Annotated in this window: 37 protein-coding genes, 1 rRNA gene and 2 pseudogenes (2 of these 40 running past the window's edge); 18 read left to right on the top strand and 22 right to left on the bottom strand. The window is 62.4% G+C overall.

The annotated features are described in order from the left end of the window. Positions 1-623, bottom strand: a 16S ribosomal RNA gene (locus tag ABCW43_RS16230); it reaches 858 nt to the left of the window's first position. Between the two features lie 753 nt (positions 624-1,376). Here ABCW43_RS16230 and ABCW43_RS16225 point away from each other — a divergent pair. Further along, positions 1,377-3,314, top strand: coding sequence for a M23 family metallopeptidase (locus ABCW43_RS16225; RefSeq protein WP_345926211.1), 1,938 nt, complete (start codon positions 1,377-1,379; stop codon positions 3,312-3,314). A 79-nt stretch (positions 3,315-3,393) separates the two neighbouring features. On the opposite strand, the gene clpB is transcribed toward ABCW43_RS16225, so the two are convergent. Together clpB and ABCW43_RS16215 are read right to left on the bottom strand one after the other, a co-directional pair. Next, a complete protein-coding gene (clpB, locus tag ABCW43_RS16220; protein ID WP_345926209.1) occupies positions 3,394-5,994 on the bottom strand; it encodes an ATP-dependent chaperone ClpB in 2,601 nt (866 codons plus the stop codon). Positions 5,995-6,214: 220 nt separating this feature from the next. Then, entirely contained in the window at positions 6,215-6,910 is a 696-nt protein-coding gene (locus tag ABCW43_RS16215) for a DUF6998 domain-containing protein (protein ID WP_345926207.1), read from the bottom strand. 450 nt (positions 6,911-7,360) lie between these two features. On the opposite strand from ABCW43_RS16215, the gene ABCW43_RS16210 reads away from it, so the two are divergent. Beyond that, positions 7,361-8,428 carry a 3-deoxy-7-phosphoheptulonate synthase gene (locus tag ABCW43_RS16210; protein WP_345926205.1) on the top strand — a complete coding sequence of 356 codons (1,068 nt, stop codon included), beginning with the start codon at positions 7,361-7,363 and terminating at the stop codon, positions 8,426-8,428. Between the two features lie 85 nt (positions 8,429-8,513). Here ABCW43_RS16210 and ABCW43_RS16205 read toward each other — a convergent pair whose 3' ends face one another. From ABCW43_RS16205 to ABCW43_RS16175, 7 genes and pseudogenes are all read right to left on the bottom strand, one after another. Next, positions 8,514-9,371: a DUF4167 domain-containing protein gene (locus ABCW43_RS16205; RefSeq protein WP_345926203.1), complete on the bottom strand. Its 858-nt coding sequence runs from the start codon at positions 9,369-9,371 to the stop codon at positions 8,514-8,516. A gap of 301 nt (positions 9,372-9,672) precedes the next feature. Next, entirely contained in the window at positions 9,673-10,536 is an 864-nt protein-coding gene (gene prmC, locus ABCW43_RS16200; RefSeq protein WP_345926201.1) for a peptide chain release factor N(5)-glutamine methyltransferase, read from the bottom strand. Continuing rightward, positions 10,533-11,615, bottom strand: coding sequence for a peptide chain release factor 1 (gene prfA, locus ABCW43_RS16195; protein ID WP_345926200.1), 1,083 nt, complete (start codon positions 11,613-11,615; stop codon positions 10,533-10,535). The genes prmC and prfA overlap by 4 nt, the downstream gene beginning before the upstream one ends. A gap of 29 nt (positions 11,616-11,644) precedes the next feature. Further along, positions 11,645-13,912 (bottom strand): phosphoenolpyruvate--protein phosphotransferase, encoded by a 2,268-nt coding sequence (gene ptsP / locus ABCW43_RS16190; protein ID WP_345926198.1) that lies wholly within the window; start codon positions 13,910-13,912, stop codon positions 11,645-11,647. Between the two features lie 80 nt (positions 13,913-13,992). Continuing rightward, entirely contained in the window at positions 13,993-15,267 is a 1,275-nt protein-coding gene (locus ABCW43_RS16185; protein ID WP_345926196.1) for an aspartate kinase, read from the bottom strand. A 304-nt stretch (positions 15,268-15,571) separates the two neighbouring features. Then, positions 15,572-16,141, bottom strand: a pseudogene (locus tag ABCW43_RS16180) (SH3 domain-containing protein); the annotation flags it as partial. Positions 16,142-16,283: 142 nt separating this feature from the next. Continuing rightward, entirely contained in the window at positions 16,284-17,333 is a 1,050-nt protein-coding gene (locus ABCW43_RS16175) for a LacI family DNA-binding transcriptional regulator (RefSeq protein ID WP_345926194.1), read from the bottom strand. A 146-nt stretch (positions 17,334-17,479) separates the two neighbouring features. On the opposite strand from ABCW43_RS16175, the gene bglB reads away from it, so the two are divergent. The 8 genes from bglB to ABCW43_RS16135 all read left to right on the top strand — a co-directional run bounded on the left by bglB (position 17,480) and on the right by ABCW43_RS16135 (position 26,928). Then, a complete protein-coding gene (bglB, locus tag ABCW43_RS16170; RefSeq protein ID WP_345926192.1) occupies positions 17,480-18,580 on the top strand; it encodes a beta-galactosidase BglB in 1,101 nt (366 codons plus the stop codon). Next, entirely contained in the window at positions 18,577-19,413 is an 837-nt protein-coding gene (kduI, locus tag ABCW43_RS16165) for a 5-dehydro-4-deoxy-D-glucuronate isomerase (RefSeq protein WP_345926190.1), read from the top strand. The genes bglB and kduI overlap by 4 nt, the downstream gene beginning before the upstream one ends. Positions 19,414-19,421: 8 nt before the next feature. Further along, positions 19,422-21,905, top strand: coding sequence for a hypothetical protein (locus ABCW43_RS16160; RefSeq protein ID WP_345926189.1), 2,484 nt, complete (start codon positions 19,422-19,424; stop codon positions 21,903-21,905). A 50-nt stretch (positions 21,906-21,955) separates the two neighbouring features. Then, complete coding sequence (locus tag ABCW43_RS16155) at positions 21,956-23,224, top strand: ABC transporter substrate-binding protein (RefSeq protein ID WP_345926187.1); 1,269 nt, start codon at positions 21,956-21,958, stop codon at positions 23,222-23,224. Between the two features lie 194 nt (positions 23,225-23,418). Then, entirely contained in the window at positions 23,419-24,435 is a 1,017-nt protein-coding gene (locus tag ABCW43_RS16150; RefSeq protein WP_345926185.1) for a carbohydrate ABC transporter permease, read from the top strand. Next, positions 24,435-25,487, top strand: coding sequence for a carbohydrate ABC transporter permease (locus ABCW43_RS16145; RefSeq protein ID WP_345926183.1), 1,053 nt, complete (start codon positions 24,435-24,437; stop codon positions 25,485-25,487). The genes ABCW43_RS16150 and ABCW43_RS16145 overlap by 1 nt, the downstream gene beginning before the upstream one ends. Positions 25,488-25,496: 9 nt before the next feature. Continuing rightward, the gene (locus ABCW43_RS16140) at positions 25,497-26,579 is read left to right on the top strand and encodes an ABC transporter ATP-binding protein (protein WP_345926181.1); all 1,083 of its coding nucleotides are present in this window, start codon (positions 25,497-25,499) and stop codon (positions 26,577-26,579) included. Positions 26,580-26,685: 106 nt separating this feature from the next. Continuing rightward, complete coding sequence (locus ABCW43_RS16135) at positions 26,686-26,928, top strand: DUF6719 family protein (RefSeq protein WP_345926179.1); 243 nt, start codon at positions 26,686-26,688, stop codon at positions 26,926-26,928. Positions 26,929-26,987: 59 nt separating this feature from the next. On the opposite strand, the gene ABCW43_RS16130 is transcribed toward ABCW43_RS16135, so the two are convergent. Further along, on the bottom strand, positions 26,988-27,881 hold the full coding sequence (locus ABCW43_RS16130) for an alpha/beta hydrolase family protein (protein WP_345926177.1): 894 nt from the start codon (positions 27,879-27,881) through the stop codon (positions 26,988-26,990). Positions 27,882-28,373: 492 nt separating this feature from the next. Here ABCW43_RS16130 and ABCW43_RS16125 point away from each other — a divergent pair, with 492 nt between their 5' ends. The 4 genes from ABCW43_RS16125 to ABCW43_RS16110 all read left to right on the top strand — a co-directional run bounded on the left by ABCW43_RS16125 (position 28,374) and on the right by ABCW43_RS16110 (position 30,211). Continuing rightward, positions 28,374-28,820 carry a hypothetical protein gene (locus tag ABCW43_RS16125; protein ID WP_345926175.1) on the top strand — a complete coding sequence of 149 codons (447 nt, stop codon included), beginning with the start codon at positions 28,374-28,376 and terminating at the stop codon, positions 28,818-28,820. Beyond that, positions 28,817-29,581, top strand: a complete 765-nt coding sequence (ubiG, locus tag ABCW43_RS16120) for a bifunctional 2-polyprenyl-6-hydroxyphenol methylase/3-demethylubiquinol 3-O-methyltransferase UbiG (protein ID WP_345926173.1) — start codon at positions 28,817-28,819, stop codon at positions 29,579-29,581. Before ABCW43_RS16125 ends, ubiG begins: the two co-directional genes overlap by 4 nt. Positions 29,582-29,642: 61 nt before the next feature. Then, entirely contained in the window at positions 29,643-29,912 is a 270-nt protein-coding gene (locus ABCW43_RS16115; RefSeq protein WP_007770977.1) for a ribbon-helix-helix domain-containing protein, read from the top strand. Beyond that, on the top strand, positions 29,912-30,211 hold the full coding sequence (locus tag ABCW43_RS16110; RefSeq protein ID WP_345926169.1) for a type II toxin-antitoxin system RelE/ParE family toxin: 300 nt from the start codon (positions 29,912-29,914) through the stop codon (positions 30,209-30,211). Before ABCW43_RS16115 ends, ABCW43_RS16110 begins: the two co-directional genes overlap by 1 nt. 242 nt (positions 30,212-30,453) lie before the next feature. Here the strand turns inward: ABCW43_RS16110 and ABCW43_RS16105 are convergent, their stop codons facing one another. From ABCW43_RS16105 to ABCW43_RS16090, 4 genes are all read right to left on the bottom strand, one after another. Further along, on the bottom strand, positions 30,454-30,882 hold the full coding sequence (locus tag ABCW43_RS16105; protein WP_345926167.1) for a DUF1178 family protein: 429 nt from the start codon (positions 30,880-30,882) through the stop codon (positions 30,454-30,456). Further along, positions 30,879-31,733 (bottom strand): carbon-nitrogen hydrolase family protein, encoded by an 855-nt coding sequence (locus ABCW43_RS16100; protein ID WP_345926165.1) that lies wholly within the window; start codon positions 31,731-31,733, stop codon positions 30,879-30,881. The genes ABCW43_RS16105 and ABCW43_RS16100 overlap by 4 nt, the downstream gene beginning before the upstream one ends. A 12-nt stretch (positions 31,734-31,745) precedes the next feature. Beyond that, positions 31,746-32,003, bottom strand: a complete 258-nt coding sequence (grxC, locus tag ABCW43_RS16095; protein ID WP_345926163.1) for a glutaredoxin 3 — start codon at positions 32,001-32,003, stop codon at positions 31,746-31,748. Positions 32,004-32,073: 70 nt separating this feature from the next. Next, complete coding sequence (locus ABCW43_RS16090) at positions 32,074-32,850, bottom strand: ComF family protein (RefSeq protein ID WP_345926255.1); 777 nt, start codon at positions 32,848-32,850, stop codon at positions 32,074-32,076. A gap of 58 nt (positions 32,851-32,908) precedes the next feature. On the opposite strand from ABCW43_RS16090, the gene ABCW43_RS16085 reads away from it, so the two are divergent. After that, positions 32,909-33,784: a class I SAM-dependent methyltransferase gene (locus tag ABCW43_RS16085; RefSeq protein WP_345926161.1), complete on the top strand. Its 876-nt coding sequence runs from the start codon at positions 32,909-32,911 to the stop codon at positions 33,782-33,784. Positions 33,785-33,800: 16 nt separating this feature from the next. Here ABCW43_RS16085 and ABCW43_RS16080 read toward each other — a convergent pair whose 3' ends face one another. The 6 genes and pseudogenes from ABCW43_RS16080 to ABCW43_RS16055 all read right to left on the bottom strand — a co-directional run bounded on the left by ABCW43_RS16080 (position 33,801) and on the right by ABCW43_RS16055 (position 37,824). Further along, positions 33,801-33,974, bottom strand: coding sequence for a Flp family type IVb pilin (locus ABCW43_RS16080; protein ID WP_345926159.1), 174 nt, complete (start codon positions 33,972-33,974; stop codon positions 33,801-33,803). A 48-nt stretch (positions 33,975-34,022) separates the two neighbouring features. Next, positions 34,023-34,343, bottom strand: coding sequence for a hypothetical protein (locus ABCW43_RS16075; RefSeq protein WP_046633866.1), 321 nt, complete (start codon positions 34,341-34,343; stop codon positions 34,023-34,025). Positions 34,344-34,450: 107 nt separating this feature from the next. Then, the gene (gene mutT, locus ABCW43_RS16070) at positions 34,451-34,864 is read right to left on the bottom strand and encodes an 8-oxo-dGTP diphosphatase MutT (RefSeq protein WP_345926156.1); all 414 of its coding nucleotides are present in this window, start codon (positions 34,862-34,864) and stop codon (positions 34,451-34,453) included. Next, positions 34,861-35,681, bottom strand: a pseudogene (locus ABCW43_RS16065) (GNAT family N-acetyltransferase). The gene mutT and the pseudogene ABCW43_RS16065 overlap by 4 nt, the downstream one beginning before the upstream one ends. Next, positions 35,650-36,891 (bottom strand): bifunctional glutamate N-acetyltransferase/amino-acid acetyltransferase ArgJ, encoded by a 1,242-nt coding sequence (gene argJ / locus ABCW43_RS16060; RefSeq protein WP_345926150.1) that lies wholly within the window; start codon positions 36,889-36,891, stop codon positions 35,650-35,652. The pseudogene ABCW43_RS16065 and the gene argJ overlap by 32 nt, the downstream one beginning before the upstream one ends. 60 nt (positions 36,892-36,951) lie before the next feature. Continuing rightward, positions 36,952-37,824, bottom strand: a complete 873-nt coding sequence (locus ABCW43_RS16055) for a peptidylprolyl isomerase (protein ID WP_046633857.1) — start codon at positions 37,822-37,824, stop codon at positions 36,952-36,954. Positions 37,825-38,078: 254 nt separating this feature from the next. Here ABCW43_RS16055 and secA point away from each other — a divergent pair, with 254 nt between their 5' ends. Then, on the top strand, positions 38,079-40,790 hold the full coding sequence (secA, locus tag ABCW43_RS16050) for a preprotein translocase subunit SecA (protein WP_345926148.1): 2,712 nt from the start codon (positions 38,079-38,081) through the stop codon (positions 40,788-40,790). Between the two features lie 77 nt (positions 40,791-40,867). Here secA and ABCW43_RS16045 read toward each other — a convergent pair whose 3' ends face one another. Next, entirely contained in the window at positions 40,868-41,773 is a 906-nt protein-coding gene (locus ABCW43_RS16045) for a LysR family transcriptional regulator (protein WP_345926146.1), read from the bottom strand. A 128-nt stretch (positions 41,774-41,901) separates the two neighbouring features. Here ABCW43_RS16045 and ABCW43_RS16040 point away from each other — a divergent pair, with 128 nt between their 5' ends. Both ABCW43_RS16040 and ABCW43_RS16035 read left to right on the top strand, forming a co-directional pair. After that, positions 41,902-42,144: a DUF2798 domain-containing protein gene (locus ABCW43_RS16040; protein WP_345926144.1), complete on the top strand. Its 243-nt coding sequence runs from the start codon at positions 41,902-41,904 to the stop codon at positions 42,142-42,144. Next, on the top strand, positions 42,141-42,489 hold the 5' end (the start) of the coding sequence (locus ABCW43_RS16035; RefSeq protein WP_345926143.1) for an MFS transporter. It continues 1,112 nt past the right edge of the window; 349 of the gene's 1,461 nt are visible here — the first part of the coding sequence; it begins with the start codon at positions 42,141-42,143; its stop codon lies beyond the right edge, outside the window. The genes ABCW43_RS16040 and ABCW43_RS16035 overlap by 4 nt, the downstream gene beginning before the upstream one ends.

Here is a 42,489-nt window from a genome sequence, read left to right as displayed (position 1 = left end):
TCGCAATTCCACTTACCTCTTCCATACTCAAGATACCCAGTATCAAAGGCAGTTCCAGAGTTGAGCTCTGGGATTTCACCCCTGACTTAAATATCCGCCTACGTGCGCTTTACGCCCAGTAATTCCGAACAACGCTAGCCCCCTTCGTATTACCGCGGCTGCTGGCACGAAGTTAGCCGGGGCTTCTTCTCCGGATACCGTCATTATCTTCTCCGGTGAAAGAGCTTTACAATCCTAAGACCTTCATCACTCACGCGGCATGGCTGGATCAGGCTTGCGCCCATTGTCCAATATTCCCCACTGCTGCCTCCCGTAGGAGTTTGGGCCGTGTCTCAGTCCCAATGTGGCTGATCATCCTCTCAGACCAGCTATGGATCGTCGCCTTGGTAGGCCTTTACCCCACCAACTAGCTAATCCAACGCGGGCTCATCCATCCCCGATAAATCTTTCCCCCGAAGGGCGTATACGGTATTAGCTCCAGTTTCCCGGAGTTGTTCCGTAGGGATGGGTAGATTCCCACGCGTTACTCACCCGTCTGCCGCTCCCCTTGCGGGGCGCTCGACTTGCATGTGTTAAGCCTGCCGCCAGCGTTCGTTCTGAGCCAGGATCAAACTCTCAAGTTGAGAATCCAATCCGACTAATCACTCTTGTTCTGAATCGACGAGAACTCACTATGATCTTAAACCGCATCACTGCGCCAAAAAACCAGGTGTTCTCTTGTTCAAAACGTGACCGTCATTTGTCTTCCTATGAGCAAAGCCCGAAAGCTTCACCCGCGAAAACCGCCGACCACGTTTCTCTTTCTTCTCATCTTCAATTGTCAAATAACCGACGCTTCAAAACCAAAAGGCCAAACCGTCAAAACTTCCCGAACAGCACTGCTTTCAGAGACCAAACCGTAACCCGGTCCCAACCAGCATGCGCCAATCAATCAGTGATTTCTTTAGAACGAAAGTCGTCGTCGCCAGCAGCGCCGCCGCCCTCGTTCAGTGAGCGGGTTATAGTGCCCACCACCATTTGAAGTCAACAGCATTGATTCAGAAAAATCGAGAAAAACGACAAGGCACTGATATGTAACGGTAATTTCCGAAAAACTATCCGCAACGTGCTTTTCCGAGGACTTTCGAACCCTTGCGACGAGCAGAAACGCCTCCCTTTTGGTCCCTGCCCCAAAACCGCCCCGACAAATTCACAATCTCATGGTTACCAAGGTCCCGGCAGGGAATCGAAAAGACGTCTCGGGCGGTGTACGCGTTTGCAACGTGACTAATTTGACTCTCCATGCTGAAAGGGGCACATGTTTGGCCCAAGGTCCCGCAGGCAGTATAAAAACTGCCTACGGCAATAACGAGTATCAGGGACTGGCTTAAATTGGCATGATGACGGCCCGCAGCATGATCCGCTCGCTCGGCAACGAACCGCCGATCCTCGCCGACGGCCGTCGCGCTCCGGATCGACGTGAGATTTCGTTGCGTTGGCTGTCAGGCACCTTCCTGACCGGCATTACCTCTTCCATTCTGATGGGCGTTGCTTTGTTTGCCGCCCTCGACGGCCGGCAACAGCTTGCCATCCCGGCCGAAGCCTCCGCCTCCATCCCGACGAACGATGCAGATGCAGCCTCACGCGGCAAGCGGCTGCTCGGCGGCAATATCGTCGCCATGCCGACCGACCGGAAGGTAATGGAAGTCTCGACCGTCGTGCACGAAGGCAATAAGGAAGTCGTCCGCCGCAAGCCCTTCGCGCATGTGAAGATGAATCTTGCCGCAAACCACGTGGCGCAGGAAGATTACCCGAACTTCGATCCGATGACGATCTTCTCGTCGAGCGAAACGCCGCCGCCTGCCGCGCGTGCCAGCGTCATCTACGGTTCGAACGTCGAATCCGAGGTCAGTCTCCAAACGGTGGCCTTCCCCATCAAGGGCAGCATGTATGCCTTCGCGCAGGCGATGACGCTGGAGGAGGTCGAAGAGAACGTCCGCTCCAACGGCTCGGTACTCACCGATGGCAACAGCCAGCTTTCGGCGCTCTATTATGTCGATCCGCAGCGCTTCTCGTCGAAGGACGACGGCGGCGGTCTCGATATCACCGCCGGTCTTTCGGCCCGTGTCGTCGAGGAGAACATATCGGTATCGACGCCTGAGGCGATCAACTCGCGTACCCGCGAATATGCCGACGACATCATTCCAGTGCGCAAGGTCGAAACGGTCAGCCAGGCGATGACCGAGGTCGGTTATCCGGAAGGCAAGGCCCGCGAGATTTCCGGCTACCTGCAATCCCGCCTCGGCGAAGCCGACCTTTCCGTCGGCGACGTGCTGCGCATCGGCGTCATCCAGGAAGGCGACATGGTTCTGGTGGTCCGCGCCAGTCTCTATCGGCGCGGCGACCACCGGGTAACCGTCGCTCTCGACGATCATGGCCGCTTCGTCGACGGCCAGGAGCCGCCGATGCTGGATGCGGTCGCCTCGGCCTTCAGCGAGCAGCCGGCCCAGATCCTCGCCGGCCGCGAACTGCCGCGCGTCTACGACGGCATCTACCGGGCCGCCCTCTCCTACGGCATGAGCAGGGAGATGACCGGCACGCTGGTAAAACTGCTCGCCAGCAATGTCGATCTGCAGGCCCAGTTGAAACCGACGGACAAGATCGAGGCCTTCTTCTCGGTCGCCGACGACAAGGGCCAGGCGAACAAGGATTCCCAGCTGCTCTACGTGAACGCCCGTTTCGGCGACACGACGAGCCGCTTCTACCGCTTCCAGAACCCCGACGACAATTCAGTCGACTATTTCGACGAGGACGGCAAGAGCATCCGCCAGTTCCTGCTGCGCAACCCGCTTCCGAACGGCCGCATGACCTCCGGCTTCGGCATGCGCGGCCATCCGATCCTGGGTAAGGCCCTCATGCATACCGGCACCGACTGGGCCGCCCCGCGCGGCACGCCGATCATCGCCACGGGCAACGGTGTCGTCGAAAAGGCCGGCTGGGATTCCGGCGGCTACGGCAACCAGACGCTCATCCGCCACGCCAATGGCTATGTCTCCTCCTACAATCACCAGAGCGCGATCGCGCCGGGGGTTCGCGAAGGCGCCAAGGTCACCCAGGGCCAGGTGATCGGCTATGTCGGCTCGACCGGCCAGTCGACCGGCACCCACCTTCATTACGAACTGATCGTCAACGGCACCAAGGTCGATGCGATGAAGATCCGCCTGCCGGGTGGCAATTCGCTGAACGGCAAGGCGCTCGCCCGTTTCGAAGAGGAACGCAAGCGCATCGATACGCTGCTCAACACCCAGTCGGCCGACGAGGTCGCCAGCCGCTAAGGCTGTTACCAGACCGGCCCCGGGCGCAGACGAAAACGGCGGCCGGAGCCGCCGTTCTGCCTTGAATGTTCGACCTGACCTACGCAGCCTCGCTCACAACCCGCTTGACCCGGAACAGCAGCCGGTCCGAACCGGCCGAGACCGCAACGGCCGAGCCGTCCGGGATCTGGCCACCGAGAATCTGCTCGGCGAGCGGGTCCTGCATGTATTTCTGGATCACCCGCTTCAGCGGACGAGCGCCATAGACGGGATCATAACCCTTGTCGGCCAGCCACTCGCGGGCGTCCGGACCGAGATCGATGCTGATCTTCCGTTCCGCCAGAAGCGACAGCAGCCGCTTCATCTGGATATCGACAATCGCACCCATCTCGTTGCGCTTCAGGCGATGGAACAGGATGATCTCATCGACGCGGTTGAGGAATTCAGGCCGGAACGAGGCTTTCACCACGCTCATTACCTGCTCGCGCACGCTTTCGGAATCCTCGTCCTCCCGAAGAGCGGTCAGATATTCCGCCCCGAGATTGGAGGTCATGATGATCATCGTGTTCTTGAAGTCGACCGTGCGGCCCTGCCCGTCCGTCAGGCGACCGTCGTCGAGCACCTGCAGGAGAACGTTGAACACATCAGGATGCGCCTTCTCGATCTCGTCGAACAGCACGACCTGATAGGGCTTGCGGCGGACGGCTTCGGTCAGCGCGCCGCCTTCGTCATAACCGACATAACCCGGAGGCGCACCGATCAGCCGGGCCACGGAGTGCTTCTCCATGTATTCCGACATGTCCATGCGCACCATCGCCGTTTCGTCGTCGAACAGGAAGCGGGCGAGAGATTTTGTCAGCTCTGTCTTACCGACACCGGTCGGGCCGAGGAAAATGAACGAGCCGATCGGCCGGTTCGGATCCTGCAGCCCGGCGCGCGAACGCCGAACCGCGCGCGAGACGGCCTGGACCGCATCGCCCTGGCCGACGACCGACTTCGCCAGTTCGTCCTCCATGCGCAGCAGCTTGTCGCGCTCGCCTTCCAGCATCTTGTCGACCGGAATGCCGGTCCAGCGCGACACCACATGGGCGATCGCATCCGGGTTCACGACTTCCTGCACCATCGCATTGGTCGAACTGTCCTGGGCTTCGGCTTCCACGAGGCGCTTTTCCAGCTCGGGGATCACGCCATAGGTAAGCTCCCCGGCACGCTGGAACTCACCCTTGCGCTGGGCAGTCGCCAACTCGTTGCGAGCCTCGTCGAGCTGCTTCTTGAGATCGGCGGCAAGGCCGAGCTTCTGCTTTTCCGCCTGCCAGCGGGCCGTCAGCGCATCCGCCTGCTCCTCGAGCGAGGTGACTTCGCTTTCCAGCCTCTGCAGCCGGTCGGCCGAGGCGCTGTCGGTTTCCTTCTTCAGGGCTTCGCGTTCGATCTTCAGCTGCATGATGCGGCGGTCGAGTTCGTCGAGTTCCTCCGGCTTGGAATCCACCTGCATGCGCAGCCGCGAAGCAGCCTCATCCATCAGGTCGATCGCCTTGTCGGGCAGGAAACGGTCGGTGATGTAGCGGTTGGACAGCGTCGCAGCCGCAACCAGGGCCGAATCCGAAATCCGGACCTTATGGTGCTGCTCGTATTTTTCCTTCAGCCCGCGCAGGATCGAGATCGTGTCCTCGACCGTCGGTTCCTCGACCATGACCGGCTGGAAGCGACGGGCAAGTGCGGGATCCTTTTCCACATGCTTGCGGTACTCGTCGAGCGTGGTGGCGCCGACGCAGTGAAGCTCGCCGCGGGCAAGCGCCGGCTTCAGGAGGTTGGACGCATCCATCGCGCCGTCGGACTTGCCGGCACCGACCAGCGTGTGCATCTCGTCGATGAACAGGATGATCTCGCCGTTTTCCGACTGCACCTCGTTGAGCACGCTCTTCAGGCGCTCCTCGAACTCGCCGCGATATTTCGCGCCGGCGATCAAGGCACCCATGTCGAGCGCCATCAGCTTCTTCTCTTTAAGGCTTTCCGGCACGTCGCCATTGATGATGCGCAGCGCCAGGCCCTCGGCGATCGCCGTCTTGCCGACGCCGGGTTCACCGATCAGCACCGGGTTGTTCTTGGTGCGGCGGGAGAGAACCTGGATCGTGCGGCGGATTTCGTCGTCGCGGCCGATCACCGGATCGAGCTTGCCGTCACGGGCTTCCGCCGTGAGATCGCGCGCATATTTCTTCAGTGCGTCGAAACCGGCCTCGGCATTGGCGCCGTCAGCGGTGCGGCCCTTGCGGATCTCGTTGATGACCTGGTTGAGCCCCTGCGCGGTCACTCCGGCCTTTTTCAGGGTCGCAGATGTGGAAGCCGAGCTTTCGATGACAAGCGCCAGAAGCAGGCGTTCGACGGTGACGAAACTGTCGCCGGCCTTCTTGGCGGCCTCTTCCGCGGTCGAAAAAACCTTGGCGAGCGGCTGGGAGAGATAAATCTCGCCACTGCCGCCGGAGACCTTGGGAAGCTTGGCGAGTGCAGCATCATTGGCAATGCGCGCTTCCTTGGCGTTGCCGCCGGCGCGATCGATGAGCGAGGACGCCATGCCCTGGTCGTCGTCGAGCAGCACCTTCAGCACATGTTCAGGAGTGAACTGCTGATGACCCGAAGCCAAAGCCTGGGTCTGAGCCGACTGCAGGAAACCGCGGACGCGCTCGGAGTATTTTTCGATGTTCATTGTGATACCTCCAGTGATCGACCCGCCCTTGATAAGGCACGGACCGATGATTGAGATTGAGCTCCCTCAAAGGCAAGCCCTGCCGAAGTTTCGGCGTTGCTGGAGATATGGTAAGCGGATTCTCATGTTTAAAGAGTTCAGAAGCTCAAAATCCGTCAGCAAAAAACGGTAAGCGGAGCAAATTCCCGGACACCCACGGACTCGTTCAAGGCGCGACCTTTCAATAAGCGGTTGTCGTTCGCGCGTTCAGGGCGCGGATAACATCAGCACCCAGCGTCTGCGTATTCTTAACGCCACCTTTGGAATTCAGCACGTCCACCCCAATTTCGGCAGCGATTGGCCGTAAAACCTCCATGACGACTTTAGGTAGGACACCGCCGTCACCCAAAATACGAATAGCGGCGCTCTCGTACCTGACAATCTCAAAGTCCGAATACCTTGCACGGTCGGTGATCCGTAATTGCTCGACCGGGCGCTGCTCGCGAGCTTGACCGACCGAGTAATAAAGCTTCGATCCATCGTCGCGCAGCTTTGCCCGGGCAACGTCGGCAGCCTCATCAAATAGCTCTTCGACAGAGACGCCTCTTTCCTCATCTACATTGATGCGAAAGATCATGACCCGATCTACGAGTTCAAATGTCCTGGAATTGAAAGACACCTGAGTTGAGCTGGTGATCGTCTTGACGGATATGCGTTCATTCAGTGCTGAAACGACATCATAGCCTCGCTGCTTGGTCTCAAGCGCCATTTGCCCGCGCGTAATCATTGCGGCGTAGAGTTCGCCTATTCGGCCAGTCAAATGGTTGAGTCCGGCAGGCGCCACACCCCAGCTCAGTTCTTTTTCAAACCAATTCAACGCCTCCGCGAGAGATTGAATAATCTGCACCTGCGTCAATGTTGGGCTGGTTTCTTCCATTTTCTAAGCGTCCTCGTAGAACCGTTCGCCTGAACTAGGCCGAGACGAATCGGTACCATCACGTAAATGTGCTTACCTCAGGATAGTTGCTCTTAGCTAGGAAAGTTCTCAGGGCTTAGTGCGCGGCGACTTTCCGCGAGCCGGAAGGACGGTCGTGGGCGCGGGGTACCAAGCGTTGGATTGTATCCACTGGTTTGTCGCTTGCCCGGAAATTTGCTCCGGTTACGCAAGAACGTCACAAATTTCCGCGTGACAGTCCACGATCCAGCGAATAGAGAAGCCCCATGTCGATCAAGTCCGCCTACGCATCGCGATTTTATAGCTACCGCTTTCCCAGCGGATGCGGGTCCGTGCGTAGCTGATTTCGACGCAACGACATTCCCTCAAGCCGCTAGTCTACCTGGCGGCTTTTTCAATTCCGCACGGTATGACCAAACAGGAGCCATGCCCGTGCCAAATGCCAATACCGTCGATGATCGCCGTATCGTCGAACTCACCCCTCTAACCATGCCCGCCGGCATCATCGCCGAAATCCCGCGCAATGATGCGGTCACCGAGACCGTCACCCGCACGCGCGACACCGTGCACCGCATCCTGCATGGCGAGGACGACCGGCTGATCGTGATCATCGGTCCCTGTTCGATCCACGATCCCGTTGCCGCAAGGGACTATGCGGCCCGGCTCGAAGAACAGCGACGACGTTTCAGTGGCGATCTCGAAATCGTCATGCGCGTCTATTTCGAAAAGCCGCGCACCACCGTTGGCTGGAAGGGCCTGATGAACGACCCGCATCTCGATGGCAGCTACCGCATCGAAGAGGGTTTGAGGATCGCCCGGCAGCTTCTTCTGGACATCAATGCGACGGGCCTTCCGGCCGGCTGCGAATTCCTCGATACGATCACGCCGCAATATATCGCCGACCTCGTCAGCTGGGGCGCGATCGGTGCGCGGACGACCGAAAGCCAGGTGCACCGCCAGCTGGCATCCGGCCTCTCCTGCCCGATCGGCTTCAAGAACGGCACCGATGGCGGCGTCGCGGTTGCGCTCGATGCCATACTGGCCGCCTCGCAGACACACCATTTTCCGGCGGTGACCAAGGACGGCCGGGCCGCGATCGCCACGACGACAGGCAACGAGGATTGCCACGTCATCCTTCGCGGCGGCAAGCAGCCGAACTACGAGGCGGCCGATGTCGAGGCCGTTTCCAGGGACGCCGCAAAACGCGGTTTGGAGCCGCGCATCCTCATCGACGCCAGCCACGCCAACAGCGGCAAGGATCCGATGAACCAGCCGCTGGTCGTCAAAAACGTCGCGGCGCAGATCGCTGCAGGCAACATGGCCATCAAGGGCATGATGATCGAGAGCAATATCGTCGGCGGCCGCCAGGATCTGGTGCCCGGCAAGCCGCTCACCTACGGCCAGAGCATCACCGACGGCTGCATCGACTGGGAAACATCGGTCTTGGCGCTCGAAGAGCTTGCCCGCTCGGTCCGCGATCGGCGCCAAACTCGGGCCTGAAGCAGAAGGGCGATTCTTGCTCGAAGAAAAAGGCCGCCCGGTTTCCCGAGCGGCCTTCTTGATCTGGTTATTCCCGCCCGTGGGCTTATTCGGAAGCAGCATCCGCCAGGGCCGGCTGCGAGCCGTCGCCCGAGGCTTCGCCTTCGGAACCACCCTCTTCACCGGCGCCTTCGCCACGACGCGGGCGACGCGGGCGGCTGCCGGCGGCACGACGACGGCGCGGCGTGGCTTCTGCCTGTGCCTCTTCCTCGACCGCCACTTCAGCAGGCGTGCCTTCGATCACCGGCTGCGGGCCGGAACCATCCATGACCGGGGCAACCGGCTGAGGTGGCGCGACCGCGGCCGGGACCGGAGTTGCGGCTGCGGCCTGTTCCTGACGGTTTTCACGGCGGGGCCGGTCGCGCTGCTGGTCACGCTGTTCGCGGGGTTCCCGCTGGTCGCGAGGTTCGCGTTGTTCACGCGGCTCGCGTTGTTCCCGGCGAGGCTGCTGGTGCTGAGCCTGCGGCTGCGGCGCTTCGTCCATGGACGGCTGTTGCGAGTAACCGCTGTCCTCGCCCTCACTATTGTCCATGTCGTCCTGATCCTGAACGTTGCCGTCCCGATCCTGATAGTCGCCACGATTGTCGTGCTGGAACCTGTCCTGCATCTGCGCCTGCGCGGCGGCAATGATGCGGTTGTAGTGTTCGGCGTGCTGGAGATAGTTCTCCGCCATCACGCGGTCGCCGGAGCTTTGGGCATCACGGGCGAGTTGACTATACTTTTCGGCGATATGCTGGGCGGTCCCGCGGATCTTCACGTCCGGGCCGGAGCTGTCGTAGGTGCGGCTGAGAGGATTGCCGCCCTTGCGGTTGAAGTTGTTATTTCCACCGCCGCCGCCGCCGCTATTGCTATTATTGTTACTGCCGCGACCTCGACCGCGTTTGTTCTGCTGTCCTGGCCTCATCTATCGTTCACCAATTCTCTGTCTTCGCTGATAAGGGGCCACGCGGCCTGTCGGACAGAGCCGAACAAGACTTCGCGTGCCGCGCACAGGCCGATCAAAGCGTCCTGCCGCTTGTGAAAGTCAAATTAACTGATTCACGCACCGGGAATTGTTCAACCTTCGCAACTCTTCGAAAAGAGAAGGATCAAAGGGTTGCCCTGTAACCCGAACGAATCGCTGTTCATTCCCAGCCGTCCCAGTGCGTATCTGCAAGCTATCCCGCTTCCTCCGGGAATCCAAGCCTTTTCTTTTGCCTGCAAAATCAAGGATGATTCACGGTAAATATGAGAACCCGATCATTATCGCCGTAGTCGCGTACCGCTTCCGCCAGCGTAAAGCCGGCAACACGGAAAATCGCGCTCACGGTTTCCTTCTGATCGAACCCGATCTCGACGCCGATAACGCCGTCCTTTTCGAGGAAATCTCCTGCACCCGCTGCAATCGCGCGATAGGCTTCAAGCCCATCCGGACCTCCATCTAGCGCTGCCAGCGGATCAAAATCCCGGACTTCCGGTTCCAGTGCGGGGATAACATCGCTTCGTATATAGGGCGGATTTGACACGATTATGTCGAAACACCCCGAAATTGCGTCGAACCAATGGCTGCGGATCGCCTGAAATCTTTCGGACATCCCCGACCGGGCAGCATTTTCTGTCGCCGTTAGCAGCGCATCCTCCGAGATATCGCTGCCGATGCCTTGAGCCTCCGGGCTTTCCTTGAGAAGCGCGAGAGCGATCGCGCCGGTGCCGGTCCCAAGATCGAGGATACGCGCAAAACCCTTGTCTGCGACAATCTGCCTCAGATAGGCAAGTATCGAATCCACCAGGATTTCGGTGTCCGGGCGCGGCTCCAGCGTTTCCTTCGAAATCAGGAGCTCCATGCCATGGAATTCACGTGATCCTAATATGCGGTGCACCGGCTCCCGTTTCAAGCGCCGCTCGACCGCTTTTGCAATTCGGGAGGTTTCCTCCTCGGTCAGCAGCCGCTCGCCGCCGGTGAAGACTTCGGTGCTCGAAAGCCCGAGCAGCCCGCCGATCAGCAGCCGCGCCTCGATTGCCGCATCCGGCAGGCCCGCCGCCGAAAACCGCGATCTGGCGTCCGTGACGGCTGCCGAAAGTGTCGTCATCCCTGTTGCTCGCCGAGCTGCGCGAGCTGGCCGGCCTGATAGTCGGAAATCAGCGCATCGACCACTTCGTCGATATCGCCTTCCATCATCCGGTCGAGCTTGTAGAGCGTCAGGTTGATGCGGTGGTCGGTCACCCGCCCCTGCGGGAAATTGTAGGTGCGGATGCGCTCGGAGCGGTCGCCGGAACCGACCTGGCTCTTGCGGTCGGCGGATCGTTCGCTGTCCGCCTTCTGGCGCTCCATATCGTAGAGACGGGTGCGCAGCACCTGCATCGCCTTGGCGCGGTTCTGGTGCTGCGACTTTTCCGAACTGGTCACCACTATGCCGCTCGGCATGTGGGTGATGCGCACGGCGGAGTCGGTCGTATTGACGTGCTGGCCGCCGGCGCCCGACGAGCGCATCGTATCGATGCGGATGTCTTCCGGCCTGATTTCGATGTCGATCTCTTCGGCCTCCGGCATCACCGCCACGGTCGCGGCCGAGGTGTGGATGCGGCCGCTCGCTTCCGTGTCGGGCACGCGCTGCACGCGGTGCACGCCAGATTCGAACTTCAGCTTGGAGAAGACGCCGCGCCCGGTGACCGTCGCGATGATTTCCTTGTAGCCGCCCGCCTCGCCTTCGCTGGCGGACAGCACCTCCACCTTCCAGCCCTTGGTCGATGCATACCGCTCATACATGCGGAACAGGTCGCCGGCGAAAAGTGCGGCCTCGTTACCCCCGGTACCGGCGCGAATTTCAAGGATGGCGCTTCTCTCGTCGGCCGCGTCCTTGGGCAGCAGCAGAAGCTGCATGTCTTTTTCGAGCGCCTCGAGCCGTTCCTCGGCCTCCGGCAGCTCCATTTCCGCAAGCTCGTGCATCTCGCGGTCGGTCGCCTTGTCGGAGAGCATGGCTCTGAGATCGGCGACTTCATCGACGGTCTTCTGATATTCGCGGATCTTGTGCACCACCGGCTGCAGTTCGGAATATTCGGACGCCAGCTTCACATAGACGTCGGCGGCAGGGCCTTCCGCCATGCGCGCCTCGATCTCGCCGAACCGGCGTTCCAGCTCGCGCATCTTTTCGACAGGAAGCTTCGCCACCCACTAACTCCGTTTATTCTTTTTATCCGCTAGACGGGAATATTGTTGGCCTCGGCGAACCGCACAAGCAGCGCGCGGATCGGCTCCGACGACCTTATATCGTCGAGCGCCGCGTTCAATTCTGCCGACAACTGGTCGATGTCAAGTCCGAGCAGCATCGCCTTCACCGGCCCGATCGAGGTCGGTGACATGGAAACCGAGCGGAAACCGACCCCGAGCAGAGCCATGGCCGAGAGCGGCTTGCCCGCCATCTCGCCACACAGCGTCACCACTGTCTTGTTACGTTCGCCGGCCCGCGCGATATCGCGCAGAATGCGCAGGAACGGCTTGCCGAGATTGTCGAAACGGTCGGAAACCCGGGCGTTGCCGCGGTCGGCCGCCATCGTGAACTGAAACAGATCGTTGGAACCGACCGAGACGAAATCCACTTCCGCCATCAGCTCGTCGAGCTGCCACATCAGCGCCGGCACTTCCAGCATCGCCCCGAACTGCAGCTTGCGCGGCAGGCTATGGCCGAATTTCGAAAGATGCTGCACTTCCTTCTGCAGCAGTTCCCGCACCGCGTGGATTTCCGAAACCTCGGTCACCATCGGCAGCATCATCTTGAGTTCGGCGCCGGCGGAAGCCCGGAGCAGCGCCCGAAGCTGGGTGCGCAGCAGGCCAGGACGATCAAGCGACAGGCGGATCGCGCGCCAGCCGAGCGCCGGGTTCTCTTCTTCCTGGGCCCGGAAATAGGAGACGACCTTGTCGCCGCCGATATCGAGGGTACGGAACGTCACCGGGCGGCCGGCCGCCTGCTTGATGACGTTGCGATAGAAGCTCTCCTGCTCCTCGAGCTTCGGCATGGTCGAGGCGATCATGAACTGCAACTCGGTGCGGAACAGGCCGATGCCGTCGGCCCCGGACTCGGCAAGCTGCGGCAGATCCACCAGCAGGCCGGCATTCATCTGCAGGCTGATGCGCTTGCCGTCCTTAGTCAGCGGCTCGACATCTCTCAGTGCCTTGAACTGTTCCTGGCGGCGGGCCCGCAGGCGTACCTTTTCCTCGTAGGCCTTCTGCAGGTCGAGGACCGGCCGCAGGTGAAGCTGGCCGTCGTCGCCGTCGATGATGATCGCATCACCGTTTTCGGCAAGCGCCACCACGCCCGCCGCCTGTCCCACGACCGGAATGCCCATGGCACGGGCGACGATCACCACATGGCTCGTCACCGCGCCGTCTTCGAGCACCAGGCCTCGCAGGCTGGCGCGCGGATAATCGAGCAGCTCGGCCGCACCCATGGCGCGGGCGAGAATGATGGCGTCCGTCGGGAAACCTTCATCGAAGGCGCGGCCGGAAAAGCCCGTCAGCTGGCGCAGAAGCCGGTTGGCGAGATCGTCGAAATCATGCATCCGCTCGCGCAGATAAGGATCGGTCAGGCGCATCATCCGCGCCTTGGTGTCGCTCTGGACCTTCTCGACCGCGGCTTCCGCCGTCAGCCCGTTGTGGATCGCCTCTTCCATGCGGCGGACCCAGCCCTGGTCGTAGGCGAACATCCGGTAGGTTTCGAGCACCTCGCGATGCTCGCCTTCCTGGGATACTTCGCGGCGCGACAGCATGTCGTCGATCGAGATGCGCAAGGAGCCGAGCGCTTCCGCCAGCCGCGTGACTTCCTTCTCCGCATCCTCGTTGAGGAGATTGGTGACGACGATGCGCGGCTCGTGCAGCACCACATGGCCAAGGCCGATGCCTTCGTTATAGGCGTCGGCGTCGATCGTAATGGCGCGGGTGAGGTCGAGTTCGAGGCCGGGCCTCGTGATCTTCTTGAGCTCGCCGGTGGCGATCATCTCGGCGATCACCATCGCGGTGGTTTCGAGCGCCTCGACCTCGTCCTCGCGATAGTTGCGGCTCGCCTTGTTCTGGACGACGAGAACGCCAAGCGTGCGGCCGGCCCGGAGAATCGGCACGCCGAGGAAGGAATGGTAGATTTCCTCGCCGGTTTCCGGGAGGTAACGGAAAGCCGGATGCGCCTGCGCATCGGAAAGGTTGAGCGGCTGCGCGGAGGCGGCGATCGTGCCGACAAGGCCCTGGCCCATCTTCAACTGCGAAGTGTGGACGGCTTCCTTGTTGAGGCCTTCGGTCGCGTAGAGTTCGAGAACACCGTCGGAGCGGAGCACATAGACCGAGCAGACCTCGGCGACCATGTTGCTGGCGATCTGGCGGACGATCCGGTCAAGGCGCTCCTGTGGCTCGAGCGGCTCCGCCATCAACTCGCGTAGCCGCTTCAACAGAACGCGCGGACCTGCCGACAGGTCTCTCATCGCCTATGTTCTCCCGAAACGAGGTCACCCCAACCGCAAGACGGCGCCCGCAACTGCCGGCGCGTCCAAACGGTTCATTCTCAACTCTTATCGAGACCGTAGGCGGAATGCAAAGTCCGAACAGCGAGTTCCGAATAGGCACCGTCGATCAGGATCGAAATCTTGATTTCCGAGGTGGTGATCGCCTTGATGTTGATGCCTTTTTCGGCAAGTGCCTTGAAAGCGTGCGCCGCAACGCCCGCATGGCTACGCATGCCGATACCGATGACCGACACTTTCGCCAGGCCTGATTCGGTCTGGACTACGTCGAAGCCGATTTTTTCCTTGTTGTCGTCGAGCACCTTCATGGCCTTCTGCACGTCGCCGGAAGGCACCGTGAAGGTCATGTCCGTGCGCGAGCCGTCTTCCGACGTGTTCTGCACGATCATGTCGACATTGATATGCGCTTCGGCAAGCGGGCCGAAGATCGCCGCCGACACGCCCGGCCGGTCGGCCAGGCGCCGGAGCGAAATCTGCGCTTCATCCTTGGCATAGGCGATGCCGGTGACGACTTCCTGTTCCACGATTTCTTCCTCGTCGCAAATCAAAGTACCGGGCGGGTTCAGAAGGTCACCCATGCCCGGTGCATCGGGATCCTCAAAACTGGAGCGCACGAAGGTGCGGACCTTGTGGACCATGGCGAGCTCGACCGAGCGCACCTGCAGAACCTTCGAACCGAGCGATGCCATTTCGAGCATTTCCTCGAAGGAAACCTTCTTCATGCGCCGCGCCTGGGGCACGATGCGCGGATCGGTCGTGTAGACGCCGTCGACATCCGTATAGATATCGCAGCGGTCGGCCTTGACCGCGGCCGCGATCGCCACCGCCGAGGTGTCGGACCCGCCGCGGCCGAGCGTCGCAATCCGGTTGTCGGGGCCGAGCCCCTGGAAACCGGCGACGACGGCCACCTGGCCCTCGCCCATCCGCTTGATGATCTCGGACCCGTCGATCTCCATGATCCGCGCGGCGCCATGGGCGCTGTCGGTGCGGATCGGGATCTGCCAGCCCTGCCAGGACCGGGCATTGATCCCCATCGACTGCAGCGCGATGGCAAGGATGCCGGACGTCACCTGCTCGCCGGATGCGACGACGGCGTCATATTCACGCGCGTCATAAAAAGGCGAGTTGGCGCCGGAAACCTTCGGCATGTCCTGGACCCAGCCGACCAGCTCGTTGGTCTTGCCGGACATGGCGGAGACGACGACCGCGACCTCGTGCCCGGCCTCAACCTCCCGTTTCACATGGCGCGCGACGTTGTGAATGCGTTCGAGATTGGCGACCGAAGTGCCGCCGAACTTCATGACGATGCGAGCCATACCGACAAAAACCACTGTTTCGCCAAGAGGCTCGGGAGCCTTGGGCGCCTGCTTTCAAACCGCCCCGAAATCCCGTCGTTTGTGACAGGATCATCGAGTTGCGGCGTCTCTTATCGAAAAGGCTGAAAAGGCGCAATGGTCAGAACATGGCCGAACGGTACGCTTCGGCGTGAGCTTGCTCATGCCGAGCGCAAAAAAAGGCCACCCGTAAGGCAGCCTCCTTAAATTTTTGGGCGGGATCAGCAGTTCGGGTTGCGGGTCACCGTCACGGCCGAACCGCAGAAGGATCGGGCCGCAGTCAACCTCGATCTCTGTAGAAACGGTCGCGATCTCCCTGCCAGACTGGCGGAAGCGGCGGCTGCTGGTCGCCCGGCCGCCAACTGCGGTCCCGATCCCAGCGTGGAGTTCCGTCACGATCCCAGCGCGGCGGCAGGGGCGGAGGCGGCGGAAGCCGTGCATCGCGTCTCCAGTCGTAGCGGTCCCAGCGATCACGATCGCGGTAGAAGTCGCGGTTGCGATAGTAGCGGCCCCAATAGTTGCCGACGTCGAATGTGACCATCGGAATGCCGAGGCCCTCGTAATAGTCGGGGGCGACATAGACACGATTGGAGCGATAGGTCGCCTGCACGTAGTTGCCCGACACCCAGCCGCGGCCGCCGACGAAGGCGACGTCGCACCAGTTGACGCTGCTCATGCAGCCGTAGATCGTTACCGCCGCGCCGACCGGGACGACGTCGACGGCCGGATAGCCGGTGCTTGGCCCGGACCGCATGTTGACATTGGCCGTGGCAACCCCGCGCACGGCCGCATCCGCCATCGACGGCGCCGCGAACAGGGCGCAAAGTGCCGCAGCGGACATCAGAATTTTCTTCACGGGCTTCCTCCTGAGAAACCGAATAACGCGCGAACCGGACTGACCATCTGTCGAACGGATTTCGCCGGATATCAATGTTCGAGACATTCCCATTGTTCCAGCACGGCTCTGAATGGAGCATGAATAACCGATCTGGCCGGGGTCAACCTCTGGCCGGCCCGGTCGATTGGCGCTCGGCGATGTGACAGGCAAGCTCCACCCGCCGCGCCGGATTTGCAAATCCGGTCATCCCGTCCCGCAAAAGATCGAGCGCCACGGCGCCGAGCTCGCGCATCGGAACATGCACGGTCGTCAGCGGTGGATTGAGGAAGGCGGCCTGCGGCAGGTCGTCCATGCCCATCACCGAAACGTCGCCCGGCACGGTATATCCCATCTGCTGCACGCCCATCATCGCACCGACTGCGAGACTGTCGCCCGCCGTCAGCACGGCCGTGAAATCGAGCCCGTTCCTGCGCAACCGCTCGCTGATCGCCTGGGCGGCAAGCTCCGGCAGCCAGTCCTCGACTGGCACGACGAGATCCGGGGGACAGGGCAGACCGTGATGCTGGAAGGCATCCTGCCAGCCTTCGCGGCGTCGGTCGATCGTCCGCCGGCCGGGGCGCATCAGGAAGAGGATGCGTTTGTGGCCTAGCCGGATGAGATAGTCGGTGGCCAGATGCGCGGCCGAGCGATTGCAGGGGGTCACGCTCGACAGCCGCATCATCGGATCGTCACCGTTGATCAACACGACCGGCTTGCCGAAACCGCGGGTGGCCTCGAGCATTCCTTCGTCGTCGACGGTCAAGAACAGCAATCCCGCGACGTCCGGATCGACCAGCGCCTCCTCCAGAACCACCTTCTCCTCCGACTGATCGGCGACCGCGCGGGTGACGATCTCGAGCCCGAGAGCCTGGGCGCGATCGCGCAACCCTTCCAGCACATAGAGCGTGAACTGGTTGCGCACATAGTCGATCATCGCCGCGCTCGAAGCTGCCAGGATCACCTTCTTGCCGGCGACCGGCGTCGGCATTGCGTAATTGGCGTCTTTCGCTGCCTCCATGATCCGCTGGCGGATGTCGGCGCGCACGCCCTTCTCGCCGGCCAGCGCCCGCGATACGGTGCTCAGCGACACGCCCACCTTTCCTGCAATATCCTCCAGCCGCACCCGCCGGCTTTTCTTGCCGCGCTTGCCCGGCACGATCGTCGCTGCCATGGCATCCTCCGTTCATGGATGCGCACACTGCAAAAAATTTTCAGATTGCGCAATCAATTTTCAGATGTTTTCATAGAACTGCCGCTCGGGAGACGCGGATCGAAATGCTGCGCAGCAAATGCTGCTGCAAAGGGAGGAATTGAGACATGGGCCTTTCAGCCCGGGACATCCGTGAAAAACTTGACCGCCTCGTGACCGGCATGACCGGGCTTCGTGACGACGGTCGTTTCCACGAACCCAATCTCGACGGAACCGCCGGCGACTATATCTCTTTCGAAAGCTGGGAATGGCCGCAGGGCGTCGGCCTCTACGGCCTGATCCGGCTGTGGCTGTTCACCGGCCGCGACGATCTGAAGGCGCTGATCGAGAACTGGTATGCGGCCCGCATCGAAGCCGGCCTTCCCTCGCTCAACGTCAACACCACGGCGCCGATGCTCGGCCTGTCCGTTCTCTGGCGCGAAACCCGCGATCCGCGCTGGCAGCCGGTGCTCGACGCCTGGGCCGACCGGGTCATGAGCCAGATGGGCCGCACCGAGGAAGGCGCCTTCGAGCATCACGTCTCCGACAAGGTGAACGACGACGAACTCTGGGACGATACGCTTTATATGGTCGCCCTCTTCCTCGCCTCCTACGGCGAAGCGAGCGGCCGCCGCGAACTGGTCGATGAAGCGGCCCGCCAGTTCCTCGTCCATTCCCGTTATCTCGCCGACACCAAAACCGGCCTCTGGTTCCATGGCTGGACGTTTCAGGGCCGGCACAATTTTGCGCAAGCCCGCTGGGCGCGCGGCAACGCCTGGATTACCGCCGGCATGCTCGATCTTTTCGACCTCGCCGAGGTTTCGAAGCCGGTAAAGGACTTCCTGCTCGGCGTGCTGACGGCGCAGGTCAACGCGTTGCTGCCGCTGCAGGCTGCTTCCGGCGCCTGGCGCACCCTGCTCGACGATCCGTCGTCCTACGAGGAAATCTCGGCCACGGCCGGCTTCGGTTACGGCCTGCTCAAGGGCTATCGCCTCGGGCTTGGCACCCATGAATGGCGCATCGCCGGCCTCAAGGCCGTTGAAGCGGTGCTCGCCAATATCGACGAAACCGGCACCGTGCTCAACGTCTCCTACGGGACGCGCATGGGCCATGATCTGCAATTCTATCGGGATATCCCCATCCAGCCGACCGGCTATGGACAGGCGCTTTCGATCCTCTGCCTCTCCGAAGCCATCCGGCATGTGGAACCGGGAAGCGAGACGGCATGACGATGAAAGTTCTCTACGGGGCCGGCCCTAACGACATCAAGGCTTACGACACCGCGCGCCTGCGCGCCGAATTCCTGATGGAAGACCTGTTCCAGGCCGACAAGGTCTCCTTCACCTATACCCATGTCGACCGCCTCATCGTCGGCGGCGCGGTTCCGGTATCGTCCACGCTGAGCTTCGGCTCGGGCGAGGACATCGGCACGCCCTTCCTGCTGTCGGCCCGCGAAATGGGCATCGCCAATCTCGGCGGCACCGGCGTCGTCTCGGTCGACGGCAAGAGTTACACTCTGGAAAATCGCGACGTGCTTTATGTCGGCCGCGGCGCCCAGGACATCTCCGTCGCCAGCGCCTCTGCCGACAAGCCGGCCCGGTTCTACATGAACTCCGTTCCCGCCGGCGCCGATATCCCCCACCGCCTCATCAAGCGGTCGGAATCCAAGATGCTGACCTTCGGCGATGCCAAGCGCGCCAATCTGCGGAACCTCCGCATGTACATCCATCCGGAAGTCACCCCGTCCTGCCTGCTTCTGCTCGGCATCACCGATCTGGCCGACGGCAGCATCTGGAACACCATGCCACCGCACCTGCACGAGCGCCGCATGGAAGCCTATTGCTATTTCGACCTGCCCGAAGACGAACGGGTCATCCACCTGATGGGCCGCCCGGAAGAAACGCGCCACCTCGTGGTCAAGAACCTCGACGCGGTTCTGTCGCCCGCCTGGTCGATCCATATGGGCGCCGGCACGGCGCAATATGCATTCGTCTGGGGCATGACCGGCGAGAACCAGGAATATAACGACGTGGCCCCCGTGGCCCTCAGCGAACTGAAGTGAAGACGACCATGAATCCCGAAGCAAACTGGATGCGAAAGACGTTGAAGCCGGGCGAAGCCGTCCGCTACTGGCAGCTCGGCAGCATCGCGCAAGAGCGTTTCGACGTGCCGGACGCCCCGATGAAGGGCGAGATGGACCCGTTCTTCTTCCTGACCAAGGTTAAGAATTTCATCCCGCACGAATATCCCTGCCGCACCATCTTCGCGGAAACCTACCGCGGCAAGCGCCCGGATGTCCGCGGCTCCTTCGATGCGACCCGCTGGTGGCTGCCTTTCGGCTCGCCGCGGCTCGATCTCTCCGGCTTCTGGTTCCGTCCGACCCGGCTCGCCACCTGGACCCGCACCTATATCGAGGCGGAAACCGCCGGCTCCGCGAAGATCCGCCTCGGCACCTGCGGCGGCGCGGTCATCTGGGTCAACGGCACGGAAGCCGGCTGGATGGCGCCCTATAGCCGCAATCTCGAAGCCAAGCAGGAATTCGAACTGCCGCTCGTCGCCGGCCTCAACGAGATCACCCTGTTCTTCGACGACCTCGCTGAACGCGACGCCCGTTATTTCTACCAGTTCGACTATCTCTCCGGCCCGGCTGCCAGCGTCGCCTTGCCGGTCCCGGTCACGAGCGCCGTTGCCGCAAGCCTCGAAAAGGCGCTCGACACCATGTATTTCGACCGCCAGCATTATTTCGGCGGCGATATCACCTTGGCTCTCTCCGCGCCCCTGCCGGTCGAGGTGAAGGTCAATGTCGCGGTCGAGGGCGACTTCATGTCGCGCGAGCGCTTCGATTACGACTTCACCCTGGCCGCCGGCGCCACTAGCCTCAATATCGGTCCGTCGGAAAAGGCGCCCGCCGATTTCCGCCACTTCCGCATCACCCTCAATGCCGGCGGCTTCGTGGTTTCCCGTTCGCTCGGCGTCGAGATCTGCCATGCCGAAAGCCAGGGCCAGGCTCCCGCGTCGCTGGCCGATCGTATCACCGAGACTCTCGCCCAAATCTCGGAAAATTCAGAGCGCGACACCGTCCGCGCCTTCGCCCGGCTGGCGAGCGGCCGTTCAGGCCCCGATACGGATGCGATGATCGAGGAAATCCTGCCCTCGATCGAAGACTGCCACGACTGCGCCGATTTCTCGCTGGTGCCGCTCATCTGGTCGCGCACCGTCTGGGGCAAGGACATCAACGAGAAGACCCGCAACCGCATCGACGGCGCCATCCTCAACTATCGCTACTGGATGGACGAGCCGGGCAATGACGTGCAGTGGTATTTCTCCGAAAACCACGCCCTGCTCTTCCACACCTCCGCCTATCTCGCCGGCAGCCTCCTCCCAGACGCCACCTTCGTCCGTTCCGGCCGCAAAGGCTCGGAGCAGGCGAAGGTTGGTGCCGCCCGCGTCCGCGCCTGGCTCGACCATTTCGAACATTGGGAAATGGCCGAGTTCAACTCCGCCCCCTATTTCCCGATCGACCTCAAGGGCCTGACGGCGCTTGCCGCCCTGTCCCCGGACAAGGATATCGCCGATCGCGCCAAGGCCGGCATTGTCCGCCTCTGCGAAATCATCGCCCGCTCCGCCCATCACGGCATGGTGACGGCAGCGCAGGGCCGCTCCTACGAGCACACGCTCTGCGCCGGCCGCTCGCTGGAACTGTCCGGCGTCGCCCGTTTGCTCTGGGGCACGGGCTGGTACGGCCGCCGCGTCCATTGCCTGCCGCAGATGGCCGTCTGCCTCCGCGATCATGGTCTTGAAATCCCTGCCGAGTTCGCCGCGATTGCCGATCACCGCGGCAGCCAGCACCAGGAATGGCGTTTCGCTCAGGGCGAAAATTCCTTCGCGGCGCTCTATCATTACAAGGGCGAGCACTTCGCCATGGGCTCGGCGGTCCATTACCGCTGGGACGAATGGGGTTACCAGGAAACCATCCTGCACCTGCGTCTCGGTGACAAGCCGGAAGCTGCCATCTGGATCAATCATCCGGGCGAGACCATCCAGTTCGGCTACGGCCGCCCGTCCTATTGGGGCGGCTGCGGCACCATCCCGCGTGCCCAGCAGTATCGCGGCCTCGCCGTCCTCGAATTCACCACCTACGAGGAACAGCCGGATTTCACCCATGCCTGGTTCCCGAAGGCCGAGTTTGATGAAACCAGCGTTTCCGGCGGCGTGGCGCTTGCCCGCTCCGGCAAGGGCGCCGTCATGCTGCTCAGCCCCTCGAAGCTGGAGGCCGTGACCGAGGGACCGTCCGCAGGGGCTGAACTGCGCCAATACGGCCAGAAGACCCGGTGGATCGTCCGCGTCTGCGAATCGGACAATCTCACTGCCGTCGAATACCGCTTCAGCGGGCTCGCCCCGAGACAGGAATCCGACGGCACCGTCGTTGTCGAGGACCCGGAATATGGTACCGTCCGCTTCAGGAAGGACGGCTCCGTGGAAGCCGAAGGCCGCGTGATCGCGCGGGCGGATTATACAGTAAAAGGCCAAGCAACAATGCTGAGCGCTTCGTGATCTAAAAACCGGACGGGTGGAGGCCCGTCCATTCAGAGGAGGAAATGAGCATGAAAACCAAAACGCTTCTGGCGGGCGCTGCGCTCGCCCTTCTCATGTCGACGGCGGCACATGCCGGCGACGTGCGGATCATGTGGTATTCGGACGGCGTCGAAGGCGACGTCATGAAGGACCTCGTCGGCCGTTTCATGAAGGAAAACCCCGGCATCAACGTCATTCTCGACAACGTTGCCTATAGCGTCATCAAGGATCAGCTGCCCGTCCAGCTCGAAGCCGGCAACGGCCCCGATATCGCCCGCGTCACGGCGATCAAGGACCTTTCCAGGCATTGGCTCGACTTGCGCCCGCTGGTCAAGGACGCCAAATACTGGGACGATAATTTCGGCGCCCAGGCCGACTGGATGCGCCCGGACGGCTCCAAGCAGATCTCCGGCTTCATGACCCAGATCACGCTGACCGGCGGTTATGCAAACAAGACCCTGTTCGACCAGGCCGGCGTACCGCTGCCAGGCCCCAAGGCCACCTGGGAAGAATGGGCAGCAGCCTCCAAGAAGGTCAAGGATAGCCAGAAGCTGCCGTTCGCCATGGCGATCGACCGTTCCGGCCACCGCCTGACCGCTCCGCTCCTGTCCTACGGCGCCAACTATATCGGCAAGGACGGCAAGCCCGCTCCGCTCGACAAGGGCGCCAAGGACTTCCTGACCAAGTTCGTCGGTTGGGTCGGTGAAGGCTCCTTCGCCAAGGATGTCTGGGTCTCGGCAGCCGGCTCGACCTACCGCGCCGCGGCCGAAGACTTCATCAACGGCCAGCTCGCCTTTTATTATTCCGGCTCCTGGCAGGTGGCGAACCTCACCACCAAGATCGGCAACAGCTTTGACTGGGTGGCGACCGGCAGCCCCTGCGGTCCGGCCGCCTGCACCGGCATGCCCGGCGGCGCGGCACTGGTTGCGGTGAAATACACCAAGAACCCGAAGGACGTCGCAGCCGTCATGGACTGGTTCGCCCAGGAGAAGATCGTCAAGGAATTCTCCGAGCGCACCCTCTTCCTGCCCGGCCACAAGGGCGTCGTCGACAAGGGCGGCCTCGACTTCAAGACCGACAACGCCTTCGCCAAGGCAGCCCTGACCAAATATGTCGAGGCATCCAAGACGACAGCCGACACCGCCCTGAAGCTGCCCGGCTGGCGCTGGTCCGACACGGTCTACGCCGCGATCGTCACCCGCGTCGGTCAGACCCTTGCCGGCGAACTGAAGCTCGAAGACGCGTTCACGCGCATCGACGCCGATATCGCCCAGAAGGTCAAGGACAGCGGCCTCTGATAACAGCGGGGGTGAGAAACCCCTCACCCGCCTCCGCTCCGCTCGGCACACCCTCTCCACGCAAGCGGGGCGGGGGGAACGGCCACGGTGCGGCATATCCCTTCTCCCCGCCTGCGGGGAGAAGGTGCCGGCAGGCGGATGAGGGGCGAGCCTCGCCATCCGGACAAGAAGACAAGGAGGGATGGAATACGAACATGAGCACGACGTCTCTCACAGACCGCCTCGGCAGCCTTCTCATGGCGCCCGTGCATCTCCTGATGCGCATCATTGACATACCGCTCCGCGCCGTCCAGAAAGCGGCCGGCATCGGCGGCATGGCGACCGTGTTCCTTGCCCCGAACATGCTGATCTTCGGCATTTTCGTGCTGCTGCCTCTCGTCATCAACTTCGTCTACTCGATGACCGGCGGCACCGCCTTTTTCCTCTCCGAGCGCCAGTTCGTCGGCGCTGACCAATATGCCCGCCTGTTCCAGTGCGCGAACTACCTCGACCCGATGTCCTGCCAGGAGGATGCCTTCTGGACCGCCGTCGGCAACACGTTCTGGTTCGTGATCCTGCAGGTGGCGCTGATGATCGGCGTTTCGCTGATTACGGCACTGATCCTCAATCGCGATCTCGCCGCCCGCTCCTTCTGGCGCGCCGTGTTCTTTTTCCCGGTCCTCCTGTCGCCGGTCGTCGTCGGCCTGATCTGGAAATGGATCCTGCAGCGCCAGGGCCTCCTGAATTTCGGCCTCTACCAGTTCGGCATCGAGCCCTATACCTGGCTCACCGACCGCAACTGGACCTTCATCGCCACGATCGGCGTATCGATCTGGGCGCATATGGGCCTCTACACGCTGATCCTGCTCGCCGGCCTGCAGGCGATCCCGAAGGATCTCTATGAAGCCGCCGAAATGGACGGCACCAAGCCGGCGCGCGTCTTCCGGCGCATCACGCTGCCGCTTCTCATGCCCAATCTCCTGGTCGTCGTTGTCCTCGCACTGATCAAAGCCGTGCAGATCTTCGACGAGGTCTTCGTGCTCACCGGCGGCGGTCCGGGTACCAGCACGCTTTATCTCACCCAGTATATCTACGAGACCGGCTTTGCTTCGGCGCTCCGCAATCCGGGCCTTGCCGCTGCCGCCTCGATCCTGATGGGCCTCGTGCTCGTGGTGCTTACTCTGGTCCAGCTCGGCATCGGCCAGCGTGGCGAAAAGAAGGGGAAACGCTGATGGGTGTAGCCTCTCGCTTCATTCTGCGCCGCCGCGGCGGCAAAAGCTGGCACTGGACGGACATCGTCACCTGGGTCTGGCTCATCGGCGGCCTGATCATCATGTTCGGCCCGGCCGTCTGGCTTGCCTTCTCGTCCTTCAAGACGCCGGCCGCCCTTGCCGAATTCCCGCCGTCGATCCTGCCCTATGTCACCAGCCAGGCGACCGTGCAGGGCTACGACAAGCCTCTGCAGCTCTTCGACGCCAAGATGCCGGATGGTTCGACCAAGGTGCTGGCCGAGGTGCGCCGCATCGGCCTCGTCGCCCAGATGGTCGATCCGAAGGCGCCCGCAGAAATCGTCCGCGTCAACATCAACGACCGCACCCCGGTCCGCTCGGTTTCGTTCGCGACGGAAAACTACACGACACCCTTCACCCAGTTCGATTTCCTGCGCTACCTGTGGAACTCGGTCTTCGTGACGGTGACGGCGACGCTGATCACCCTGATCGTCAATTCCATGGCCGCCTTCGCGCTGTCCAAATACGAGTTCAAGGGCCGCAACCTCGCGATGCTGATCATCCTTGCGACGCTGATGGTGCCGCTTTCGGTCATCATGGTGCCACTCTATTCGATCATCTCGTCGCTCGGGCTGTTCAACAGCCTCTGGGGTGTCATCCTGCCAACGGTGGCCACCCCGACCGGCGTCTTCATCCTGCGTCAATATATGCTGACCATTCCCGACGAGCTGATCGATGCGGCGCGCATGGACAAGGCGTCCGAATGGCAGATCTACTGGCGCATCGTCCTGCCGCTGACGGCACCGGCGCTCGCCGTACTGGCGATCTTCTCGGTCGTCTGGCGCTGGAACGACTTCCTGTGGCCGCTGATCGTGTTGTCGCGCCGCGAGCTCTACACCCTGCAGGTTGGCCTCAGCATCTATTCCGGCGAGCTCAACGTCCAGTGGCACTTCATCCTGGCGATGACCGTCGTGACGATGATCCCGGTCGTGCTTGTCTTCATCTTCCTGCAGCGTTTCATCACCACCGGCATTGCCGGCACCGGCCTGAAGTAAGGATCCCCGATGGGCGAGATCACACTCACCAAAATCAAGAAATCCTTCGGCGCAGTCGACGTCCTGAAGGACATCGACCTCGATATCAAGGATGGCGAGTTCATCGTTTTCGTCGGCCCGTCCGGCTGCGGAAAGTCGACCTTGCTGCGCACCATCGCCGGCCTTGAAAAGGTCACCGGCGGCCAGATCGAGATCGACGGCAAGCGGGTCAACGAAGTCTCCGCCGCCGACCGCGGCCTTGCCATGGTTTTCCAGTCCTACGCGCTCTACCCGCATATGAGCGTGCGCCAGAACCTCGCCTTCGGCCTCGAAAATTCCAACATGCCCAAGGCCGAAGTGGCCGATCGCATTAACGAAGCCGCCCGCATGCTGGAGATCGAGGCTTATCTCGAGCGCCGGCCCGGCCAGCTTTCCGGCGGCCAGCGCCAGCGCGTCGCGATCGGCCGCGCCATCGTGCGCCGCCCGACCGCCTTCCTGCTCGACGAGCCGCTGTCGAACCTCGATGCCGAACTGCGCGTCTCGACCCGCGCCGAACTTGCGGCACTCCATGCCCGTCTCGGCTCGACGATGATCTACGTCACCCACGACCAGGTGGAGGCGATGACGCTTGCCCACCGCATCGTCGTCATGCGGGCCGGCAAGATCGAACAGGTCGGCACCCCGCTCGACCTCTACAACACGCCAGCCAACCGCTTCGTCGCCGGCTTCATCGGCGCCCCGCACATGAACTTCCTGGCCGGCGAAGTCGCCGAGCTGGAGACCGGCACCGCGACGCTTACGACCTCGGGCGGCCACCGCATGCTCGTGCCGTTCTCCGGCCATTCCCTGTCTGTCGGCGACAAGCTGACGATCGGCATCCGCCCGCAGCACATCACGATCGCCAACGATCCCGGCAGCCTCAAGGTCAAGGTCCGGCTGGTCGAAGCCCTCGGCTCCGAAACGGTCATCCATGCGGATCTGAACGGCGAAAAACTTCTCGCCGTCGTTCCCGGCCAGAAGCAGCTTTCTCCGGGAGACGAAGCTTATTTCTCCGTCGCCGGCGCCCCGCTGCACCTGTTCGACCGCAATGGCTTGAGAGTGAAGGGGAGCTAGTCCCACCCCCCATTCCATCGAACCCGCCTCGACCGGACGATGGAATGGCCGAGCGATTGCGCGAACGGTACAATCCTCACCAACCGCAGCGGGAGGAGAGGTTCCGATGTTCCGTATGTCCATGATCCTATTGCTGGCCGTAGTCTTCGCAGGCCCGGTCACGCTATCCCCGGCCAATGCCCAGACCAGGATGGTCAAGACCAAACCGACGCCGGCGACGATGGCGGCCGGCGAGTCCGTCCTGTTCGACGACAAGAGCTGCCCCGCCGGCATGATCGCGCGATATACCAAATCGCAGCGCAAGGAGCAGATCGGCAAGAGGTGCGTGCATCTGAACGGCACGCGGTAGCGCCGCAGGACCGGTGCGAAAGCTCGGGCCGAAAGACACCGCTCGTCTGACTGATATCTTCAGAGATAACCTTTGAAGAAGGCCAGCGTCGCCCGCCGCATCGCCTCGGTCTCGCGATGGCCGACGCCTGTCTCCGGCAGGAAAACCAGCGCGCCGTGCGCTTCGGCCTTGAGATAGGCGGCCTCCGTTTCGGCGAATGCACATTCCACCGCTGCCGGCGGCGTCAACGGGTCGTCCCAACCGATGCAGATCAGCTGCGGCCGCGGCGCCACCAGCCCGGCGATCTCGCCGATCGAGGTTTCTTTGAGCAGCCCCGGCACGGTCAGGTAATGGCCGTGCAGATCATGGGCGCCGGTTTCGACCAGCGTCGCGAAATCCGCGTAACAGCACAGATGCGCGTTCGCCTTCACCCTTGGATCCAGCGCCGCGAGGAAATAGGCGAGCGTCGCACCCATCGAAAGACCAGTGGCGCCGATCCTCTGCGGATCGACCTCCGGCCGGCCGGCGAGCCAGGTCAGCGCCGCGGCCTGCTCGGACAGCATCTGCCCGAACAGCGTTTTGCCGTGCCAGAGCGCCGCCTTGGTCGCCGCATCCTCCGTCACCCCGGCCCGCTCGCCAAACGTCGGCATGTCGATGCACAGCACCACATATCCGTCGCGCGCAAGAGCCGGCCCTGGCGCATCGAGCAGGGCCGGTCGGCCGTCGATCAGTTCAGAGGCGCCGATATCCCAGCGAGCGCCATGCGCATGGGCGTGCAGGATTGCCGGTCCGCGGGTGAGAAACCCTTCGCTCGGCCGGGTGAGGAAGCCACGCACCTCGGTGCCGTTCTCAAGCCGAAACCGCAGCCTCTCAAGAATATAGCCGTCGCGGATCTCGGTGGAACTGTCCACCAGCGTCAGGAAGACCTCCTCGAAGGCAAGCAGTTCCTTCAATCGCCCAACCGTGATCGCCATCTTGCCCTCCTCCCGCCTCACCATCCTTGCCCTCCCGCGAGGATGACCGCCGTCTGTGTCCTGCGGCTTTTCAGAGACATAGACGAAATCTCATCCCCTCGCATCCCCGCCTTACGATCCCATGCCTACAATCTGCCCGTCCCGTTTCGGCTACACCGGCCCGCATGACCGGCGAGACGGGGCCGGTGCCCTGATGGTCTGCCGTCATGCAGGCGGGTTGACAGGGGTTGCGCAGAAAATGGTCCCCCTCTCGCCTTGAGGCGGGGCGTGCGTGTGTCGCACACAACCCGGTATGGCATCCGCAAGGACGTAAGCCCATGCCGCCGCAGAGGGACCGGAGTTGCGCGGATAAATACGCCGAACGGGACACGTCGCGTGTCACTATTAAATTTCAATTCGAGGCACACGACGTGTCCCGGCCGAACTTCGAGCTTAACCCGAGAATGAAATGACTGGGATCACCAAGGGCAGACTCCGTCTTGCAAGAGGTTCATGGAAGAAATGGATAAGCCGGACTTCAGCGACTACGAAAAGCTTCGCGCCGAACAGCACGAGGAGTTATGCCGCGCCGCGGCGTCGATCTGCTTTCTGGACAGCGGCGTCTGCCGGTTGCGCGCCTGCCGCCGCCTGCGTGTCTGCAGTGGGCCGATGTTGCCGTCGGCGCATCAGATCCGGAAAGTCCGCGCCCAGGAGGAAATCGGACTGAGCGGCAAGGCCTGCGCCGATCTTCCGCTTTGCATCGCCAATCGCGAACCGAAATATTATGAACTCTTCAAACAGACCATGCAGAAGCTTCAGCAGATAGCGATCGATGAACCGAATCTCGACGTGTTCCGCGCCTGCATCTTGGTTGCGGCAAGGCGGCGCGCCAAGAAACATCTCTTGACTTCTCGCCCGCTGCATCCGACTTCAACGATAGAACAAGGAGCAGGACCATGACCGAAGCCGCCCGCAGCACGCTCGATCCCCGCACGACGATCGACCAGAGCGAAGTCGACCGGTTTTCCGCCATGGCCGCCGAATGGTGGGATCCGACCGGCAAGTTCAAGCCGCTCCACAAGTTCAATCCCGTTCGGCTCGCCTATCTCCGCGACCGCATCTGCGAAAATTTCGGCCGCGATCCGAAGAGCCATCTTCCGCTGTCCGGCCTGCGCATCCTCGATATCGGCTGCGGCGGCGGCCTGCTCTCCGAGCCGATCGCCCGCATGGGCGCCACCGTCGTCGGCGCCGACCCGTCTGAAAAGAACATCGGCATCGCCTCCACCCATGCGGCAGAAACCGGAACCTCGGTGGATTACCGCGCCGTCACCGCCGAACAGCTCGCCGAAGCCGGCGAGACATTCGACGTCGTGCTGAACATGGAAGTGGTTGAGCACGTCGCGGACGTCAATTTCTTCATCACCACCTGCGCCAACATGGTCCGCCCCGGCGGCCTGATGTTCGTCGCCACCATCAACCGCACCTTCAAGGCCGGTGCGCTCGCCATCTTCGCCGCCGAAAACATCCTGCGCTGGCTGCCCCGCGGCACCCATCAATACGAAAAGCTGGTCCGCCCGGAAGAGCTGGAAAAACCGATCTCCTCAGCCGGCATGGACATCATCCACCGCACCGGCGTCTTCTTCAACCCTCTCCAGGACCGCTGGAACCTGTCGCCGGACATGGACGTCAACTACATGATGCTCGCCAAGCGGCCGGCGTGAGGAACTTCCTCAGCCTGCCGATTCTGTGATAAGCTTCGAGCATCCCGTTTTGGAGAAGTCGATGACGGAAGCTGTGAAAATTACCGTGACGCTGGAGCCGGACATCGAGGATTTCGTCCGCGATCAAACAGAGCGTGGCTCGTTCACATCCTCCGGCGAATATATTGAGACCGTGCTGCGCGAGCGATACGAGCGAGAACGCGCCCGCGAACGGCTGGACGCGGAATTGCAGAAGGGTCTCGACGATGTTCGGGCCGGCCGGCTGGTGCCGATCGACGAAGCATTTGCGGAAGTCCGTAGACGGTTGGGCATCACTAAAAGCGGGCAGTGATGAAAGTCACCCTTTCTCGGGAAGCCATCGAGGATCTCGTCAGGATCGGCGACCATATCTTTCCGTCAAATCCTGCTCGCGCAGATACTTTCGTCACCGAACTGGAGAGCAAGTGCCTCCAATTGGCGGACATGCCATTCGCCTTTTCCAGAGTCCCTCATAACAGCAGTGCCCACATCCGCCGCCGGCCGCATGGGAACTACCTTATCTTTTACGAAATCCTGGATGCCGAATTGGTCGTCTTGAGGATCCTGCATGGCGCCCAGGACCACGAAAGCATCCTCTTCCCGGAAGAATAACATCCCCGCCCCCTCCCGCTCGGCTACAATCCCACCGAAAGCACATGCGCAAGCAGATCCGTCTGCTTCTCCGCATTGCGCGCGGAGAGTTCGCGCACTCGGGCACGGTCGATGGCGATCCTTCCGCCATCCGGCCCGTAGGGTTCTTTGAAATGGAAACCTTTCGGGCTCGGCCCGTGGTCGTGGAGATGTTCGAACCGCTCAACCGCTCACGCTGCCAGCCGCCTCGCCGCCCCGATCATTCAGTTCGTGTCTTCGGGGATGACCGGCAGCGGTGCGATCTCGATGCCTTCATCGAGAAGGTCGCGCACCTCGCCGAGGCTCGCCTGGCCGATGATGCCGCGGGCATCCGCCTCGCCGTAGTGGATCTTGCGGGCTTCCTCGGGGAATTTTTCGCCCACGTCCTCGGCATTGGCCTTGATCGCTGCAACCGCCTCCTTGAGCTTGGCGATCGCTTCCTGGCGGGCCAGGTCCATCACCATCGCCTGCTTCTCTTCCTTCTTTCGGGCGGTCGAAACAGAGGGCGTCATCAGCGTTTTGGAGACCGAGGCGGAATTGCAGACCGGACAGGTGAGAAACCCGCTCGCCACCTGCCGGTCGAAATCAGCGCTTTCCGAAAACCAGCCTTCGAACGTGTGGGCATTGTCGCAGATGAGCGAATACTTGATCAAGCGGCCACCTCTCCCGCCGCGTCCGTAACCGCATCGAGCGAAAACTCGCGGGCGTTCTTGAGGTTCGGGATCTTCCCGCGCGCCGACGAAACGGCGGCGATATCGATGTCGGCAAGGACGACGCCTTCGCCGGTGCCGCCGGCGGATGCGAGCACCCTGCCCCAGGGATCGACGATCATCGAATGGCCGAAGGTTTCGCGGCCATCCTCGTGCACGCCGGCCTGAGCTGCGGCGATCACGAAGGCACCGTTCTCGATCGCCCGGGCGCGCAGCAGGATTTCCCAATGAGCCTCGCCTGTCTGGCGGGTGAAGGCGGCCGGCACGGTCAGGATCTCGGCCCCGGCCAGGGCTTCGGTCCGGAAAAGCTGCGGGAAACGGACGTCGTAGCAGATCGCGAAACCGAGCTTGCCGAACGGCAGGTCGGCGACGCGGGCTTCGTTCCCCGGCTCATAGGCCGAGCTTTCGCGCCAGCTCTCGCCATTGTCCAGATCGACATCGAACATATGGATCTTGTCATAGGTGCAGATCTGCCGCCCGCCCGGGGCGAACAGGAAGGCGCGGTTGGCGATCTTGCCGCCATCGACCGCGATCGCCGTCGAGCCGATATGCAGGTGGATGCCGAGTTCGCTGGCAAGGCTGCGGGCGGTCGAGACGATGATGTCGCCCGCCTCGTCACGCAGCACGGCGCGCATGGCCTTGCGGTCCCGCTGCAGGAAGCCGGTCATCTCCGGGGTCTGGATATAGACCGCACCGTGCGCCGCAGCTTCACGCACCAGCCGTGCCATGTCGGCGGCGTTCTTTTCCGGATCGACGCCGGAGCACATCTGGATGGCGGCGGCCTTGAAAGCCATGGGAAAAACCTCTCAGTTCGCCAGCAGCGGGTCCAGCTTGCCGGCCCGGTCCAGCGCGTGAAGATCGTCGCAGCCGCCGACATGCGTCCCGTCGATGAAGATCTGCGGGAAGGTCGCGCGGCCGTTGGCCTTTCCGATCATCTCCTGGCGCAGTTCCTGCGAATAGGTGGCGTCATGCTCGGTATAGGAAACGCCTTTCGTCTCCAGCAATGCCTTGGCGCGTGCGCAGTAACCGCAATATTCGCGGGTATAGATAGTGACCTCTGCCATGATCGTCTCCGGGCGCGGCCCAGGGGGAAGGAAGTCGGGGATAGGCCGCGCGCAATAGTGTCTTCTTCTGTCATATAGGCGCGGCAACAGCCATTGCAAAGGTCAAAACCGTGACCTCCGCGGCACCCGCTTTCTTCAATGCGCGGGTGGCGGATGAAACTGTCGCACCGGTCGTATAGACATCGTCGATCAGCACCAACCGCTTGCCGAAGATGCGGTCCTCATGGCCCGGCGTGATCGTGAAAGCCGCCCGCACATTGTCCTCGCGGGCCCGCGCCGAAAGCCCCACCTGCCGGTTGGTGCGCTTGACGCGGATGAGGGTGGAGGCGAGGAACGGCCGGCCGGATTTCTGCGACAGATGCCGGGCGAGTTCCGCCGCCTGGTTGAATTTCCGTGAGGCAAAACGGGAGCGATGCAGCGGCACCGGCAGGATGCCATCGCAGGCGGCAACATGCCCGTCTGAGGCACGCAGCATCCAGCCGGCCATCATCCCCGCAAGATCGGTCCGGTCCCGGTATTTCAGGGAATGGACCAGATCGCGCGCCGCGCCCTCGAAGATTGCTGCCGAACGCAGGCGGTCGAAGACGGGCGGTTCGGCAATGGCTTGGGCCGACAGGATGCCCGGCCCCGGATCATACGAAAACGGCAGACCAAGCTTTTCGCAATAAGGCCGCTCGATGAAAAGGATCTCCCGCCAGCAGGTGGGGCAAAAACCCTGATGCGCCCCAGTCCGCACCCCGCAGCCGGGACAGGCTGGAGGATAGACGAGATCGCCGACCCATCTCGTCCACCCCGCGGCGAACGATGTTAGAAGTCGCAAGGGGTTGACGTTGGGCTCGGCGGACATGACTTGACAATAGCGGACGGAGCGCGCCTTTGCGACGGCAGAATACGAGTGGACGGCCATGGAAATTCTTTTCGACGAACAGCTGGTGAGCGCACGGCGCAGACGCGCGATAGCCGCCAAGAACAGCAATGCCGCATTCCTCCTGGACATTGCCGGCCGCGAGCTTGCAGACCGGCTGGCGGTCGTCGAACGCAAGTTCGAGACGGCGGTCGAACTGCATGGCGGAACCGGTATCGCCGCCCATGAGGCACTGGCGACTGGCAAGATCGGCACCTTGAGCCGCGTCGAGACCGATGCCGCCTTCTCGGGGCCTGGAGACGCCTTTACCACGGCCCCATTCGAAGACGTCCCTCTCGAACCCGAATCCGTCAATCTGGTCCTGTCGCCGCTCTCGTTGCATCTGGTCAACGACATGCCCGGCACGCTGATCCGCATCCGCCGCGCCCTGAGGCCCGACGGACTTTTTCTGGCGGCGATCCCCGGCTCCGGCACGTTGCAGGAAATGCGCGACGTCCTTCTCTCTGCCGAGGCGGAACTGACCGGCGGCGCGAGCCCCCGCGTCATACCGTTTGCCGATGTGCGCGATGTCGGCGCCCTGCTGCAGCGGGCCGGTTTCTCGCTGCCGGTCGTCGATGCCGAGACCTACACGGTGCGTTACGACTCGCTCTTCCCGCTGATGCGCGATTTACGCGCCATGGGCATGACCAACCCCCTCGCGGGCCGCAGCCGGGTGCCGGTGACGAGGCGTTTCTTCGTAAGGGCTGCGGAGCTTTATGCGGAACGTTATTCCGATCCGGACGGCCGCATCCGCGCCACCTTCTCGATCATCTACGCATCCGGCTGGGCACCGCACGAAAGCCAGCAGAAGCCGCTGAAGCCCGGCTCCGCCAAGATGCGGCTTGCCGATGCGCTGAACAGCCGCGGCTCGCGCTGAGCGGCCCGACCAGAAATCAGGGAATAGGCTTGTCCACGTTGTTAGAGACGGTTTCGAACGTATTCGTCAATGCGCCGGTAAAGGTGGCGAATCCGGCGATCATCGACAGCGAGATGATCGCGATGATGAGGCCATATTCCACGGCCGTCGCGCCGCTGCTATCATTCAGAAATAACCTGAAACGGCGCATGAAATGACCTTCGAATCAAATGGAGATAGCTCTGAAAAGCCCCCGGCGTCAGCAGTCGCTGCCCACGCCATAACCCTGCACGATGCAGACCGAGCCGGGCGTTTCCTGCAGCACGCTGCGCCGGATAGTATAATGTCTTGCGCCCTTTTCGCCTGGCTTGATGGAGCCCGTGCTGATCAGGTCGAAATCCTCCTGGACATGCGCCAGTCGGCGCTCGTCATTGCGGCCAGCGAGCATCGGCGTCACGATCAGCGAAAGAGCGATCGCGGCCGTCCCGAACAGAAGAGCGATATTGAGCGCGCCGGTTTTGCCGGAGCCATGCGCTGCCCGCTGACGGACCCGCACAGTTTTCCAGAATTCCTCGTCCATGCCTTCTAAAGCCTCATCAACGCGTTACCGGATAAGCCTTGAAGGTGCCACAATCGGCTAAACGATCCCTTAACGCCGTATGAATTCGGCCGCTCTAATTTTATCGATCAGAGCAGATCCTGCAGGATCGGGATGAGCGGCTCATCGGCCGGCGGCATCGGGTATTCCCTGAGCGCGTTCGGCCGCACCCATTTGATCGCCTGCCCTTCCCTTCCCGTCGGAATGCCTTCGAAACGACGGCAGATGTAGAGCGGCATCAGGAGGTGGAAGGTTTCGTAGGTATGGCTGGCGAAGGTGAGCGGCGCAAGGCAGGGGATCCTGGTCACGATGCCGAGCTCTTCCTCGAGCTCGCGCACCAGCGTCTCCTCGGGCGTCTCACCCGGCTCGACCTTGCCGCCGGGAAACTCCCAGAGGCCGGCCAGCGACTTGCCTTCCGGACGCTGCGCCAGAAGGATGCGGCCGTCGGTATCGATCAGCGCGCAGGCGGCGACGAGCAGGATCTTGCGGGGGGCATCGCTCATGCCCGGCCTTCCTGCCGCCAGTAACGGTATTCGTAGGCCTTGCGGAAGCCGAACTTTCGATAGAGCGCCATCGCCGGTTCGTTGGTCGAGACCACCTGGAGCCAGGCCGAACGCGCACCGCTGATACGAGCCCAGCGCAGCGCCGAAGACAGGATTTCGGTGCCTATGCCCTCGCGCCGATGCGCTTTGGCCACGGCAAAGGAGATGATCCCGGCAAGGTCGTTGTCCTGGACGCAGAGCGCCACGGCCGCGGCCCCTTCCTGCGGATTCTCCTTGATGAAGAAGCCGGAGGTTGGCTTGATCGAACTCAGAATCTCGGCAAGCGCCGGCTTCAGGCCCACATTTTCGCCATCGACCGCAAGGCTCGCATCGCAGAACCGGCCGATATCGTGGCTCGGCAGGTGATCGAGCGTGTCCGGCAGTTCCAGTTCGGTGAGGTTGACGGTCAGGACGTCGACGGTCTCGAACACCAGCCAATCGGCGGCATCGAGATGCTCGATAAGCTTGGGAGGAGCGAGCGGCGTCTCCCGGACGACCAGTTGACGGCCGTAATTCTCGAACCGCTTGCGCGCCTTCTCGAGCCGCATCGCCATGTCGCGGTGGTCGGATGGGTCGAGCGGTACGATGCAGTTCAATCGCTTGGAAGGATGGCCGCCGGTCAGCCGCACCTGCCAGCTTCCGTCATAAACGACGGACGCGGCCGGCCAGGCCCGAAAGCCCACGGCTTCGAGCCGCCTGACCAACGGCAGATCGTTATGAGGAGAGGATGCCTCGTTCAATTCCAGTCAGCTCCGGTAGTCGCCGTTGATGGCAACATATTCCTTGGTGAGGTCGCAGGTCCAGACGGTCGCCGTGCCGTCACCGAGACCGATATCGACCTTCACCGGAATGTCCTGTTCCTTCATGACGGCGGTGGTCGCGGCTTCGGAATAGGCCGGATCGCGCTCGCCGTCGACGGCGACGCGCACGTCGCCGAACCAGATCGCCAACCGGTCGCGGTCGGCCATTTCGCCGGACTTGCCGACGGCCATGACGATGCGGCCCCAATTGGCGTCTTCGCCGGCAATTGCCGTCTTGACCAGCGGCGAATTGGCGATCGACAGCGCGATCGTCTTTGCCGCCGCATCGCTCTCGGCGCCGGTGACGGTGATCTCGACCATCTTGCGGGCACCTTCGCCGTCGCGAACGACCTGCAGGGCCAGATCCTTCAGGAGATCGTTGAGCGCGACACGGAAGCTTGCCAGGCGCGGATCGTCGGCAGTCTCGACGCGGGTCTGGCCGTCCGCAGCGGCAGCGCCGGTGGCAAACAGCATCAGCGTATCGGAGGTCGAGGTGTCGCTGTCGACGGTGACCGAATTGAAGGTGGGGCCAACGCCGGCGGACAGCAGGCTCTGCAGCGCCGGCGATGCGATGTCCGCATCGGTCGCCACGAAGGACAGCATGGTCGCCATGTCGGGGGCGATCATGCCGGCGCCCTTGGAGATGCCGTTGATCGTCACCGTGACGCCGCCGATCTCGGCGGTCCGGGTCGCGACTTTCGGATAGGTGTCGGTGGTCATGATGGCCTTGGCGGCCTCCAGCCAGAAGTCGCCGGTGGCGCCGCTGTTCATGTCGCCGAGCACGCCTGCGAATTTCGTCGCGTCGAGCGGTTCGCCGATCACGCCGGTCGAAGCCAGATAGACCTCGTTCTGGCCGCAGCCGACCGCTTCGGAAGCCGATTTTGCGGTGAGTTCAGTCGCGGCCTTGCCCTTGACGCCGGTAAAGGCGTTGGCATTGCCGGAATTGACGACCACGGCGCGCGCCACCCCGTGCGACAGATTGGCACGGCAGAAATCGACCGGCGCCGAAGGGCACTTGGAGCGCGTGAAGACGCCCGCGACGGTCGCCGGCTCGTCGAACACCATCAGCAGCACGTCGGTGCGGTTCTTGTACTTGATCCCGGCAGCGGCTGTCGCCATGCGCACGCCGCGGATCGCCGGCATGTCGGGATAGGATTTCGGAGCGAGCGGCGAAACGGAATCGGACATCGGAAATTACCTGGCTCAAATAAGGAGAGGGCCCGGAAAATCCGGGCCCGTTGTCGAGAATTACTGCTGGACCGGCGCGTCGCCCGCTTCCTGCATCTTGCTGACGTCTTCATAGCCCTTCTTGAGGGCAGCATCCTTGATGTCGATCTTCTGCTCGCTCTTCGCCTTGGTGATGAGGGCGACGTACTTGTCGCGCATCACCAGCTGCTTGACCTGGTCCTCGACCTGGTCGAAAGCCGGCGCCGGGGCATCGCGCGTGTCTTCCAGCTTGATGACATGATAGCCGAACTGCGACTTGACCGGCGTCTTGCTATACTCGCCCTTCTTCAGGGCGAAAGCGACTTCTTCGAATTCCGGAACCATGCGGCCGCGGCCGAACCAGCCAAGGTCGCCGCCTTCATCCTTGTTGGAATCCTGGGACTTTTCCTTGGCTATCGCGGCGAAATCCTTGCCCTTGTCGAGATCGGCGATGATCGCCTTGGCCTCGTCCTCGGTCTTCACGAGGATGTGGCGGGCATGCACTTCTTCCTGCTTCGGCAGGGACGCGATTTCCTTGTCGTAGCGAGCCTTGACCTCTGCCGGGGTGGTGGCGTCGATCACATGCTTGCGGAAGTAGGCGTTATGCAGCTCGCGGTCGGCGATATAGTCCATCCGCTTCTTGAAGTCCGGCGTATCCTTGATGCCTTCGGCGAGGGCACCCTTGGCGAGCAGCTTGACGTCGATCGCGCCGGAAAGGGCTGCGACCTTCTTCTGGTCGTCCGGAAGCTGGGCCAGCTGCGGGTCGAGGTTCTGGACCGCAATATCCAGTTCCGACTGGTGAATTTCCAGGTCGCCGACCTTGGCAACGACCGGATCCTCTGCCGCAAAGGCGGGAGCCTGGCAGAGGATCGCGGCGGCCAGCGCGGCCGTCATGAGAAACTTGTGGCGCAACATCGATAAAGACCTTTCGATAAGGAAGCCGGTTTCAGAACGTCTGATTCCGGCCAGAAAACCTTCACAAACACCGGATTGTGGCCATTCTGTATCGGCCGCCACCGTTGACATCATTCGACCCCCCTCTTATCTGTCACGCAACTTGGCGTCCAGCAGAGTTTCCGGGCGTGACGGGTCATTTTATCGGCATCAGAAACCGATGGCTCGACCGGTCCCGCGCCCTCATGGGACAGATTTCAGAAAGGACCATTCGTATGGTCAGCCTTGGCGGCATCGCCCGCAAATTGTTCGGTTCGGCAAACGATCGCCGCGTGCGCAGCTACCAGCCGACTATCGACGCGATCAATGCAATCGAGGAGAAGACCAAGGCTCTCTCCGACGAACAGCTTGCAGCCCAGACGGTGGAGTTCAGGAAACTGCTCGCCGAGGGCAAGACGCTCGACGACATCCTGATCCCGGCCTTTGCGGTCGTGCGCGAGGCCTCCCGCCGCGTACTCGGCATGCGCCCGTTCGACGTGCAGCTGACCGGCGGCATGATCCTTCACGATGGCGCGATCGCCGAGATGAAGACCGGCGAAGGCAAGACGCTGGTGGCAACGCTGCCCGTCTACCTCAACGCGCTCGCCGGGAAGGGCGTGCATGTGGTCACCGTCAACGATTACCTCGCCCAGCGCGACGCCCATACGATGGGCAAGCTTTACGGCTTCCTGGGCCTGACAACCGGCGTGATCGTCCATGGCCTCAGCGACGAAGAGCGCCGAGCCAACTACGCCTGCGACATCACCTACGCCACCAACAACGAACTCGGCTTCGATTATCTGCGCGATAACATGAAGTACGAGCGCAGCCAGATGGTCCAGCGCGGCCACAATTACGCGATCGTCGACGAAGTGGACTCGATCCTGGTCGACGAGGCGCGTACGCCGCTGATCATCTCCGGCCCGCTCGACGACCGTTCGGAACTCTACAACACGATCGACGCCTTCATCCCAGTGCTGACGCCGGAAGACTACGAGATCGACGAAAAGCAGCGCTCCGCCAACTTCTCCGAAGCCGGCACCGAAAAGCTCGAGAACCTGCTGCGCCAGGCCGGCCTGCTCAAGGGCGAATCCCTCTACGACGTCGAGAACGTGGCGATCGTCCACCACATCAATAACGCGCTGAAGGCCCACAAGCTCTTCACCCGCGACAAGGACTATATCGTCCGCAACGACGAGATCGTCATCATCGACGAATTCACGGGCCGCATGATGCCCGGCCGCCGGTATTCGGAAGGCCAGCACCAGGCGCTCGAAGCCAAGGAAAAGGTGCAGATCCAGCCGGAGAACCAGACGCTCTCCTCGATCACCTTCCAGAACTATTTCCGCATGTACGGAAAGCTCGCCGGCATGACCGGTACGGCCCAGACCGAAGCGGAAGAGTTCGGCAACATCTACAAGCTCGAAGTGGTCGAAGTGCCGACCAACCTGCCGATCCAGCGTATCGACGAGGACGACGAGGTCTACCGGACCTTCGACGAAAAGTTCAAGGCGATCATCGAAGAGATCAAACAAGCCCATGAACGCGGCCAGCCGGTCCTGGTCGGCACGACCTCGATCGAGAAGTCGGAACTGCTGGCGACCATGCTGCGCCAGTCCGGGTTCACCAACTTCCAGGTCCTGAACGCCCGCTACCACGAGCAGGAAGCCTATATCGTGTCGCAAGCCGGCGTGCCGGGCGCCGTCACCATCGCCACCAACATGGCCGGCCGCGGTACCGACATCCAGCTCGGCGGCAATATCGACATGCGCCTCGAGCGCGAGCTCGAAGGCATGGAGCCGGGTCCGGAACGCGACGCCAAGGAAGCGGCAAGCCGCGAGGAAGTGAAGCAGCTCAAGGAAAAGGCGCTTGCCGCCGGCGGCCTCTACGTCATCGCCACCGAGCGCCACGAAAGCCGCCGCATCGACAACCAGCTTCGCGGCCGTTCCGGCCGTCAGGGCGACCCGGGCCGTTCGAAGTTCTACCTGTCGCTCCAGGACGACCTGATGCGCATCTTCGGCTCCGACCGCATGGACAGCATGCTGCAGAAGCTCGGCCTCAAGGAAGGCGAAGCGATCGTCCATCCCTGGATCAACAAGGCGCTGGAACGCGCCCAGAAGAAGGTCGAAGCCCGCAACTTCGACATCCGTAAGAACCTTCTTAAATACGACGACGTCACCAACGACCAGCGCAAGGTGATCTTCGAACAGCGCATCGAGATGATGGATTCGCCTGACGTCTCCGAAGTCGTCGAGGAAATGCGCGCCGAGGTGATCGAAATCCTCGTCACCAAGCACATTCCGGAACGCGCCTATGCCGAGCAATGGAACGCGCCGGGCCTGCGGGAAGACGTCGGCCGCCTTCTCAATCTCGACCTGCCGATCGAGGACTGGGTCAAGGAGGAGGGTATTGGCGAAACTGATATCCGCGAACGGATCACGGAAGCCGCCGACAAGGCCGCGGCCGACCGCAAGGAGCGTTTCGGCGCCGATATCATGACCTATGTGGAGCGCTCCGTGCTGCTCCAGACGCTCGACCACCTGTGGCGCGAGCATATCGTCAATCTCGACCACCTGCGCTCGGTCATCGGCTTCCGCGGTTACGCCCAGCGTGACCCGCTGCAGGAATACAAGGCGGAAGCCTTCGAGCTGTTCCAGGCCCTTCTCGCCAACCTGCGCGAGGCGGTCACCGCCCAGCTGATGCGCGTCGAGCTGGTGCAGAACCCGGAACCGCCGCAGCCGCCGGCGATCTACGACGAACAGCATGTCGATCCGACGACCGGCCTCAACCAGATCACCGGCTTCGACAGCGAAAACTTCATCGCCGCTCCGGAGGATCGCCGTCCGGAAGACCAGTCCACCTGGGGCAAGATCGGCCGCAACGAGGCCTGCCCGTGCGGATCCGGCAAGAAATACAAGCATTGCCACGGCGCCTTCGAACAGGCCTGAGGCATCTGCTAAAACTTGATGATACGAGCGCCGCCTTCCGGGCGGCGTTTTCGTTTCCGCCTTCCGGAAGGAACGGATCAGCCGCCGGCTGGAACTCCGGCGCAGACTTCCCGAACACATGTCCGCAGCCACCGGTGAGCCGGATCGGCATCCAGCCGCGGATGCCAGAGCAATGACACAGTGATCTCGGGCACCGCGACCGGCAGGGAGAAACTGAACATTCCGGCACGCAAGTTGCCGCTGTGCCGCTCGGGAATGCTGGCGATCAGATCCGAGGACCGGGCGAGAACCAGCGCCGTGGCAAAACCGTCCACGATCGTCACGATCCGCCGTTCCAACCCCGACGCGGCCAGGCTCTCGTCGATCGCCCCTTTTTCCAGCCCCCTTCGCGAAACCAGGATATGACCGCCCGCCGCATATCGCCGAGCCGATATCTCGCCCTCGCTCAGCGGATGCCCGCTGCGCACGACGCCGATGAAACGGTCCCGGAACAGCGCCTGGGCCCGCACTTCCGGACCGATCGTCCCGTCGACGACCCCGGTTTCCAGATCGACGCTTCCGTCGCGAAGCGAGGCGCTGTCCTTGTCCGGCTTGCGGACGAAACGCAGCCGCACGCCGGGCGCTTGAGCGCTGACACGGACGATAAGGCCAGGCCCGAAATTCTCGACGAAACCCTCGCTGGTGCGCAGCGTAAATGTTCGGACGAGCTTACCGAGATCGAGCATCTCGACCGGCCGCAAGACCGCTTCCGCGTCCTGCACGAGGCCGCCGACCCGCTCGCGCAGCTCGATCGCCCGCGGCGTTGGCACGAGCCCGCGGCCGGCCCTCACCAGCAACGGATCGCCCGTCGTCTCGCGCAATCGTGCCAAGGCCCGGCTCATGGCCGACTGGCTGAGTCGCAGCCGTTTGGCCGCCCGCGCCACGCTGCCTTCTGCCAAAAGGACGTCGAGAGTGAAAAGCAGGTTGAGATCGGGTCTGGGCATGCGCGCAGGATAACACAGACACTTCGATATGACATGGCGCCAGATGCATTGAATTGATGCAAATGATGCGCCTTCCGCCATTCCTTGTCGTGGGATAGCCATCGGACAACAGTTTCTGGAGGTTCCCCATGATACCCGTACGACTGATACCCGTCATTTTCGGCCTTGTTCTTTCCTGCCTGATGTCCCTGCTTATCTCCGGCGTTTCCACGCTCCGTAGCGCAGGGCTGATCGACGGCTTCTTCGGGATCTGGATGGGAGCATGGCTCCCCTCCTGGATCATCGCCTTTCCGGTCGTGCTGGTTGTCGCGCCGCTTGGGCGGCGGATCGTAAGCAACCTCGCGAGACCGGCGGAGGGCCAAAAACGATGACCTCCGCCGCCCACGATCCGGTTCCGCAATCGGCAGAACGGACGAGTACCTTCCGTGGGGCGCTCGCCGGCCTTTCGCTCTCGATGTTGCTCTCTTCGCTCGGCACCAGCGTCGCCAATGTCAGCCTGCCGACATTGGCGCAGGCCTTCGACGCTTCCTTCCAGCAGGTCCAATGGGTGGTCCTTGCCTATCTTCTCGCCATCACCACCCTGATCGTCAGCGTCGGGCGGCTTGGCGACATTTCGGGACGTCGGCGGCTCCTGCTCGCCGGGATCACCCTTTTCACGGTAGCCTCGCTCGCCTGCGGAATTGCACCGACGCTGGGGTTCCTGATTGCCGCACGGG

The sequence above is a fragment of the Neorhizobium tunisiense genome, from assembly GCF_039631515.1.
Classification (GTDB): domain Bacteria; phylum Pseudomonadota; class Alphaproteobacteria; order Rhizobiales; family Rhizobiaceae; genus Neorhizobium.
This window is presented reverse-complemented; position numbering and strand designations above follow the sequence as displayed.

What these genes read in the sequence shown, in the direction of transcription:
- clpB (WP_345926209.1), bottom strand. Translation starts at nt 5,994, where the DNA reads ATGAACATCGAAAAATACTCCGAGCGCGTCCGCGGTTTCCTGCAGTCG.
- ABCW43_RS16160 (WP_345926189.1), top strand. Translation starts at nt 19,422, where the DNA reads ATGAATCCCGAAGCAAACTGGATGCGAAAGACGTTGAAGCCGGGCGAA.
- ABCW43_RS16090 (WP_345926255.1), bottom strand. Translation starts at nt 32,850, where the DNA reads ATGTCCGCCGAGCCCAACGTCAACCCCTTGCGACTTCTAACATCGTTC.
- ABCW43_RS16205 (WP_345926203.1), bottom strand. Translation starts at nt 9,371, where the DNA reads ATGAGGCCAGGACAGCAGAACAAACGCGGTCGAGGTCGCGGCAGTAAC.
- ABCW43_RS16145 (WP_345926183.1), top strand. Translation starts at nt 24,435, where the DNA reads ATGGGTGTAGCCTCTCGCTTCATTCTGCGCCGCCGCGGCGGCAAAAGC.
- ABCW43_RS16080 (WP_345926159.1), bottom strand. Translation starts at nt 33,974, where the DNA reads ATGCGCCGTTTCAGGTTATTTCTGAATGATAGCAGCGGCGCGACGGCC.
- ABCW43_RS16175 (WP_345926194.1), bottom strand. Translation starts at nt 17,333, where the DNA reads ATGGCAGCGACGATCGTGCCGGGCAAGCGCGGCAAGAAAAGCCGGCGG.
- ubiG (WP_345926173.1), top strand. Translation starts at nt 28,817, where the DNA reads ATGACCGAAGCCGCCCGCAGCACGCTCGATCCCCGCACGACGATCGAC.
- ABCW43_RS16215 (WP_345926207.1), bottom strand. Translation starts at nt 6,910, where the DNA reads ATGGAAGAAACCAGCCCAACATTGACGCAGGTGCAGATTATTCAATCT.
- mutT (WP_345926156.1), bottom strand. Translation starts at nt 34,864, where the DNA reads ATGAGCGATGCCCCCCGCAAGATCCTGCTCGTCGCCGCCTGCGCGCTG.
- ABCW43_RS16110 (WP_345926169.1), top strand. Translation starts at nt 29,912, where the DNA reads ATGAAAGTCACCCTTTCTCGGGAAGCCATCGAGGATCTCGTCAGGATC.
- ABCW43_RS16150 (WP_345926185.1), top strand. Translation starts at nt 23,419, where the DNA reads ATGAGCACGACGTCTCTCACAGACCGCCTCGGCAGCCTTCTCATGGCG.
- ABCW43_RS16155 (WP_345926187.1), top strand. Translation starts at nt 21,956, where the DNA reads ATGAAAACCAAAACGCTTCTGGCGGGCGCTGCGCTCGCCCTTCTCATG.
- ABCW43_RS16140 (WP_345926181.1), top strand. Translation starts at nt 25,497, where the DNA reads ATGGGCGAGATCACACTCACCAAAATCAAGAAATCCTTCGGCGCAGTC.
- ABCW43_RS16055 (WP_046633857.1), bottom strand. Translation starts at nt 37,824, where the DNA reads ATGTTGCGCCACAAGTTTCTCATGACGGCCGCGCTGGCCGCCGCGATC.
- prmC (WP_345926201.1), bottom strand. Translation starts at nt 10,536, where the DNA reads ATGACGACACTTTCGGCAGCCGTCACGGACGCCAGATCGCGGTTTTCG.
- ABCW43_RS16075 (WP_046633866.1), bottom strand. Translation starts at nt 34,343, where the DNA reads ATGGACGAGGAATTCTGGAAAACTGTGCGGGTCCGTCAGCGGGCAGCG.
- ABCW43_RS16085 (WP_345926161.1), top strand. Translation starts at nt 32,909, where the DNA reads ATGGAAATTCTTTTCGACGAACAGCTGGTGAGCGCACGGCGCAGACGC.
- secA (WP_345926148.1), top strand. Translation starts at nt 38,079, where the DNA reads ATGGTCAGCCTTGGCGGCATCGCCCGCAAATTGTTCGGTTCGGCAAAC.
- ABCW43_RS16040 (WP_345926144.1), top strand. Translation starts at nt 41,902, where the DNA reads ATGATACCCGTACGACTGATACCCGTCATTTTCGGCCTTGTTCTTTCC.
- ABCW43_RS16135 (WP_345926179.1), top strand. Translation starts at nt 26,686, where the DNA reads ATGTTCCGTATGTCCATGATCCTATTGCTGGCCGTAGTCTTCGCAGGC.
- ABCW43_RS16225 (WP_345926211.1), top strand. Translation starts at nt 1,377, where the DNA reads ATGATGACGGCCCGCAGCATGATCCGCTCGCTCGGCAACGAACCGCCG.
- argJ (WP_345926150.1), bottom strand. Translation starts at nt 36,891, where the DNA reads ATGTCCGATTCCGTTTCGCCGCTCGCTCCGAAATCCTATCCCGACATG.
- ABCW43_RS16130 (WP_345926177.1), bottom strand. Translation starts at nt 27,881, where the DNA reads ATGGCGATCACGGTTGGGCGATTGAAGGAACTGCTTGCCTTCGAGGAG.
- ptsP (WP_345926198.1), bottom strand. Translation starts at nt 13,912, where the DNA reads ATGAGAGACCTGTCGGCAGGTCCGCGCGTTCTGTTGAAGCGGCTACGC.
- ABCW43_RS16125 (WP_345926175.1), top strand. Translation starts at nt 28,374, where the DNA reads ATGGAAGAAATGGATAAGCCGGACTTCAGCGACTACGAAAAGCTTCGC.
- ABCW43_RS16115 (WP_007770977.1), top strand. Translation starts at nt 29,643, where the DNA reads ATGACGGAAGCTGTGAAAATTACCGTGACGCTGGAGCCGGACATCGAG.
- grxC (WP_345926163.1), bottom strand. Translation starts at nt 32,003, where the DNA reads ATGGCAGAGGTCACTATCTATACCCGCGAATATTGCGGTTACTGCGCA.
- bglB (WP_345926192.1), top strand. Translation starts at nt 17,480, where the DNA reads ATGGGCCTTTCAGCCCGGGACATCCGTGAAAAACTTGACCGCCTCGTG.
- ABCW43_RS16185 (WP_345926196.1), bottom strand. Translation starts at nt 15,267, where the DNA reads ATGGCTCGCATCGTCATGAAGTTCGGCGGCACTTCGGTCGCCAATCTC.
- ABCW43_RS16045 (WP_345926146.1), bottom strand. Translation starts at nt 41,773, where the DNA reads ATGCCCAGACCCGATCTCAACCTGCTTTTCACTCTCGACGTCCTTTTG.
- kduI (WP_345926190.1), top strand. Translation starts at nt 18,577, where the DNA reads ATGACGATGAAAGTTCTCTACGGGGCCGGCCCTAACGACATCAAGGCT.
- ABCW43_RS16100 (WP_345926165.1), bottom strand. Translation starts at nt 31,733, where the DNA reads ATGGCTTTCAAGGCCGCCGCCATCCAGATGTGCTCCGGCGTCGATCCG.